This is a genomic window from Plantibacter cousiniae (nom. nud.) (assembly GCF_977070315.1).
In genome coordinates this window covers 456558-511942 of sequence record NZ_CDRVEU010000003.1, presented here as the reverse complement: position 1 = coordinate 511942, position 55385 = coordinate 456558, and the positions used below count along the sequence as shown (strand labels likewise).

At 59.2% G+C, this 55385-nt stretch carries 55 protein-coding genes and 1 other RNA gene (2 of these 56 cut by a window edge); 42 read left to right on the top strand and 14 right to left on the bottom strand.

Going from position 1 to position 55385, the window contains the following annotated elements; translation table 11 throughout:
• The 6 genes from ACW55A_RS09120 to ACW55A_RS09095 form a co-directional block, all read right to left on the bottom strand.
• Positions 1 to 972, bottom strand: partial view of an RNA polymerase factor sigma-54 gene (locus ACW55A_RS09120; protein WP_455808425.1) — the 5' portion only. Its footprint begins 522 nt before the window's first position; only the first 972 of its 1494 coding nucleotides appear in the window; it begins with the start codon at positions 970 to 972; the stop codon falls past the left edge of the window.
• A gap of 183 nt (positions 973 to 1155) precedes the next feature.
• On the bottom strand, positions 1156 to 1881 hold the full coding sequence (lptB, locus tag ACW55A_RS09115) for an LPS export ABC transporter ATP-binding protein (RefSeq protein ID WP_002555089.1): 726 nt from the start codon (positions 1879 to 1881) through the stop codon (positions 1156 to 1158).
• Positions 1882 to 2430 (bottom strand): lipopolysaccharide transport periplasmic protein LptA, encoded by a 549-nt coding sequence (gene lptA / locus ACW55A_RS09110; protein WP_002555088.1) that lies wholly within the window; start codon positions 2428 to 2430, stop codon positions 1882 to 1884.
• Positions 2417 to 2989 (bottom strand): LPS export ABC transporter periplasmic protein LptC, encoded by a 573-nt coding sequence (gene lptC, locus ACW55A_RS09105; RefSeq protein WP_455808427.1) that lies wholly within the window; start codon positions 2987 to 2989, stop codon positions 2417 to 2419. The genes lptA and lptC overlap by 14 nt, the downstream gene beginning before the upstream one ends.
• An 8-nt stretch (positions 2990 to 2997) precedes the next feature.
• Positions 2998 to 3537: a KdsC family phosphatase gene (locus ACW55A_RS09100; RefSeq protein WP_455808428.1), complete on the bottom strand. Its 540-nt coding sequence runs from the start codon at positions 3535 to 3537 to the stop codon at positions 2998 to 3000.
• Entirely contained in the window at positions 3537 to 4511 is a 975-nt protein-coding gene (locus tag ACW55A_RS09095; protein ID WP_003418815.1) for a KpsF/GutQ family sugar-phosphate isomerase, read from the bottom strand. Before ACW55A_RS09095 ends, ACW55A_RS09100 begins: the two co-directional genes overlap by 1 nt.
• Before the next feature lie 304 nt (positions 4512 to 4815).
• Between ACW55A_RS09095 and ACW55A_RS09090 the strand changes: the two genes are divergently transcribed.
• From ACW55A_RS09090 to hisC, 10 genes are all read left to right on the top strand, one after another.
• The gene (locus tag ACW55A_RS09090; RefSeq protein ID WP_003313589.1) at positions 4816 to 5625 is read left to right on the top strand and encodes an ATP-binding cassette domain-containing protein; all 810 of its coding nucleotides are present in this window, start codon (positions 4816 to 4818) and stop codon (positions 5623 to 5625) included.
• Positions 5625 to 6422 (top strand): lipid asymmetry maintenance ABC transporter permease subunit MlaE, encoded by a 798-nt coding sequence (gene mlaE, locus ACW55A_RS09085; RefSeq protein WP_003364085.1) that lies wholly within the window; start codon positions 5625 to 5627, stop codon positions 6420 to 6422. Before ACW55A_RS09090 ends, mlaE begins: the two co-directional genes overlap by 1 nt.
• Positions 6422 to 6889 carry an outer membrane lipid asymmetry maintenance protein MlaD gene (gene mlaD, locus ACW55A_RS09080; RefSeq protein ID WP_003313587.1) on the top strand — a complete coding sequence of 156 codons (468 nt, stop codon included), beginning with the start codon at positions 6422 to 6424 and terminating at the stop codon, positions 6887 to 6889. The genes mlaE and mlaD overlap by 1 nt, the downstream gene beginning before the upstream one ends.
• Before the next feature lie 10 nt (positions 6890 to 6899).
• Entirely contained in the window at positions 6900 to 7550 is a 651-nt protein-coding gene (locus ACW55A_RS09075; protein ID WP_003364082.1) for an MlaC/ttg2D family ABC transporter substrate-binding protein, read from the top strand.
• On the top strand, positions 7547 to 7852 hold the full coding sequence (locus tag ACW55A_RS09070; protein ID WP_003431491.1) for an STAS domain-containing protein: 306 nt from the start codon (positions 7547 to 7549) through the stop codon (positions 7850 to 7852). Before ACW55A_RS09075 ends, ACW55A_RS09070 begins: the two co-directional genes overlap by 4 nt.
• Positions 7853 to 7967: 115 nt before the next feature.
• Positions 7968 to 8207 (top strand): BolA family protein, encoded by a 240-nt coding sequence (locus tag ACW55A_RS09065; protein ID WP_002555079.1) that lies wholly within the window; start codon positions 7968 to 7970, stop codon positions 8205 to 8207.
• Positions 8208 to 8229: 22 nt separating this feature from the next.
• Entirely contained in the window at positions 8230 to 9495 is a 1266-nt protein-coding gene (gene murA, locus ACW55A_RS09060; protein ID WP_002555078.1) for a UDP-N-acetylglucosamine 1-carboxyvinyltransferase, read from the top strand.
• A 152-nt stretch (positions 9496 to 9647) separates the two neighbouring features.
• Positions 9648 to 10283 carry an ATP phosphoribosyltransferase gene (gene hisG, locus ACW55A_RS09055; protein WP_002555077.1) on the top strand — a complete coding sequence of 212 codons (636 nt, stop codon included), beginning with the start codon at positions 9648 to 9650 and terminating at the stop codon, positions 10281 to 10283.
• 123 nt (positions 10284 to 10406) lie between these two features.
• Complete coding sequence (hisD, locus tag ACW55A_RS09050; protein WP_058397322.1) at positions 10407 to 11753, top strand: histidinol dehydrogenase; 1347 nt, start codon at positions 10407 to 10409, stop codon at positions 11751 to 11753.
• Positions 11753 to 12805 (top strand): histidinol-phosphate transaminase, encoded by a 1053-nt coding sequence (hisC, locus tag ACW55A_RS09045; protein ID WP_455808429.1) that lies wholly within the window; start codon positions 11753 to 11755, stop codon positions 12803 to 12805. The genes hisD and hisC overlap by 1 nt, the downstream gene beginning before the upstream one ends.
• Before the next feature lie 492 nt (positions 12806 to 13297).
• Here the strand turns inward: hisC and algW are convergent, their stop codons facing one another.
• Positions 13298 to 14458: a Do family serine endopeptidase AlgW gene (gene algW, locus ACW55A_RS09040; protein ID WP_002555073.1), complete on the bottom strand. Its 1161-nt coding sequence runs from the start codon at positions 14456 to 14458 to the stop codon at positions 13298 to 13300.
• A gap of 111 nt (positions 14459 to 14569) precedes the next feature.
• Between algW and ACW55A_RS09035 the strand changes: the two genes are divergently transcribed.
• From ACW55A_RS09035 to cysN, 3 genes are all read left to right on the top strand, one after another.
• Positions 14570 to 15328, top strand: a complete 759-nt coding sequence (locus tag ACW55A_RS09035; RefSeq protein ID WP_003364071.1) for a Nif3-like dinuclear metal center hexameric protein — start codon at positions 14570 to 14572, stop codon at positions 15326 to 15328.
• A gap of 153 nt (positions 15329 to 15481) precedes the next feature.
• A complete protein-coding gene (cysD, locus tag ACW55A_RS09030) occupies positions 15482 to 16399 on the top strand; it encodes a sulfate adenylyltransferase subunit CysD (protein ID WP_003313577.1) in 918 nt (305 codons plus the stop codon).
• Positions 16400 to 16409: 10 nt separating this feature from the next.
• Positions 16410 to 18308, top strand: a complete 1899-nt coding sequence (gene cysN, locus ACW55A_RS09025; protein ID WP_003364069.1) for a sulfate adenylyltransferase subunit CysN — start codon at positions 16410 to 16412, stop codon at positions 18306 to 18308.
• Between the two features lie 112 nt (positions 18309 to 18420).
• On the opposite strand, the gene ACW55A_RS09020 is transcribed toward cysN, so the two are convergent.
• Positions 18421 to 18864, bottom strand: a complete 444-nt coding sequence (locus ACW55A_RS09020; RefSeq protein WP_003364066.1) for a Z-ring associated ZapG family protein — start codon at positions 18862 to 18864, stop codon at positions 18421 to 18423.
• A gap of 145 nt (positions 18865 to 19009) precedes the next feature.
• Here ACW55A_RS09020 and ACW55A_RS09015 point away from each other — a divergent pair, with 145 nt between their 5' ends.
• The 3 genes from ACW55A_RS09015 to zapE all read left to right on the top strand — a co-directional run bounded on the left by ACW55A_RS09015 (position 19010) and on the right by zapE (position 22184).
• Positions 19010 to 19639 (top strand): alpha/beta hydrolase, encoded by a 630-nt coding sequence (locus ACW55A_RS09015; protein ID WP_003364064.1) that lies wholly within the window; start codon positions 19010 to 19012, stop codon positions 19637 to 19639.
• 38 nt (positions 19640 to 19677) lie between these two features.
• Positions 19678 to 21027, top strand: a complete 1350-nt coding sequence (locus ACW55A_RS09010; protein ID WP_054082044.1) for a tryptophan--tRNA ligase — start codon at positions 19678 to 19680, stop codon at positions 21025 to 21027.
• A 62-nt stretch (positions 21028 to 21089) separates the two neighbouring features.
• On the top strand, positions 21090 to 22184 hold the full coding sequence (zapE, locus tag ACW55A_RS09005; RefSeq protein ID WP_058397319.1) for a cell division protein ZapE: 1095 nt from the start codon (positions 21090 to 21092) through the stop codon (positions 22182 to 22184).
• A gap of 58 nt (positions 22185 to 22242) precedes the next feature.
• Here the strand turns inward: zapE and ACW55A_RS09000 are convergent, their stop codons facing one another.
• Positions 22243 to 23247 (bottom strand): GlxA family transcriptional regulator, encoded by a 1005-nt coding sequence (locus ACW55A_RS09000; protein WP_060708250.1) that lies wholly within the window; start codon positions 23245 to 23247, stop codon positions 22243 to 22245.
• Positions 23248 to 23642: 395 nt separating this feature from the next.
• Here ACW55A_RS09000 and rplM point away from each other — a divergent pair, with 395 nt between their 5' ends.
• The 4 genes from rplM (at position 23643) to ACW55A_RS08980 (ending at position 25814) form a co-directional block, all read left to right on the top strand.
• Positions 23643 to 24071 (top strand): 50S ribosomal protein L13, encoded by a 429-nt coding sequence (gene rplM, locus ACW55A_RS08995; RefSeq protein ID WP_002555065.1) that lies wholly within the window; start codon positions 23643 to 23645, stop codon positions 24069 to 24071.
• Positions 24072 to 24085: 14 nt separating this feature from the next.
• Positions 24086 to 24478, top strand: a complete 393-nt coding sequence (gene rpsI / locus ACW55A_RS08990) for a 30S ribosomal protein S9 (protein WP_002555064.1) — start codon at positions 24086 to 24088, stop codon at positions 24476 to 24478.
• 281 nt (positions 24479 to 24759) lie between these two features.
• Complete coding sequence (locus ACW55A_RS08985; RefSeq protein ID WP_007248965.1) at positions 24760 to 25377, top strand: glutathione S-transferase N-terminal domain-containing protein; 618 nt, start codon at positions 24760 to 24762, stop codon at positions 25375 to 25377.
• Between the two features lie 17 nt (positions 25378 to 25394).
• Complete coding sequence (locus ACW55A_RS08980; RefSeq protein ID WP_003313571.1) at positions 25395 to 25814, top strand: ClpXP protease specificity-enhancing factor; 420 nt, start codon at positions 25395 to 25397, stop codon at positions 25812 to 25814.
• Between the two features lie 59 nt (positions 25815 to 25873).
• Here the strand turns inward: ACW55A_RS08980 and ACW55A_RS08975 are convergent, their stop codons facing one another.
• The 4 genes from ACW55A_RS08975 to ACW55A_RS08960 form a co-directional block, all read right to left on the bottom strand.
• Positions 25874 to 26452: a BON domain-containing protein gene (locus tag ACW55A_RS08975; RefSeq protein ID WP_455808432.1), complete on the bottom strand. Its 579-nt coding sequence runs from the start codon at positions 26450 to 26452 to the stop codon at positions 25874 to 25876.
• On the bottom strand, positions 26449 to 27042 hold the full coding sequence (locus ACW55A_RS08970) for a phosphoheptose isomerase (protein ID WP_003418801.1): 594 nt from the start codon (positions 27040 to 27042) through the stop codon (positions 26449 to 26451). Before ACW55A_RS08970 ends, ACW55A_RS08975 begins: the two co-directional genes overlap by 4 nt.
• 171 nt (positions 27043 to 27213) lie before the next feature.
• Positions 27214 to 27585: a YraN family protein gene (locus ACW55A_RS08965; protein ID WP_455808433.1), complete on the bottom strand. Its 372-nt coding sequence runs from the start codon at positions 27583 to 27585 to the stop codon at positions 27214 to 27216.
• Complete coding sequence (locus ACW55A_RS08960) at positions 27585 to 29399, bottom strand: penicillin-binding protein activator (RefSeq protein WP_498810880.1); 1815 nt, start codon at positions 29397 to 29399, stop codon at positions 27585 to 27587. Before ACW55A_RS08960 ends, ACW55A_RS08965 begins: the two co-directional genes overlap by 1 nt.
• Before the next feature lie 328 nt (positions 29400 to 29727).
• Here ACW55A_RS08960 and rsmI point away from each other — a divergent pair, with 328 nt between their 5' ends.
• The 18 genes from rsmI to lpxC all read left to right on the top strand — a co-directional run bounded on the left by rsmI (position 29728) and on the right by lpxC (position 49123).
• Positions 29728 to 30549, top strand: a complete 822-nt coding sequence (rsmI, locus tag ACW55A_RS08955) for an SAM-dependent methyltransferase (protein ID WP_498810881.1) — start codon at positions 29728 to 29730, stop codon at positions 30547 to 30549.
• Between the two features lie 86 nt (positions 30550 to 30635).
• Positions 30636 to 30993, top strand: an RNA gene (gene rnpB, locus ACW55A_RS08950) — RNase P RNA component class A.
• 307 nt (positions 30994 to 31300) lie between these two features.
• Positions 31301 to 31756, top strand: coding sequence for a division/cell wall cluster transcriptional repressor MraZ (gene mraZ / locus ACW55A_RS08945; RefSeq protein WP_002555055.1), 456 nt, complete (start codon positions 31301 to 31303; stop codon positions 31754 to 31756).
• A 2-nt stretch (positions 31757 to 31758) separates the two neighbouring features.
• Positions 31759 to 32700 carry a 16S rRNA (cytosine(1402)-N(4))-methyltransferase RsmH gene (gene rsmH, locus ACW55A_RS08940; protein WP_498810961.1) on the top strand — a complete coding sequence of 314 codons (942 nt, stop codon included), beginning with the start codon at positions 31759 to 31761 and terminating at the stop codon, positions 32698 to 32700.
• Positions 32697 to 32990, top strand: a complete 294-nt coding sequence (gene ftsL / locus ACW55A_RS08935) for a cell division protein FtsL (RefSeq protein WP_003340690.1) — start codon at positions 32697 to 32699, stop codon at positions 32988 to 32990. The genes rsmH and ftsL overlap by 4 nt, the downstream gene beginning before the upstream one ends.
• The gene (locus ACW55A_RS08930; RefSeq protein ID WP_498810882.1) at positions 32987 to 34717 is read left to right on the top strand and encodes a peptidoglycan D,D-transpeptidase FtsI family protein; all 1731 of its coding nucleotides are present in this window, start codon (positions 32987 to 32989) and stop codon (positions 34715 to 34717) included. The genes ftsL and ACW55A_RS08930 overlap by 4 nt, the downstream gene beginning before the upstream one ends.
• Positions 34717 to 36180, top strand: coding sequence for a UDP-N-acetylmuramoyl-L-alanyl-D-glutamate--2,6-diaminopimelate ligase (locus ACW55A_RS08925; RefSeq protein WP_122266510.1), 1464 nt, complete (start codon positions 34717 to 34719; stop codon positions 36178 to 36180). The genes ACW55A_RS08930 and ACW55A_RS08925 overlap by 1 nt, the downstream gene beginning before the upstream one ends.
• The gene (locus tag ACW55A_RS08920) at positions 36173 to 37552 is read left to right on the top strand and encodes a UDP-N-acetylmuramoyl-tripeptide--D-alanyl-D-alanine ligase (protein ID WP_455808436.1); all 1380 of its coding nucleotides are present in this window, start codon (positions 36173 to 36175) and stop codon (positions 37550 to 37552) included. The genes ACW55A_RS08925 and ACW55A_RS08920 overlap by 8 nt, the downstream gene beginning before the upstream one ends.
• Entirely contained in the window at positions 37552 to 38634 is a 1083-nt protein-coding gene (gene mraY, locus ACW55A_RS08915; RefSeq protein WP_003431468.1) for a phospho-N-acetylmuramoyl-pentapeptide-transferase, read from the top strand. Before ACW55A_RS08920 ends, mraY begins: the two co-directional genes overlap by 1 nt.
• A gap of 5 nt (positions 38635 to 38639) precedes the next feature.
• Positions 38640 to 39986 carry a UDP-N-acetylmuramoyl-L-alanine--D-glutamate ligase gene (gene murD, locus ACW55A_RS08910; protein WP_044308992.1) on the top strand — a complete coding sequence of 449 codons (1347 nt, stop codon included), beginning with the start codon at positions 38640 to 38642 and terminating at the stop codon, positions 39984 to 39986.
• The gene (gene ftsW, locus ACW55A_RS08905; protein ID WP_003431463.1) at positions 39983 to 41197 is read left to right on the top strand and encodes a putative lipid II flippase FtsW; all 1215 of its coding nucleotides are present in this window, start codon (positions 39983 to 39985) and stop codon (positions 41195 to 41197) included. The genes murD and ftsW overlap by 4 nt, the downstream gene beginning before the upstream one ends.
• Positions 41187 to 42257, top strand: coding sequence for an undecaprenyldiphospho-muramoylpentapeptide beta-N-acetylglucosaminyltransferase (gene murG / locus ACW55A_RS08900; RefSeq protein WP_003431460.1), 1071 nt, complete (start codon positions 41187 to 41189; stop codon positions 42255 to 42257). The genes ftsW and murG overlap by 11 nt, the downstream gene beginning before the upstream one ends.
• Entirely contained in the window at positions 42250 to 43710 is a 1461-nt protein-coding gene (gene murC / locus ACW55A_RS08895) for a UDP-N-acetylmuramate--L-alanine ligase (RefSeq protein ID WP_003431458.1), read from the top strand. The genes murG and murC overlap by 8 nt, the downstream gene beginning before the upstream one ends.
• On the top strand, positions 43707 to 44666 hold the full coding sequence (locus ACW55A_RS08890; protein ID WP_080479853.1) for a D-alanine--D-alanine ligase: 960 nt from the start codon (positions 43707 to 43709) through the stop codon (positions 44664 to 44666). Before murC ends, ACW55A_RS08890 begins: the two co-directional genes overlap by 4 nt.
• Before the next feature lie 3 nt (positions 44667 to 44669).
• Positions 44670 to 45539 (top strand): cell division protein FtsQ/DivIB, encoded by an 870-nt coding sequence (locus tag ACW55A_RS08885; protein WP_003364019.1) that lies wholly within the window; start codon positions 44670 to 44672, stop codon positions 45537 to 45539.
• Between the two features lie 14 nt (positions 45540 to 45553).
• Positions 45554 to 46810, top strand: coding sequence for a cell division protein FtsA (gene ftsA / locus ACW55A_RS08880; RefSeq protein WP_003364017.1), 1257 nt, complete (start codon positions 45554 to 45556; stop codon positions 46808 to 46810).
• A gap of 101 nt (positions 46811 to 46911) precedes the next feature.
• Entirely contained in the window at positions 46912 to 48099 is a 1188-nt protein-coding gene (gene ftsZ / locus ACW55A_RS08875; RefSeq protein WP_002555041.1) for a cell division protein FtsZ, read from the top strand.
• 112 nt (positions 48100 to 48211) lie between these two features.
• Complete coding sequence (gene lpxC, locus ACW55A_RS08870; RefSeq protein ID WP_003364012.1) at positions 48212 to 49123, top strand: UDP-3-O-acyl-N-acetylglucosamine deacetylase; 912 nt, start codon at positions 48212 to 48214, stop codon at positions 49121 to 49123.
• Positions 49124 to 49227: 104 nt separating this feature from the next.
• Here lpxC and ACW55A_RS08865 read toward each other — a convergent pair whose 3' ends face one another.
• Positions 49228 to 49683, bottom strand: coding sequence for a DUF721 domain-containing protein (locus ACW55A_RS08865; RefSeq protein ID WP_455808437.1), 456 nt, complete (start codon positions 49681 to 49683; stop codon positions 49228 to 49230).
• 305 nt (positions 49684 to 49988) lie between these two features.
• Here ACW55A_RS08865 and secA point away from each other — a divergent pair, with 305 nt between their 5' ends.
• From secA to ACW55A_RS08845, 4 genes are all read left to right on the top strand, one after another.
• Positions 49989 to 52730, top strand: coding sequence for a preprotein translocase subunit SecA (gene secA, locus ACW55A_RS08860; RefSeq protein ID WP_003431453.1), 2742 nt, complete (start codon positions 49989 to 49991; stop codon positions 52728 to 52730).
• A 109-nt stretch (positions 52731 to 52839) separates the two neighbouring features.
• On the top strand, positions 52840 to 54057 hold the full coding sequence (argJ, locus tag ACW55A_RS08855; protein ID WP_046719019.1) for a bifunctional glutamate N-acetyltransferase/amino-acid acetyltransferase ArgJ: 1218 nt from the start codon (positions 52840 to 52842) through the stop codon (positions 54055 to 54057).
• A 57-nt stretch (positions 54058 to 54114) separates the two neighbouring features.
• Positions 54115 to 54741 (top strand): glutathione S-transferase family protein, encoded by a 627-nt coding sequence (locus ACW55A_RS08850; protein WP_058397316.1) that lies wholly within the window; start codon positions 54115 to 54117, stop codon positions 54739 to 54741.
• Positions 54742 to 54743: 2 nt separating this feature from the next.
• Positions 54744 to 55385 carry the 5' portion of a Nudix family hydrolase gene (locus ACW55A_RS08845; RefSeq protein WP_455808438.1) on the top strand. It continues 309 nt past the right edge of the window, so 642 of the gene's 951 nt are visible here — the first part of the coding sequence; its start codon is at positions 54744 to 54746; its stop codon lies beyond the right edge, outside the window.

The window sequence follows — 55385 nt, the reverse complement described above, 5'->3', positions numbered from 1 at the left end:
CGCGTATTGCGGATTGACTCGCAGGCGTGGCACCGACTCCTGATTGAGTTCGACCAGCCAGCGTTCGTTGTCCTTGCGCACGATCACGTCCGGAATGACGTATTCGGCTTCGGTGGATTCGATCTGCGAGCCTGGACGCGGGTTGAGGCTTTGCACCAGCTCGATGACCTGGCGCAGCTCGTCTTCCTTGAGCTTCATGCGCCGCATCAGCTGGCCGTAGTCGCGGCTTCCGAGCAGATCGATGTAGTCGTTGACCAGGCGCTGTGCTTCTGTCAGCCACGGCGTTTTCGCTGGCAGCTGGCGCAGTTGCAGCAGCAGGCATTCGCTCAGATTGCGAGCACCGATGCCGGCAGGTTCGAACTGCTGGATGCGATGCAGTACGGCTTCGATCTCGTCGAGCTCGATGTCCAGCTCAGGGTCGAACGACTCGAGAATCTCATCGAGCGTCTCGTCGAGATAGCCCTGATTGTTGATGCAGTCGATCAACGTGACCGCCACCAGACGGTCCTTGTCGGACATCGGCGCAACATTCAACTGCCACAGCAGATGGCTTTGCAGGCTTTCACCGGCGGAGGTACGTGTGGTGAAGTCCCACTCGTCGTCATCGTTGCTTGGCAGGCTGCTGGCGCTGGTCTGGTAGATGTCTTCCCATGCGGTATCGACGGGCAGCTCGTTGGGAATGCGCTCGTTCCATTCACCGTCTTCAAGATTGTCCACGGTAGGCGCGGATTCCTGATAGGTCGGTTCCTGAACGTCGGGGTTGGGCTTTTGTTCGATGTTGTCGGCAAGCGGGTCGGAGTTGTCGAAGTCGTCGCCTTCTTCCTGCCGCTCCAGCATAGGGTTTGACTCCAGCGCTTCCTGGATCTCCTGCTGAAGATCCAGAGTTGAAAGCTGAAGTAAGCGGATTGCCTGTTGCAGCTGCGGTGTCATCGTCAGCTGCTGGCCCATTCTCAAGACTAGCGATGGTTTCATGGCAGGGGCTAAACACCTTATTCGCCGGCGCGCATGCGCCATCTACTACAGGCGCCGTGGCGCCAACTTAAGCAAATTATATGCCTGAAACCTGTGCATTTGCCTAGAGTGATATGACAAATAAAATGTTGTCAATACACTGCGTAGGCATCAATCGGCTGCGAAGCGCAAAGGGGCAGTCGATTAAAGGCGGAACTCGTGGCCGAGGTAGACCTCTTTCACCAGCTGGTTCGCCAGAATGGTCTCGGAGTCGCCTTCCGCAATCAGCTGTCCATCGTTGACGATGTAGGCCGTTTCGCAGATATCCAGTGTTTCCCGGACGTTGTGGTCGGTGATCAGTACACCGATGCCCTTGGCCTTGAGATGGTGAATGATCTGCTTGATGTCGCCTACCGAAATAGGGTCGACACCTGCGAATGGTTCATCCAGCAGGATGAATTTCGGCGCGGTGGCCAGGGCTCGGGCGATTTCCACACGGCGACGTTCACCACCCGACAGGCTCATGCCCAGGTTGTCGCGGATATGGGTGATGTGGAACTCCTGCAGAAGGCTTTCCAGTTCCTTGCGACGCGCACCGGCGTCGAGCTCCTTGCGGGTCTCGAGAATCGCCATGATGTTGTCGGACACTGAGAGCTTGCGGAAGATCGAGGCTTCCTGTGGCAGGTAGCCGATACCCGCGCGGGCGCGACCGTGCATGGGTTGATGGCTGACATCCAGATCGTCAATCAGCACACGACCCTGATCAGCCTGGACCAGACCCACGATCATGTAGAAGCAGGTGGTCTTGCCGGCGCCGTTCGGGCCCAGCAGGCCGACGATCTGGCCGCTGTCGATGGAGATGCTCACATCGCGCACGACCTGCCGGCTTTTGTAGCTTTTAGCCAGATGCTGGGCTTTGAGCGTCGCCATTTACTGGGCCTTCTGAGGTTGATCGGTTTTCTTTTTCGGCTGGATGACCATGTCGATACGCGGACGTGGTGTGGTCACCTTGGCGCCGCCATTGGCCCGACCGGCGCTGACGACCTGTCTGACCGTGTCGTAGACGATCTTCTCGCCTTCCGAGGTATTGCCATCATTGATGACCTTGGCCTTGTCGATCAGGACGATACGGTCCTGGCCAGCGTAATACTGGATGGTGACGGCATAGGCCTGCACGATCGGTTTATCCACGGCAGGCTTCTGCTCGTAGTAGGCCAGGTTGCCAACGGAGGTGAATACGTCGACTTCGCCCTGGGCGTTGCGCGTGATCGTCACGGTGTTGCCCGTGATTTTCATCGAGCCCTGAGTGATGATGACATTGCCCTTGTAAGTCGCCACGCCTTTCTTGTCATCGAGCTGAGCATCGTCAGACTGGATGTGGATAGGCTGATCTCGGTCGGTTGGCAGGGACCAGGCGCTCGCGCTTCCCAGTGCTGCGCCCAGGCCGAGCAATAAAGGAAGAGTTTTAACGAGCCTCATACTGTCCTCTTACGTTGGACAGCAGGTCCATCCTGCTGTCTTTCAAATACGCTTTCATTCCCTTGGCCGTAGTGACACCGCCCGCGCCGTCGATTCTAACGTCTTGGTCGGTCTCCGCATATTCCTTCTGAGGAAATACGGTCATGCGACTGCTGGTAATAATGGTCGTACGCTGTTTTTCATCGGTGCGCTCAACACGAACGGAATCCATCAGCTCGACCTGATCGCCACTGGACGAAACTTCACCTCGTTTGCTTTGCACGTGCCACGGAAATGCTCCGCCGCGGTACATGTTCAGATTGGGTGTCGTCAGCAGGCTCACATCTGTAGCCTTCACATGCTCGACCTTGTCGGATGTCATGTCGTACTGAAGTGTGCCATCTGGCAGATACTGCACGCTGCGAGTATTGACCGCATAGTAGTCGATCGCCGTGTCGTCAATCGACGCATCAGGCTGGTCCATGAAGCTTTCCGGGCTGATGTTCCAGTAGCCGACCGCTGCCAGCAGCAGCGCCAGTACCCCGAGAAGCAGGAACTTGCGAATTTTTTTAGTGAACATAATGGCTTCTATAAATAGGCGGAGTGAGCCGCTTCAAGGTTGCCTTGCGCACTCAGAATCAGTTCGCAGAATTCGCGCGCTGCGCCTTCGCCGCCTCGCGCCCTGGTTATCCCGTGTGCATGCTCGCGTACAAAGCCGGCAGCATTGGCCACTGCCATGCCCAGACCTACGCGTCTGATGACGGGCAAGTCTGGCAGATCATCACCCAGATAGGCGACTTGTTCGTAACTCAGATTGAGTTCTGTCAGCAACTTGTCCAGCACTACCAGTTTGTCTTCACGCCCCTGGAACAGGTGTTCAATGCCCAGGCTCTTTGCCCGGCGCTCGACTATCGCGGTCTTGCGGCCACTGATGATCGCCGTGGTGACGCCCGAGGCTATCAGCATTTTAATGCCTTGGCCGTCGAGGGTATTGAATGTCTTGATCTCGCTACCGTCTTCCATGAAGTAAAGGCGGCCATCGGTCAGCACGCCATCGACGTCGAAGACTGCCAGCTTGATGGCCTTGCCGCGTTGCATGAGATCCTGGGTCATTATTTCGGTTTCCATTACATGACGCCTGCGCGCAGGAGATCCTGCAGGTTGAATGCGCCAACCGGCCGGTCGTTCTGGTCTACGACAACAAGCGCACTGATTTTGTTGTCCTCCATGATTTTCAGCGCCTCGGCGGCGAGCATCTCGGCATGGGCGGTCTTGCCATGAAGCGTCATGACCTCATCGATGATGGTCTGGCGGATATCGACAGGGCGGTCCAGCGTCCGGCGCAAGTCACCGTCCGTGAAGATGCCGGCCAGGGTGCCATCGGCTTCGACGATGGCGGTCATGCCCAGACCTTTACGAGTCATTTCAAGCAGTGCGTCGCGCAGCAGGGTACCGCGTTGCACGCTGGGCAGTGATTCGCCGGAGTGCATCACATTCTCGACCTTGAGCAGCAGGCGACGACCCAATGCGCCGCCCGGATGTGAGAATGCGAAATCTTCGGCGGTGAAACCGCGGGCGTCGAGCAGCGCTACGGCGAGGGCGTCGCCCATGACCAGTGCGGCGGTTGTCGAGGACGTCGGTGCCAGGTTGAGCGGGCAGGCCTCATGCACGACATGCGCGTTGAGGTTGATGTCGGCAGCCTTGGCCAGAATGGACTCGGGGTCGCCGGTCAGGCTGATCATCTTTATGCCCAGGCGCTTGATCAGTGGCAGCAGGGTGACGATTTCGTTGGTGCTGCCAGAGTTCGACAAGGCCAGGATGATGTCGTCACGGGTGATCATGCCCATGTCGCCATGGCTGGCTTCGGCCGGATGCACGAAAAAAGAGGTGGTGCCCGTGCTCGCCAGCGTGGCAGCGATCTTGTTGCCGATATGTCCGGACTTGCCCATGCCGACCACGACCACGCGCCCTTTGCTGGCAAGGATCATTTCGCACGCGCGCACGAAATCGCCGTCAAGACGTTCAAGCAAGCCTTGTATGGCTTCTATCTCAAGGCGAATGGTGCGTTGCGCCGATTGGATCAGGTCACTGGATTGGTTCATGTCTGGAAAGGGTCAGCCTGCTGAAAGGCGGCGATTATAGCGGTAATGAACGATTCCCTCACGTCTGATCGTCGTTGTGTTGTTTTTAAACGAATTTCCTACGTACCTGCGGGTCTGTATTCAAGCCTGTGGCCATAACATTGTGGTACAGAATAATTCAGCGAATACCTGAACCGCTCGGTTCTCTTCTTGGGGGCGGGTGGCTGCGGTGATATAGTTCGCGGCCTGTTCGGCACGCCTGGACAGCCTGTCGGTGTTCAAAAACCGACGGCTCAAGGCGGAAGCTGTATCGCAAGGAGTTTAGATGAGTCCTGATGACGCCTATGCGGTCGAGTTGAAAGGTGTGTCTTTCAAACGCGGTGCGCGCAGCATTTTCAATAACGTTGATATTCGTATTCCGCGCGGCAAGGTTACCGGGATCATGGGGCCGTCAGGTTGCGGCAAGACCACCCTGTTGCGCCTGATGGGTGCCCAGTTGCGCCCGAGCGAGGGGCAGGTGTGGGTCAATGGCCAGAATCTGCCGGAGCTGTCGCGCAGTGATCTGTTCGATGCCCGCAAGCAGATGGGCGTTTTGTTTCAGAGCGGTGCACTGTTTACCGATCTGGATGTTTTCGAAAACGTCGCCTTTCCCCTGCGCGTGCACACCGAGCTGCCGGAAGAAATGATCCGCGACATCGTTCTGCTCAAGCTTCAGGCCGTGGGCCTGCGCGGCGCGGTGGAACTGATGCCGGACGAATTATCGGGCGGCATGAAGCGTCGTGTCGCGCTGGCGCGCGCAATCGCTCTCGATCCGCAGATTCTCATGTATGACGAGCCCTTTGTCGGGCAGGACCCTATTGCGATGGGGGTGCTGGTGCGTCTGATCCGGCTGCTTAACGACGCACTGGGTATCACCAGCATCGTGGTGTCCCATGACCTCAGCGAGACTGCGAGCATTGCCGACTATCTATATGTCGTCGGCGACGGGCAGGTGCTGGGGCAGGGTACGCCGCAGGAACTGATGTCCTCGGACAATCCACGTATTCGTCAATTCATGACCGGCGAGCCGGACGGCCCTGTACCGTTCCACTATCCGGCGCCGGATTTTCGCGAAGATCTATTGGGGAAGCGCTGATGCGCAATAAGTCACTGATGGACCGGGTCAGCCTGCTGGGGCGTTCGGCCATTGATATTGTTACTGTTCTGGGGCGTTCCGGTCTGTTTCTGGTGCATGCCCTGCTCGGTCGCGGCGGTGCCGGCAGCAGTTTTCAATTGCTGGTCAGGCAGCTGTATTCGGTGGGGGTCATGTCGCTGGTCATCATTGTGGTGTCCGGCATGTTCATCGGCATGGTACTGGCGTTGCAGGGCTTCAGCATCCTGACCAAATACGGTTCGGAGCAGGCGGTCGGCCAGATGGTTGCCCTGACCCTGCTGCGTGAACTCGGTCCTGTTGTGACGGCCTTGCTGTTCGCCGGTCGTGCCGGGTCTGCATTGACCGCCGAGATCGGCAACATGAAATCCACCGAGCAGCTGTCGAGCCTGGAAATGATCGGTGTCGATCCACTCAAGTACATCGTTGCGCCGCGTCTGTGGGCCGGCTTCATCTCGTTGCCGATTCTGGCGATGATTTTCAGCGTGGTCGGTATCTGGGGGGCTTCCTGGGTGGCGATCGATTGGCTCGGAGTCTATGACGGTTCTTTCTGGTCGAACATGCAGAACAGCGTTTCTTTCACGAACGATGTGCTCAATGGGGTGATCAAAAGCGTCGTATTTGCCTTCGTGGTGACATGGATTGCCGTTTTCCAGGGTTACGATTGCGAGCCTACTTCCGAGGGGATCAGTCGCGCGACGACCAGAACCGTCGTATACGCCTCGTTGGCCGTGCTGGGACTGGACTTTATTTTGACCGCTTTGATGTTTGGAGATTTCTGATGCAAAACCGTGCCATCGAAACCGGAGTCGGTCTGTTCCTGCTGGCGGGGATACTGGCTCTGCTCCTGCTGGCCCTGCGAGTCAGTGGTCTGAGCACGAGCGCGAGCACCGACACTTATAAACTTTATGCCTACTTCGACAATATTGCCGGTTTGACTGTCAGAGCCAAGGTAAGCATGGCTGGCGTCACGATCGGCAAGGTGACGGCGATCGATCTGGATCGCGATACCTTTACCGGTCGCGTCACGCTGGAGATTCAGAAGAAGGTCGATAACCTGCCTTCGGACTCGACTGCGTCGATTCTGACTGCCGGTTTGCTGGGTGAAAAATACATCGGTCTGAGCGTCGGTGGCGATGACAAGCTGCTCAAGGATGGCGGGACTATCCATGACACGCAGTCGTCGCTGGTGCTGGAAGACCTGATCGGAAAATTCCTGCTCAATACTGTTAGTAAAGACGCCAAGTGAGGAGCTTCAAATGATCTCTATTCTGCGCCGTGGCCTGCTGGTATTGCTGGCCACTCTGCCAATGCTGGCGAATGCCGCGGCGACCCCGTCGGCTCATGACCTGGTGGAGCGCACCACCAAGGAACTGTTGAGTGACCTGGCGACCAATCGCGAGCAGTACAAAGCCAACCCAAGCGCGTTCTATGATGCACTGAACCGCATTGTCGGTCCTGTCGTGGATGCCGATGGCATTTCCAAAAGCATCATGACCGTGAAGTACTCCCGCAAGGCGAGCCCTGAACAGGTGAAGCGTTTCGAGGAAAACTTCAAGCGCAGCCTGATGCAGTTCTACGGCAATGCCTTGCTTGAATTCAACAACCAGGGCATCACCGTCGCACCTGCCAAGGACGAAGGCGATGACCGCACCAGCGTTGACATGCAGGTCAAGGGCAATAACGGCGCGATCTATCCGGTTTCCTACACGCTGGTCAAGCTGAACGGAGAGTGGAAAGTGCGTAACGTTGTCATCAACGGTATCAATATCGGCAAGCTGTTCCGTGATCAGTTCGCCGATGCCATGCAGCGCAACGGCAACAACCTGGATACCACCATCAACAACTGGGCTGGCGAAGTGGCCAAGACCAAATCTACCGTTGATGCCACGCAGAAGCCGGTGCAATGACCGAATCTGCCGTCCGCCTCGTCGGGCCGGGTGAGCTCAGGCTGATCGGTGTGCTGGATTACCGTACAGGGCCGCAACTGCGCAAGCAGGGTGCGGCACTGATCAAGTCCGGTGATCTGGCAGACCTCACGCTTGACTGCTCGGGTGTCGAGAAGTCCAGCAGCGTCGGCCTGGCCTTGTTGCTGGCGTTCATGCGCGACGCCCGGGATGCGGGCAAGTCGATGACCATCCGCGCACTCCCCGAAGACATGCGCCAGATAGCTCGCGTATCAGGTTTGACCGAGCTGCTGGACGCCCACTGAAAGGCATCATCGAAAAAGCCCTTTATCCGGGACCTGCTTGTCGGGCTTCGCATAACATGGGCTTTTTTTGTATGATGCCAGACCCGCGCGCGTACAGCGCCGATCGAGGTTAAGCATGCAGGCCGTAGAAGTTAAAAGCTTCCTTGAAGGAAAGCTGCCGGAAATCAAAGTGGAAGTCGAAGGCGAAGGCTGCAACTTCCAGTTGAACATCATCAGCGACGAGTTGGCCGGCCTGAGCCCGGTCAAACGTCAGCAACAGATTTATACCCATCTGAACCCCTGGATTGCCGATGGCAGCATCCACGCGGTGACCATGAAATTTTTCAGCCGCGCTGCATGGGCCGAGCGTTCCTGAGCCAATTGGTGTCGAGACTCTAATGGATAAATTGATTATTACCGGCGGCGTTCGTCTTGATGGCGAAATTCGCATTTCCGGGGCAAAGAACTCTGCCCTGCCGATCCTTGCCGCCACGTTGCTGGCGGACGGACCCGTCACCGTTCAGAACCTGCCGCACCTGCACGACATCACTACCATGATCGAGCTGTTCGGTCGCATGGGCATCGAGCCTGTTATCGATGAAAAGCTCAGTGTCGAAATCGATCCGCGCACCATCAAGACCCTGGTCGCCCCGTACGAACTGGTGAAAACCATGCGTGCGTCGATTCTGGTGCTGGGCCCGATGGTCGCTCGATTCGGTGAGGCCGAAGTGGCTCTGCCAGGCGGCTGTGCCATCGGTTCGCGTCCGGTCGACCTGCACATCCGTGGTCTTGAAGCCATGGGCGCGATCATCGACGTCGAAGGTGGCTACATCAAGGCCAAGGCACCCGAGGGTGGCTTGCGCGGTGCCAACTTCTTCTTCGATACCGTGAGCGTGACCGGTACTGAGAACATCATGATGGCAGCCAGCCTCGCCAACGGTCGCAGCGTGCTGCAGAACGCCGCACGCGAGCCCGAGGTTGTCGATCTGGCCAACTTCCTGATCGCAATGGGCGCCAAGATTCACGGTGCAGGCACCGACACCATCACCATCGATGGCGTCAAACGTCTGGGCCCGGCCACTTACAAGGTCATGCCTGACCGTATCGAGACCGGCACCTACCTGGTGGCCGCTGCTGTTACCGGCGGTCGCGTCAAGGTCAAGGACACCGATCCGACCATCCTCGAAGCTGTGCTGCTCAAGCTTCAGGAGGCGGGTGCTGAAGTCACGACCGGTGAAGACTGGATCGAGCTGAACATGCACGGCAAGCGTCCAAAGGCGGTCAATGTGCGTACCGCGCCTTACCCGGCGTTCCCGACCGACATGCAGGCGCAGTTCATTTCGCTCAACGCGATTGCCGAAGGCACGGGGGCGGTCATCGAGACCATCTTCGAAAACCGCTTCATGCACGTGTATGAAATGCACCGCATGGGTGCTCAGATTCAGGTTGAAGGCAACACCGCCATTGTCACCGGCACCGAAGTACTCAAGGGCGCGCCAGTCATGGCGACCGACCTGCGTGCATCAGCCAGTCTGGTGATCTCGGCGCTGGTCGCTCAGGGCGACACGCTGATCGACCGCATCTACCACATAGACCGTGGTTACGAGTGCATCGAAGAGAAGCTGCAAATGCTGGGTGCCAAGATCCGCCGCGTTCCGGGCTAGCAGCACGCGGCCCTGATGCCGCTGGCATCGGGGCCGCCTGTTCTGTCGCGGGTGTGATTTCTGATTCGTTTCACTTCAGGTCAACAGGCCTGAGGGTTGTCATGCGCCGCTTGCGTGTGACAAAAGTTTCCTGATAAGGACTTACGTTTCCCATGTTGACCATCGCACTGTCCAAGGGCCGCATTCTTGATGACACCCTGCCGCTTCTCGCTGAAGCGGGCATCGTGCCGACCGAGAATCCGGACAAGAGCCGCAAGCTCATCATCCCCACGACTCAGGCCGATGTGCGCCTGCTGATCGTGCGCGCCACCGACGTGCCGACCTATGTCGAGCATGGTGCCGCCGATCTGGGTGTCGCGGGCAAGGATGTGTTGATGGAATACACCGGTCAGGGCCTCTATGAGCCGCTGGACCTGCAGATTGCCAAGTGCAAGCTGATGACCGCTGGCGCCATCGGTGCGGTCGAGCCCAAGGGCCGTCTGCGCGTGGCTACCAAGTTCGTCAACGTTGCCAAGCGTTACTACGCCGAGCAGGGCCGTCAGGTCGATATCATCAAGTTGTACGGCTCCATGGAGCTGGCACCGCTGATTGGCCTGGCAGACAAGATCATCGATGTGGTCGACACCGGTAACACCTTGCGCGCCAACGGCCTCGAGCCTCAGGAACTGATCGCGACCATCAGTTCGCGTCTGGTGGTCAACAAGGCCTCCATGAAGATGCAGCACGCACGTATCCAGGCCCTCATCGACACCCTGCGCAAGGCAGTGGAGTCGCGACACCGTAGCTGATCCATTCACGCAACGTTGAGTTGCGTCCAGCTATCCGTGTCATAGCCAAATTTCTCAGGTGCCTGCGCGGATAGCTTGGTAGCTTTAGGCTCCTGAGCATCCGCCAATTATTGAGGCCCCGCTATGACCACTCCCACTGCAATTCGCCGACTCGACGCTGCTGACCCGGATTTCGCACGACATCTGGATCATCTGCTGAGCTGGGAAAGTGTGTCTGACGATTCGGTCAACCAGCGCGTGCTCGACATCATCAAGGCGGTGCGTGAGCGGGGCGACGCGGCGCTGGTCGAGTTCACCCAGAAGTTCGACGGGCTACAGGTTGCGTCGATGGCCGACCTGATCCTGCCTCGCCAGCGCCTGGAGCTGGCGTTGACGCGCATTACCCCGGTTCAGCGCGAAGCCCTGGAAAAGGCCGCCGAGCGTGTACGCAGCTACCACGAAAAGCAGAAGCAGGATTCCTGGAGCTACACCGAGGCCGACGGCACGGTGCTGGGCCAGAAGGTCACGCCGCTGGACCGTGCAGGCCTGTACGTGCCGGGTGGCAAGGCTTCCTACCCGTCTTCGGTATTGATGAACGCTATACCGGCCAAGGTGGCAGGCGTGACCGAAGTGGTCATGGTCGTGCCGACGCCGCGTGGTGAAATCAACGAGCTGGTGCTGGCCGCTGCCTGTATTGCAGGGGTTGACCGGGTGTTCACCATCGGCGGGGCGCAAGCTGTTGCCGCGCTGGCGTACGGTACTGAAAGCGTGCCGAAAGTCGACAAGGTGGTCGGTCCTGGCAACATTTACGTGGCGACCGCCAAGCGTCATGTGTTCGGTCAGGTGGGGATCGACATGATCGCCGGTCCTTCCGAAATTCTGGTGGTGTGTGACGGCCAGACCGATCCTGACTGGATTGCCATGGACCTGTTCTCCCAGGCCGAGCACGACGAAGATGCCCAGGCCATTCTGGTCAGTCCGGATGCCGAATTTCTCGACAAGGTCGCCGCCAGCATCACCCGTCTGCTACCGACCATGGAGCGGGCGGCCATCGTCGAAACGTCGATCAATGGCCGCGGTGCGCTGATAAAGGTGGCTGACATGGCCCAGGCTATCGAAGTCGCCAATCGCATTGCGCCCGAGCACCTTGAACTGTCGGTCGCCGATCCGGAAGCCTGGCTGCCGCAGATCCGCCATGCGGGTGCGATCTTCATGGGGCGCCACACCTCCGAAGCACTGGGCGACTACTGCGCAGGTCCCAACCATGTGTTGCCGACCTCTGGCACGGCGCGTTTCTCTTCACCGCTGGGCGTCTACGATTTCCAGAAGCGCTCGTCGATCATCTATTGCTCGCCGCAAGGTGCGTCCGAGCTGGGCAAGACAGCGTCCGTGCTGGCTCGTGGCGAATCCCTGAGCGGCCACGCGCGCAGTGCCGAATATCGAATCACTGACCCTGACTGGAAAGCAGGCAACACAGAGGATGGCAAATAATGAGCAAATTCTGGAGCCCTTTTGTCAGCGATCTGGTGCCTTATGTGCCGGGCGAACAGCCGAAGCTGACCCGACTGGTCAAGCTTAATACCAATGAAAACCCGTATGGCCCTTCGCCAAAGGCCATCGACGCCATGCGCGCTGCGCTGACCGACGACTTGCGTCTGTACCCGGACCCCAACAGTGATCTGCTCAAGCACGCTGTCGCCGATTACTACAAGGTGCAGCCCAATCAGGTGTTCCTGGGCAATGGCTCGGATGAAGTGCTGGCGCACATTTTCCACGCTTTGTTTCAGCACGATGCTCCGCTTCTGTTCCCGGATATCAGCTACAGCTTCTATCCGGTGTATTGCGGCCTGTATGGCATCGACTATGAAACGGTCCCGCTGGATGAGCAGTTCCAGATCCGTGCTGCGGACTATGCCAAGCCGAATGCCGGGATCATCTTCCCCAACCCGAATGCGCCGACGGGTTGCCTGCTCGGTCTGGACAAGGTCGAGCAGATCATCAAGGCCAGCCCGGATTCGGTGGTGGTCGTCGATGAAGCGTATATCGACTTTGGTGGCGAGACAGCCATTACACTGATCGACCGTTACCCGAACCTGCTGGTCACTCAGACCCTGTCCAAGTCGCGCTCGCTGGCCGGTCTGCGCGTCGGCCTGGCGGTGGGGCATCCTGACCTGATCGAGGCGCTGGAGCGAGTCAAGAACAGCTTCAACTCCTACCCGCTGGATCGCATGGCCAACGTGGGAGGGGCAGCGGCTTTCGAGGATCGCGAGCACTTCGAGACGACCCGCAACAAGGTCATCGAAAGCCGCGAGGCGCTGGTCGAGCAGTTGCAGGGCAAGGGCTTTGAAGTGCTGCCATCGGCAGCCAACTTCATCTTCGCTCGCCACCCGCAACACGATGCCGCAGCACTGGCCGCCAAACTGCGCGAGCAGGGCGTCATCGTCCGCCACTTCAAACAGCAGCGAATCGCCCAGTTCCTGCGTATCAGCATCGGCACGACAGAGCAGCATCAGGCGTTGCTGGAAGGTCTGAGCGACATCTGAGACGCGGATCGGTCAGCCCGAAAACGGGCTGACCTTGCGCTGCCACAGGATCATCGATGCCGCAGAGCATCCGCATGGCCTGGAAACACCGCCGACCTATGTGAGTAATTCAAATGGCTCGAAAACACCCCGGACCTGTGTGGGAGCGAGCTTGCTCGCGAAGAGGCCCGTTCAGCCGCTGAAACTCCATTGATCAGGTAATCCGCCTTCGCGAGCAAGCTCGCTCCCACAAGATCATCGCTGCCGCAGAGCATCCACATGGCTTGAAACACTTCGGACCCGTGTGAGTGTCTCGCATGGTTTGAAAACACTCCGGACCTGTGGGAGCGAGCTTGCTCGCGAAAGGGCCTGCACAAACGCCGAAAATGCGTCGATTGAAACACTTTCTTCGCGAGCAAGCTCGCCCCTCACGCCCTCCGGGCAGAAGCCCGGACGCCCTTTATTCCCGGCGTCACAGATCTGTGCTGTACCGCACTTTCAGGTAATGGCGCATCACTCCGGCGCTGCGGCGGGTGTCGGGGCGGGTGGTGGGCGCAGGCCGACCTCGGCGCTCAGGCGCATCTCCTTGCCGTTGCGCATCACGTCGATAGCAATCTTGTCCTTGGGTTTGGTGCGCGCCACCTGGTTCATCGAGCGACGACCGTCGCCGGCAGGTTCGCCATTGATGCTCAGGATCACGTCGCCCAGTTGCAGGCCGGCTTTCTGCGCCGGTCCGTCGCGGAAGATGCCGGCCACAACGATACCTGGACGATCCTTCAGCCCGAAGGATTCGGCCAGTTCCTGGGTCAGGGGTTGAACTTCGATGCCCAGCCAGCCACGAATGACCTGACCGTGCTCGATGATCGACTTCATGACATCCATTGCCAATTTGGTCGGAATAGCGAAGCCGATGCCCTGGGAGCCGCCGGACTTGGAAAAAATCGCGGTATTGATACCGATCAGATTGCCGCTGGCGTCTACCAGCGCACCGCCCGAGTTACCCGGGTTGATGGCCGCATCGGTCTGAATGAAGTCTTCATAAGTGTTGAGGCCCAATTGATTGCGCCCGGTGGCACTGATGATCCCCATGGTCACGGTCTGGCCGACCCCGAACGGGTTGCCGATCGCCAGCGCAACATCGCCGATGCGGATGCTGTCAGAGCGCGCGATAGTAATCGCGGGCAGGTTTTTCAAATCGATCTTGAGCACCGCCAGGTCGGTTTCCGGGTCATTGCCGATGACCCGGGCAATGGTTTCGCGGCCGTCTTTTAGCGCTACCACGATCTGGTCCGCGCCAGTGGTGACGTGGTTGTTGGTCAGTATGTAGCCTTCAGGGCTCATCATCACGCCAGAACCCAGGCTCGATTCCATACGCTTCTGCTTGGGCGTGTTGTCGCCGAAGAAGCGGCGGAACTGCGGGTCTTCGAAAAGCGGGTTGTTGCCCTTGTTGACCATCTTGGTGGTATAGAGGTTGACCACCGCGGGCGCTGCGGCAATGACCGCGTCGGCATAGGAAGACGGACCTTGCATGACGTTGGTGGTCTGTGGGGCCTGTTGCAGATTGACATCCAGGCTCGGCAGACCGACCCACTGCGGATAGCGCTGAATAATCAGCATGGCGATAAGCACGCCAGCCAGCAATGGCCAGCCGAAAAAACGCAGTGCCTTGAACATTTAACAAGTCCTGATGGTTGCGGGCGCAGAAAGTTTTGCCACGGGTGCGCCATAATGGCGGGCATTATACGAGTACAACGCAGCTCTGAACTGCATATTTAGGAGTCTTTTATGGCTGTTGCCCTGAGCACCCTGGTCGAAGAAGCCGACCGCTATCTGAACAGTGCCCGGATTCAGGATTACTGCCCCAATGGCCTGCAGGTCGAAGGGCGGCCGCAAGTCATGCGCATCGTCAGTGGCGTGACGGCCAGTCAGGCCCTGCTGGATGCGGCAGTCGATGCCCAGGCTGATCTGGTTCTGGTTCACCACGGTTATTTCTGGAAGGGCGAAAACCCGTGTGTCGTCGGCATGAAGCAGCGTCGCCTGAAGACCTTGCTCAAACACGACATCAGCCTGCTGGCCTATCACCTGCCGCTGGATGTGCATCCCGAGGTGGGCAACAACGTGCAACTGGCGCGTCAACTGGACATCACGGTCGAAGGCCCTCTGGACCCTGAAAACCCGCGTGTGGTCGGGTTGATCGGCTCGTTGTCCGAGCCCATGACTGCGCGGGATTTTGCCCGTCGCGTGCAGGATGCGCTGGGGCGTGAGCCATTGCTCATCGAAGGCAGTCAGATGATTCGCCGTGTCGGCTGGTGCACGGGCGGTGGTCAGAACTACATTGATCAGGCAGTGCTGGAAGGCGTCGATCTGTTCCTCAGTGGCGAAGCGTCAGAGCAGACGTTTCATAGCGCACGCGAGAATGACATCAGCTTCATTGCGGCCGGTCATCATGCCACCGAGCGCTATGGCGTGCAGGCGCTGGGCGATTATCTGGCGCGACGGTTTGCGCTCGAGCATATCTTCATCGACTGCCCGAACCCGATTTGAACGATCAAACAGCAGGGCATATGCATAGATCGTTTCGATCTAGCTGCATCGCTGATTAGCGATATCACGCATGTTAAAGTGCCCGGCTCGAATACGGCCCGCTGGCCGCCCCGGGGTTTCCCGGTCCATAACGAACGCAATCCGTGAGTAGCCATGGTTGACAAACTGACGCATCTGAAACAGCTGGAGGCGGAAAGCATCCACATCATCCGCGAGGTCGCCGCCGAGTTCGATAACCCGGTGATGCTGTACTCGATCGGCAAGGATTCGGCCGTGATGCTGCACCTGGCGCGCAAGGCATTCTTCCCCGGTAAACTGCCATTCCCGGTCATGCACGTCGATACGCGCTGGAAATTCCAGGAGATGTATCGCTTCCGCGACCAGATGGTCGAGGAAATGGGGCTGGACCTGATCACCCACATCAACCCCGATGGCGTGGCACAGGGCATCAACCCGTTCACCCACGGCAGCGCCAAACACACCGACATCATGAAGACCGAGGGCCTGAAGCAGGCGCTCGACAAGCATGGTTTCGACGCCGCCTTTGGCGGTGCCCGACGCGATGAAGAAAAGTCCCGGGCCAAGGAACGCGTCTACTCGTTCCGCGACAGCAAGCACCGCTGGGACCCGAAAAACCAGCGTCCCGAGCTGTGGAACGTCTACAACGGCAACGTCAACAAAGGTGAGTCGATCCGTGTGTTCCCGCTCTCCAACTGGACCGAGCTGGACATCTGGCAGTACATCTACCTTGAAGGCATCCCGATCGTGCCGCTGTATTTCGCCGCCGAGCGCGACGTCATCGAGAAGAACGGCACGCTGATCATGATCGACGACGAGCGCATCCTCGAGCATCTCACCGATGAAGAGAAGTCGCGCATCGTCAAGAAAAAGGTCCGTTTCCGCACCCTCGGCTGCTACCCGCTGACCGGTGCTGTCGAGTCCGAAGCGACCAGCCTGACCGACATCATTCAGGAAATGTTGCTGACGCGAACTTCCGAGCGCCAAGGCCGGGTCATTGACCATGACGGCGCTGGCTCGATGGAAGAAAAGAAACGTCAGGGTTATTTCTAAGGGGTGTCACATGTCGCATCAATCTGATTTGATCAGCGAGGACATCCTCGCCTACCTGGGCCAGCACGAACGCAAGGAAATGCTGCGCTTTCTTACCTGTGGCAACGTCGATGACGGCAAGAGCACGCTGATCGGGCGTTTGCTGCACGACTCCAAGATGATCTACGAAGATCACCTGGAAGCCATCACCCGTGACTCGAAGAAGTCCGGCACCACCGGCGATGACGTCGATCTGGCGTTGCTGGTGGATGGTCTGCAGGCCGAGCGGGAGCAGGGCATCACTATCGATGTCGCCTATCGCTATTTCTCCACGGCCAAGCGCAAGTTCATCATTGCCGATACGCCGGGCCATGAGCAGTACACTCGCAACATGGCGACTGGCGCTTCGACCTGTGACCTGGCCATCATTCTGGTGGACGCGCGCTATGGCGTGCAGACCCAGACCCGTCGTCACAGCTACATCGCTTCGCTGCTGGGCATCAAGCACATCGTCGTCGCCATCAACAAGATGGACCTCAATGGCTTTGATGAGGGCGTGTTCGAGTCGATCAAGGCCGATTACCTGAAGTTCGCCGAGGGTATCGCGTTCAAGCCGACCACCATGGCTTTTGTGCCGATGTCGGCGCTCAAGGGCGACAACGTGGTGAACAAGAGCGAGCGTTCGCCGTGGTACACCGGCCAGTCGTTGATGGAAATTCTCGAAACGGTCGAAATCGCCAGCGACCGCAACTATGCGGACCTGCGTTTCCCGGTGCAGTACGTCAACCGTCCGAACCTGAACTTCCGTGGCTTCGCCGGTACGCTGGCCAGCGGCATCGTGCACAAGGGCGACGAGATCGTCGTGCTGCCATCGGGCAAGAGCAGCCGTGTGAAGTCCATCGTCACCTTTGAAGGTGAGCTGGAGCAGGCCGGGCCGGGCCAGGCAGTGACGCTGACCATGGAAGACGAGATCGACATTTCCCGTGGTGACCTGCTGGTGCATGCCGACAACGTTCCGCAGGTCAGCGATGCGTTTGAGGCCATGCTGGTGTGGATGGCCGAAGAGCCGATGCTGCCGGGCAAGAAGTACGACATCAAGCGCGCCACCAGTTATGTGCCGGGCTCCATTGCCAGCATCACCCACCGGGTCGATGTGAATACGCTGGAGGAGGGCCCTGCCAGCTCGTTGCAACTGAACGAGATCGGCCGGGTCAAGGTCAGCCTCGATGCGCCCATCGCGCTGGACGGCTACAGCAGCAACCGCACCACGGGTTCGTTCATCGTCATCGATCGTTTGACCAATGGCACCGTTGCGGCGGGCATGATCATCGCCAAGCCGGTTTCAGGTGGCGGCTCGCAGCACCATGGCGAACTGGCCCACGTCTCCACAGAGGAGCGCGCGCAGCGCTTCGGTCAGCAACCGGCCACCGTGTTGTTCAGCGGCCTGTCCGGCGCGGGCAAAAGCACGCTGGCCTATGCGGTCGAGCGCAAGCTGTTCGACATGGGCCGTGCGGTCTATGTACTGGACGGTCAGAACCTGCGTCATGACCTGAACAAGGGCTTGCCACAGGATCGTGCCGGTCGTACCGAGAACTGGAGCCGTGCTGCTCATGTGGCGCGTCAGTTCAACGAAGCCGGCCTGCTGACTCTGGCCGCATTCGTTGCCCCGGACGCCGAAGGGCGTGAGCGCGCCAAGGCGCTGATCGGCAAGGATCGTCTGCTCACGGTCTATGTGCAGGCATCGCCAGCGGTCTGCCGCGAGCGTGATCCACAGGGCCTGTATGCCGCTGATGGCGACAACATTCCTGGCGAGTCCTTCCCGTATGACGTGCCGCTGAATGCCGATCTGGTGATCGACACGCAGACACTCAACGTCGAAGAAAGCGTCAGGCAGGTGCTGGATCTGCTGCGCAGCCGCGGCGCGATCTGATTCATAGCCTCTAGCAGGGGGCTTACATCCGCAAGGGATTGCAGTTTCGATCCCACAAAAAAGCCCGCCGCAGATGCTCTCTGCGGCGGGCTTTTTGTGTGGCTGCGAAAGCTTACTTCTTCAAGCCGTAATGCTCGTCCAGCATGCCCGGTGTGTTGGGCGACTTGGGGGCGTAATCCTTGGGCGTTTCAGTGTCGCGTGGCGGGGTCAGGCGGTCGCGATGATCGCGGTGCGCATGATTGGCCTCAGGGTGCAGGGCGGCCAGCAGGCGTTGGCGGGTCAGCTCGTCGAGAGCCAGGCGGTTGGCGCCCTCGGCAAGGTGTTCCTGAACATCCTGATAGCTCTGTGAAAGCTTTTGTACCAGATTGGCCGTGCTGTTGAAGTGCGTGACTACCTCGTTCTGATAGGTGTCGAAACGCTCCTGAATGTCATCCAGCTGGCGCTGGGTGCTGTTCGGAACGGTGTTGGGCAGCAGGCGTGCCACCAGAAAACCAATGACGACACCGGCCACCAGGGCGAGCGTCGGCAACAACCAGACTAAGAGCGAGTGTTCCACGAGTCCTTCCTCTATAAACGGCTTTGCTTTACGTTAACGGCTCGAACCTGCGCTGTATACCCGCGACGTATCGTTGATATGCATGCCGCAGACAATCAGCTAGACGAGTCGACCCATTTCGAGGTCACGGAGTTCTGTTTTGCTCATGCGTGAAACCCCATTATTTATCGATGGCCCTGAGGGCCAGCTCGAAGCGCTGTATCAGGACGTCCCCGACGCCCGAGGTGTTGCACTGATCTGCCATCCTAACCCGATACAGGGCGGAACGATGCTCAATAAAGTCGTTTCGACGTTGCAGCGCACCGCTCGCGATCAGGGTTTGATCACATTGCGCTTCAATTATCGCGGCGTCGGCGCCAGTGCCGGTACGTCGGTTGCCGGGCCGGGCGAGATTGATGATGCCCAGGCTGCCGCCCGATGGCTGCGGGCGCAACATCCGGATCTGCCGATGACCCTGTTCGGATTTTCCTTTGGCGGCTACGTTGCTGCAAACCTGGGTGGCAGGCTGGAAGCGCAGGGTGAAAAGCTCACGCACGTGTTTCTGGTTGCTGCTGCGGCTTCGCGGCTCGAGGATCAGAGCGTGCTGCCCCAGGCTTGCCCGCTGACGATCATTCAGCCCGAGAACGACGAAGTGATCGAGCCCGAGACCGTCTATGCATGGTCCGCCGCGTTGCAACGTCCCCATGAGCTGCTGAAAGTGGCAGAATGCGGACACTTTTTTCACGGCAAGCTGACTGATCTGAAAGATCTGCTCCTGCCGCGACTTTCCAGCTGATTGCAGCCGTATTGCATCCTATTGATAAGCGACCTGCCATGACCACTCGTATCCTGACCGGTATCACGACCACCGGCACTCCCCATCTGGGCAACTACGCGGGCGCCATTCGCCCGGCCATTGTCGCCAGCCGTCAGAGCGATTTCGACTCGTTCTACTTTCTGGCCGACTACCACGCGCTGATCAAATGCGATGACCCGCTGCGCATTCAGCGCTCGCGTCTGGAAATCGCCGCGACCTGGCTGGCAGCGGGGCTGGACGTTGATCGTGTGACCTTCTATCGCCAGTCGGACATTCCTGAAATCCCGGAACTGACCTGGCTGCTCACCTGCGTCGCGGCCAAGGGCCTGCTCAATCGCGCCCACGCCTACAAGGCGTCGGTGGACAAGAACGTGGAAAGTGGCGAAGACCCGGATGCAGGCATCACCATGGGGCTGTACAGCTACCCGGTGCTGATGGCTGCCGACATCCTGATGTTCAATGCGCATCAGGTTCCGGTAGGGCGTGATCAGATTCAGCACGTTGAAATGGCCCGTGACATCGGCCAGCGTTTCAATCACCTGTTCGGCAATGGCAAGGAGTTCTTCGTCATGCCCGAGGCATTGATCGAAGAGAGCGTAGCCACGCTGCCAGGCCTGGACGGTCGCAAGATGTCCAAGAGTTACGACAACACCATCCCGTTGTTCAGCGGTGCCAAGGACATGAAAAGCGCGATATCGCGCATCGTCACCGACTCGCGTGCGCCGGGCGAAGCGAAAGACCCGGACACCTCCCACCTGTTTACTCTGTACCAGGCGTTCTCGACGGCCGAGCAGTGCGCTGAATTCCGCTCTGACCTGTTGCAGGGCCTGGGCTGGGGCGAAGCCAAGAATCGTCTGTTCACGTTGCTGGATGCACAACTGAGCGAACCCCGTGAAAAGTATCTGGGGCTGATCGAGCGTCCTGCCGATCTCGAAGACATCCTGCTCGCTGGCGCGCAGAAAGCCCGTCGCGTCGCCACTCCGTTCCTCGAGCAATTGCGCGAGGCGGTGGGCCTGCGGTCGTTCCGTACCGTGGTGCAGAACGCCGACACCGGCAAGAAAAAGGCCAGCAAGGGCGCTCGTTTCGTCAGCTTCCGTGAAGACGACGGCAGCTTCCGTTTCCGCCTGCTGGCAGCCGATGGCGAGCAGTTGCTGTTGTCGCGCAACTTTGCCGATGGCAAGGCTGCAGGCGTGGTCAGCAAGCAGTTGCAGCAGGGCGGCGAACTGGACCTGCGCAGCGAAGACGATCGCTTCACGCTGTGGCTGGACGGCGCCTGTGTGGCGGACAGTCCGGTATTCGCCGATGCTGCCGCGCGCGACAGTGCCATCGAAACTCTCAAGCTGGCGCTCGCTCCTCAACAGGACTGATTGCCAATCCCCGGGGTCGTCGCTACAGTGACGACCCGTTTTTGTTGCCTTGCTAACGAATTATGACGCCCCTAGAACGATATCAAGCTGATCTGAAACGCCCGGACTTCTTTCACGATGCCGCGCAGGAAAACGCTGTGCGTCATCTGCAGCGCCTGTACGACGATCTGATCGCCGCTCACGACAGCAAGCCTGGCCTGCTCGGCAAACTGTTCGGCAAGAAAGAGCAGGCGCTGGTCAAGGGGCTGTACTTCTGGGGTGGCGTAGGCCGCGGCAAGACGTATCTGGTCGATACGTTCTTCGACGCACTGCCGTTCCAGGACAAGGTCCGTACGCACTTCCACCGCTTCATGAAGCGCGTGCACGAAGAGATGAAGACCCTCAAGGGCGAGAAAAACCCGCTGACGATCATCGCCAGGCGGTTTTCCGACGAGGCGCGGGTCATCTGCTTCGACGAGTTTTTCGTCTCCGATATCACCGATGCCATGATCCTCGGCACGCTGATGGAAGAGCTGTTCAAGAACGGCGTGACGCTGGTGGCTACGTCCAACATCGTCCCGGACGGCCTGTACAAGGACGGCCTGCAGCGGGCGCGTTTCCTGCCGGCCATCGCGCTGATCAAGCAGAACACCGACATCGTCAACGTCGACAGTGGCGTCGATTACCGTCTGCGCCACCTGGAGCAGGCCGAACTGTTTCACTTTCCGCTTAACGAAGTTGCACAGGAAAGCCTGCGTAAAAGCTTCAAGGCCCTGACGCCGGATTGCGCAGAAACCATCGAAAACGATGTGTTGATGATCGAAAATCGCGAGATCCGCGCGCTGCGCACCTGTGATGATGTGGCCTGGTTCGACTTCCGCGAGTTGTGCGACGGCCCGCGCAGTCAGAACGATTACATCGAGCTGGGCAAGATCTTCCATGCCGTGCTGATCAGCGGCGTCGAGCAGATGGACGTTGCTACTGACGACATCGCCCGGCGCTTTATCAACATGGTCGACGAGTTCTACGATCGCAACGTCAAGCTGATCATCTCGGCCGAGGTTGAATTGAAGGACCTGTACACCGGCGGCCGGTTGATGTTCGAGTTCCAGCGTACCCTCAGCCGCCTGCTGGAAATGCAATCCCACGAATTCCTCTCGCGGGCGCACAAGCCTTAGCAGTTGCGGCGAGCTTCAGGCGACAGGCCTGAAGCTCGATCACGCTGCGCCTTGCACCTCAAAGCCTCTCTTTATGGCCTTCGAACTGTTGCCGGTACTGATTGGGTGACAGCTCGGTGTGCTGGCGGAACAATCGGGCAAAGAAGCTGGCGTCGTCGTAGCCCACTTCATAGCTGATGGTCTTGATGCTCTTGCGCGTCCCAGAGAGCAATCCCTTTGCCGTTTCGATCCGCAGTCGTTGCAGGTAATGCAGTGGCTTGTCGCCCGTGGCGGTCTGAAAGCGGCGCATGAAATTGCGAATGCTCATGCCATGCTCGCGGGCCACGTCTTCAAAGCGGAACTTGTCGGCAAAGTGCTCTTCCAGCCAGTGCTGAATTTGCAGGATGACCACGTCCTGATGAAGCTTCTGACCGCCAAAACCGATTCGCCCCGGCGAGTAGGTGCGACGCACTTCATAGAGGATGTCGCGGGCGACGGCCTGGGCGACATTGGCGCCGCAGAAGCGCTCGATCAGATAAATATACAGATCGCAGGCTGAGGTCGTGCCGCCCGCGCAATACACGTTGTCGGCGTCGGTGAGGTGCTTCTCCTGATTGAGCAGGACCTTTGGATAGCGCTCGGCAAATGCGCTGAAAAAACGCCAGTAGGTCGTCGCTTCCTTGCCGTCCAGCAAACCTGCTTCGGCAAGCCAGTAGACACCGGTGGCTTCGGCGCAGAGTACGGCGCCGTTGGCGTGCTGTTCGCGCAACCACGGCAGGATCTGTGGATAACGCTGACAGAGGGTTTCAAAATCGTCCCAGAAGGCCGGGATGACGATAATGTCGCTCTGGCACAGCGCGCCGTCGACCGGCAGGGTGACATCGCTGAAGCTGCTGACAGGCAGCCCGTCGGGGCTGACCAGGCGCGTTTCGAAGGCGGGCACCAGGCCGTGGCCCAGTTGCTTGCTGTAGCGCAGGCTCGCCAGGTGGAAGAAGTCCTTGGCCTGCATGACAGTGGAGGCAAACATCTTGTCCGTGGTCAGAATACTTACGCGGCGCAGAAGAGTGGCGTGTCGGATCGGCATAATCGTTATTCTTATATGGGTAAATGGTCAAGCTACGGCTGGATCGTCTTATTTTTTCCCAAAACTGTCCAGTCTCGTTACGTGGAGCCCCTTGGCAGGGCACCCATGATGGCTTTGTGCTAAGAGGGTCAATATCCGCCAATCCACGCCTCGCAGGCAATAAACAGAATGTGAACAAAAAATCCGGTTGAGGTTATTTTTACAGTCTGTATAATCCGCCAGCTCTTTGCAGTGGAAGTGATGCGCCGTCTGCCGAAGAATCTTGCCGTATAACGGACGCGCTGACCCGAGCCCCCGATAGCGTCTGTTTCCGGCTGCCTTTGACTTGTCAAAGTACGCACTATTCAGTAAGATCCGCCGTCTAATTTTCAGGGCGGCCCCTGAGGCTATAAAGAATGAAAACTTTTACTGCTAAACCGGAAACAGTTAAGCGCGACTGGTTCGTCGTCGACGCTGCTGGTCAGACCCTGGGTCGTCTGGCCACCGAAATCGCGAGCCGTCTGCGTGGCAAGCACAAACCGGAATACACTCCGCACGTTGATACCGGCGACTACATCGTCGTGATCAATGCCGAGCAGATCCGCGTTACTGGTGCCAAGACCACCGACAAGATCTACTACTCACACTCCGGTTTTCCGGGCGGGATCAAGTCGATCAACTTCGAAAAGCTGATCGCCAAAGCTCCTGAGCGCGTGATCGAGACCGCGGTCAAAGGCATGCTGCCTAAGAACCCGCTGGGTCGCGACATGTATCGTAAGCTGAAAGTCTATGCGGGCGCTGTACACCCTCATACTGCTCAGCAGCCCCAAGAACTGAAGTTTTAACGGAATAGTTCATTATGTCGGCGACTCAAAATTACGGCACTGGCCGTCGCAAGACCGCAACCGCTCGCGTTTTCCTGCGTCCGGGTACTGGTAACATCTCGATCAACAACCGCTCCCTGGACAATTTCTTCGGCCGCGAAACTGCCCGCATGGTAGTTCGTCAGCCGCTGGAACTGACCGAGACCGTTGAAAAGTTCGACATCTACGTCACCGTTATCGGTGGCGGCGTAAGTGGTCAGGCTGGCGCAATCCGCCACGGTATCACTCGCGCTCTGATGCAGTACGACGAGACACTTCGCGGTGCTCTGCGTAAAGCAGGCTTCGTGACTCGCGATGCTCGTGAAGTTGAACGTAAGAAAGTCGGTCTGCGTAAAGCGCGTAAGCGTCCGCAGTACTCGAAGCGTTAATACGCTCTTCGTTCAAAGAAAGAACGTCCATCCCCTCGCGGGGCTGGGCGTTTTTTTATGGGCGTGATTTTTACGGTCATGATGTTTTTGCGTTGCTCGTTTTACGTCGATATTGTGAAATTTATCCGCCTGTCGACGAAGATTACGGAATTTACATCGCGTAAATGAGCTATCTTGTGGCCCGCGACGAACGCCTGTCATGTTGTGTTCATTATCGGATGCGCCCTTGAAGCGCGTTCGTTCGTCTGTCCAATAAATTTTAACAAGCGAGGAGGATCGCCATGGGCGTGACCAACCGGTTGGCCTGCTACTCCGACCCCGCCGACCACTATTCTCATCGCGTACGCATTGTGCTAGCCGAGAAGGGTGTCAGCGCCGAAATCATTGAAGTGGTGGCAGGTCGTCATCCGCCGCAGCTGATTGAAGTAAATCCATACGGCAGCGTGCCGACCCTCGTCGATCGTGACCTGGCGTTGTACGAGTCGACCGTGGTGATGGAGTATCTGGATGAGCGCTATCCACATCCGCCTCTGCTGCCTGTCTATCCGGTTGCCCGTGCCAACAGTCGTTTGCTGATCCATCGTATCCAGAGAGACTGGTGTGGCCTTGTCGACCTGATTCTGGATACGCGCAGCAAAGAGCCTGCTCGTGTTCAGGCGCGCAAGGAGCTCCGCGAGAGTCTGGCCGGGGTTTCTCCGTTGTTCGCGGAAAAAGCTTTTTTCATGAGCGACGAGCTAAGTCTTGTTGACTGCTGTCTACTCCCCATACTCTGGCGTTTGCCAATTTTGGGTATTGAATTGCCGCGGCCTGCCAAGCCGCTGCTTGATTACATGGAGCGCCAATTTGCGCGTGAGGCTTTTCAGGCGAGTCTGTCTGCTGCCGAACGTGAAATGCGCTAAGGCTTAAGGAGCCGTTAATGAACTCCAGTCGCCCTTATCTTGTTCGTGCTCTTTACGAGTGGATCGTCGATAACGATTGCACCCCGCATGTGCTGGTCAATGCGGATTACCCGTCGGTGCAGGTCCCGCAAGGGTTTGCCAATGACGGGCAGATTGTCCTGAATGTTTCGCCGAGTGCCGTGCGTCATCTGCATATGGATAACGAAGCGGTGAGCTTCGAAGGCCGCTTCGGCGGTGTGCCGCACACGCTTTATGTACCTGTCGCTGCCATCCTGGGTATTTATGCCCGCGAGAACGGTCAGGGCATGGTTTTCGATCTGGAGCCCTCCATGGAAGAGGGCGAAGAAATCGAGATCGAGATCGAAGACGATACACCTCCGCCAGACAGCGAACCGCCTCGTCCGAGTGGCAGGCCAAGTCTGAAGGTCGTGAAGTAAAAACCGGCAATAAAAAAGGCGATCTTCGGATCGCCTTTTTCATGCCTGTCGGTTACCCGTCAGTCGATGTACTCGAAGAGTTTGACGATCTTCTGCACGCCGGAGACGCCCTGTACCAGGTTGGTGGCGCGATTGGCTTCGTCCTGGGTTACCAGGCCCAGCAGGAAGACGATGCCGTTCTCGGTCACCACCTTGATGCGCGAGCCGGGAATGGATGCGTCAGCGATCATCTGGCTTTTGATCTTGGTGGTCAGCCAGGCATCATTGTTGCGCGCCAGCAGCGAGGAGGGTGCCATCACCTGCAGTTCGTTGTTGACCTTCTTGACGCGCTGAACGGCGCTGGCGGCCTGTTCGGCCATTGCCTTGAGGTCGGCACGCGGTGTCTGGCCAGCCAGCAGCACGATGCCGTTGAAGCTGGTCACGACGATGTGCGAGCCCTCTGCCAGGTCAGGGTTGGCCTTGGAGATGTTGACGGCTGCCTTGGTCTCGATCAGTGAATCGTCGATCTTGCTGCCGAAGGTGCGCGTGCCGCGATCGTCTTCGATCGGTTTTTCGCGAGTGGCCGTGATCACCGAACTGCATCCGGTGATGCTGAGGCACAGTATCAGAACCAGTAGGCTGAGACGATTAGGGGTCATTCTTCACTCCCGAACAGTTGGCTGTCGATCAGATCGCAAAGGCAATGGATCGCCAGCAGATGGACTTCTTGTATGCGTGCCGTGACATTGGCGGGTACGCGGATCTCCACATCCTCGGGCAATAGCAGCGAGGCCATGCCGCCACCGTCGCGTCCTGTCAATGCTACGACAATCATTTCGCGATCATGTGCGGCCTGGATGGCTTGAATAATATTCGCCGAGTTGCCGCTGGTGGAAATGGCCAGCAACACATCGCCTGGCTGACCCAGCGCGCGAATCTGTTTGGAGAAGATTTCGTTGTAGCTGTAATCGTTGGCGATCGAGGTGATCGTCGAGCTGTCGGTGGTCAGTGCAATCGCTGGCAGGCTCGGCCGCTCGCGCTCGAAGCGGTTGAGCAGTTCCGAGGAGAAGTGCTGTGCATCGCCCGCTGAACCGCCATTGCCGCACGCGAGCATCTTGCCCTCGTTGAGCAGGGCATTGACCATGACCTGACTGGCTTGCTCGATAAAGGGTGCAAGGACTTCCATCGCCTGTTGCTTGGTTTCGATGCTGGCCTGGAACAGCCGGCGAATTCGGGATTGCATGTCCATCAATGTGACCTTAATTAGAGCGTACGGCGGCGGGACGGATGCGCCGGGTTCTCCCGGGAGCTATCCGGCACACAAGGTGTGCAGCCGGCAAAACAAATAGCGAAATCGGTGACGGTTAGTAGTGTGTTGCAGGTCCTGACTCAAGTCGGATTGCTGCTTCACTGCGCCAGGTCAGCTGTCAAAAGCGCTCTTGATCCAGTTCAGTGGTGCGGCCTTGCCGGGCTCGCCTTCAATGGCGATCACGTCGAAACGGCAGGGGTGATTGGCCCAGGCCGTTGCGTGCTGCAGAAAAAGCTGTGCGGCTGTGACGAGTTTCTCCTGCTTGCGAAAATCGACGCTTTCCATGGCGCCGCCCCAGCCTGAGTGGCGCCGGTAGCGAACTTCGACGAATACTACTGTATCGCCGTCAAGCATGACTAGATCAAGCTCGCCGCGTTTGCATAACCAGTTTTGTTCAATCAGGCGCAGGCCCTGCTGTTGCAAAAACTGCAGGGCGAAGGCTTCGGCCTCGCGCCCTGCTTGCTGGCGGGTGCTGCGTTCCATCAAGGAGCGGTGTCCGGCAGGCGCTGGATCTTGCCGTCGACGAACTCGGCCCATGGCAGCTGGCGTTCGACGCGGCGGCCAGGGTTCAGGCTGAGGCTACCGGACAGCCCGTCAATGCGGCTGTCAGGCATCGCCTTGAGTTGAGCGAGGCGCGGCGCCAGGCGATACGCGTCGATACCCATCGCATACAGACGACCCAGGCTGCCTGCAGCCTGTGGCCATTGTGCGGTGACCTGCTGGCGCAGCGGGTCTTCGGCGTTCAGCAGCCATGGCGTTTCGCAGAAGCGCACGCCATTCAGGTCCATGTATTGGGCGTGATCGTTGCTGTTGGTGAACAGGTGCGAAGTGGCATAGACCGGAACGTCACCGGCGTACTGGAAGACCATGGTGGGTTTGATCTGTTGTGCTTGTTGTGGCGTCGCGGCGAGCAACATGAAGTCGATGTCCTGGCGACGGCTCGGCTGAGCTGCGATCTGAGTGCCGGCCGTGCTTTGCAGGCGCTGAGCGCGGCCTTCGCTATTGCGCAGCTGGAACAGGTCGGCGACCTGCTGTGCCAGTTCTACCGGCTGATCAACGTGCTCTGCAGCGATCAGCGTACCGCCCTTGGCTTGCCAGCTCTTGCGGAAGGCATCCAGCACGCGGTCGCCCCACTCACCTTTCGGAACCATCGCCACGGCGCTGCGCTTGCCGTCCGCCCAGGCACGACGAGCAACCTCGCGGGCTTCGTCTTCTGCGGCCAGGCCGAACTGATACAGCTGCGCCGGGCCTTCATTGCTGGTATCGCTGTAGTTCAGCGCCAGTGTAGTAATAGGCAACTGCTGACGGCTGTTCAGTTGTTTGACGAGATTCTTTTCCAGCGGACCGACGACCAGTTGCACACCAGCGGCCTGAGCCTGACGGTAGAACTCGTCCATCGAGGTGATTCGCGAGCTGTCGAAGACCTGAATGGCCGGAGGATTCTCACCTGCTTGCTGAGCCTGGAAGTGCGCGGCCATGAAGCCTTCGCGCAGCGCCTTGGCGACTGCGGCCAATTGGCCATCCTGCGGCAGCAGCAGGGCAATTTTGGTAATCGGCTCGCTGGTCAGTGCACGCAGCTGCGCGAGAGCGGTTGGCAGTTGCAGTGCAGCAGGGTGTTTCGGATTCTGCGCTTTCCAGCTGTCGATGGCAGCCTGTTGCTGCTCAAGCGTGCCTGCGCCCTTGATCGAGCGAGCCAGGTTCAGCCAGCCGCCCATATCGTCGGTCGCTGTGCTCTGCAGTTGCTCGGCAGGCAGGGCAGAGACCAGTGTCCAGATCGCGTCATTGTTGGCGCTGGCGTCTGCGCCTTGCAGCAACGGGCCGGCATAAACACGTTCATTGGCGGCTGCGAGCGCCTGGCCATCGGCTTCAAGAGCGCGTGCCTTGACCATGTGCGTGCGAATCTGCTGCTCGACCGACAGCTCGCCCAGGCGCTGCATGCTTGGATGATTCAGGGCGGTCAGCGCTGCCTTGGGTTGATTACGGCCCATCGCCAGTTCGGCGGACAGTGTGCTGGCGAAAACCTGCAAGCCGGGCTTGAGTTGATCGATTTGCACCTGTCCGAGGATTTGCGCGGCGCGTCCTGCGTCATTCTGACGGCTGGCCAGATCGGCCGCACTCAAGCGCAGCGTTGCGGCCTGCTCGGGGGTTTTGGCGCTGGCGGCCTGCTCGAGCAGTTGCTCTATGCTGGCATCAGGGGTTCGAGGCAGCTCGCCAAGGCTGGACGAGGGCGAGCTGGCACAGGCTGCAAGGAGGGCAGCGAGGCAGAGGGCAGAGAGCAGCCGCAGACAAGCGATCATTGGTATGTTCCTGAAACTCGAGCGAATTAACGGGGGATTGTACCCAAGCGCTGGCCGGGGTGCGATGTCGAAGGTATTTAAAGCCGTGATATCAGTCGCGTTAAGGTCATCTGGCGGCCAAATCGTTCAATTGGAGAGGTGCGCCGCGTTTCTTGCTCGGGTCTGAACATGTTTTCATTCCTTTTTTGTCGGCATCCTGACGCGCGAACCGTTCCGCCGCGCCGCAGCCTGTACAATGCAGTTTTTCCAAGCACCTGTTATAACCTGCGAGGTTTGCGTTTTGACTGTTCCGGTTGTTTCGAATTCCACTCCGGGTTCGCTTTATGTAGTGGCGACTCCCATCGGCAATCTGGACGACATGAGTGTGCGAGCCTTGAAGGTGTTGCGTGAGGTCGCGCTTATCGCAGCTGAAGACACGCGCCATTCCGCACGGCTGATGCAGCACTTCGGCATCTCGACTCCATTGGCAGCCTGTCACGAACATAACGAACGTGATGAGGGTAGTCGCTTCATTACACGTCTGCTGGCCGGTGATGACGTTGCGCTGATTTCCGATGCCGGCACGCCATTGATCTCCGACCCCGGTTATCACCTGGTGCGTCAGGCGCGTGCCGCAGGTGTTCAGGTTGTACCGGTGCCGGGCGCGTGTGCCTTGATTGCGGCTCTGTCTGCGGCCGGGCTGCCATCGGATCGATTCATTTTCGAAGGTTTTCTTCCGGCCAAGGCTGCGGGTCGCAAGGCCAGGCTCGAGCGTGTCAGGGAAGAGCCACGCACGCTGATCTACTATGAAGCGCCGCACCGCATCCTGGAGTGCCTGCAGGATATGGAGCTGGTCTTCGGTGCTGACCGTCAGGCCTTGCTGGCGCGTGAAATAACCAAAACTTTCGAAACCCTCAAGGGTCTGCCTTTGGGTGAGCTGCGTGCATTCGTCGAATCGGACAGTAATCAGCAGCGCGGAGAATGCGTGGTGCTGGTGGCTGGCTGGACGCCGCCGGATGACGAAGATGTCATTGGTGAAGAGGCTCGTCGGGTGCTGGATCTGCTGCTTGCAGAGATGCCGCTCAAGCGCGCCGCAGCGCTGGCAGCCGAGATAACCGGCGTGCGCAAGAACCTGCTGTATCAGGTGGCGCTGGAGAAACAGAAGGAGTAACGGTCTGCTTTTGAAGGGGGTAAGCGAGCCACACAATGCTATTAAAGCTTGTTCTTGATGGCGTGTGCCGCTAACCTTGTCGGCGGAGAGTCGATTGGACAGTCGCTGCCTCTTGTTGTTCCGCAACAAGGGGGGGAGGAAAGTCCGGGCTCCATAGGGCGGAGTGCCAGGTAACGCCTGGGAGGCGCGAGCCTACGGAAAGTGCCACAGAAAATAACCGCCTAAGCGCTTCGGTGCCGGTAAGGGTGAAAAGGTGCGGTAAGAGCGCACCGCACGTCTGGTAACAGTTCGTGGCAAGGTAAACCCCACTCGGAGCAAGACCAAATAGGGTTCCTAGGCGTGGCCCGCGCTGGAACCGGGTAGGTTGCTAAAGGCGTCCAGTGATGGCCGTCGTAGAGGAATGACTGTTCTCGACAGAACCCGGCTTACAGATCGACTCTCCACCTTTTTTCTTCCCCTTCGTTTCACGCAGCAAAACCCCTCCGTAATACCAAAAAAAACTTACAGCTCATAAATCACATTAACTTTGAATCGCAACGATTTGAGCTGTGTGGGATTTATCCGTCAGTTCCTTCGCAAAATTACCTTTTTAGCCCCGATACCTCTCCTAAATCTCCGAAATGTAAGGGTTTTCCTTAAGACCGTGCCTTGACGGTGTGGTGGGCGCGTTCCTATAGTGTGCGCAAGTGGCAGAAAGTGGCACGAAGTGGGTTTTTTTAGCGCAAAAAGCTAATATTCGGAGAATGCGCCTGTGTTCCGTGGTGCCAATGCGATCAATCTCGATGCCAAGGGCCGTCTCGCTATGCCGAGTCGGTACCGTGACGAGTTGGATTCGCGTAGCGCCGGCCAACTTATCGTGACCATTGATGCCGTTGATCCATGCCTTTGCCTTTATCCGCTTTCCGAATGGGAGCTGATAGAAGCAAAACTTCGTGATCTGGCGACGTTTCGTGAAGAGAACCGCCGTCTGCAAAGGCTTCTGATTGGTAATGCTGTCGATCTGGAGCTCGACGGGAGTGGGCGTTTTCTGGTGCCGCCGCGCCTGCGCGAGTACGCCAGGCTGGATAAGCGCGTAATGCTGGTGGGCCAGCTCAACAAGTTTCAACTGTGGGACGAGGACGCCTGGAATGCTCTTGCTGATGCTGACCTGGCTGCCATTCAAAAACCTGGCGCGATGCCCGACGAATTACGTGATTTGATCCTGTGACTATGAATAGCGGCTTTACCCACATCACCGTGCTGCTTGAAGAAGCCGTGGAGGCTCTCGCGGTGCGCGCCGATGGCTGCTACCTGGACGGCACGTTCGGGCGTGGCGGGCATAGTCGTCTGATACTCAGCCAGCTGGGCCCAGAGGGTCGGCTCTTGGGATTCGACAAGGACCCTCAAGCGATTGCCACCGGGCAAGCGCTAGCGGCCGAAGACGGCCGCTTTGTCATTGTGCAGCGCAGCTTTGCCGAATTGGGATCCGAGACTCAGGAACGCGGTTTGGCGGGCAAGGTCAGTGGCATTCTGCTGGATCTGGGTGTGTCGTCCCCGCAGCTGGATGATCCCGAGCGCGGTTTCAGCTTCATGAACGACGGTCCTCTGGACATGCGCATGGACCCGACCCGTGGCGTGAGCGCTGCCGAGTTCATCGCGACTGCACCGGCTGAAGAAATTGCCCGCGTTTTCAAGGAATACGGCGAAGAGCGATTTGCCAAGCGGATGGCCAAAGCGGTCGTCGCGCGCCGCGAAGTCCAGCCTTTCGAGCGCACAGCCGATCTGGCAGAAGTGCTCAAGGTCGCCAACCCTGCCTGGGAAAAGGGCAAGAATCCTGCAACGCGTGCCTTTCAGGGCCTGCGTATTCACGTAAACAACGAATTGGGCGATCTGGAAGCCGGCCTCGAAGCGGCTCTGGATGCGCTGGAAGTGGGCGGCCGTCTGGTCGTCATCAGCTTTCACTCGCTGGAAGACCGCATCGTAAAGTTGTTCATGCGCAAGCTCGCCAAGGGCGAAGCCGACAACATGCCGCGCAATCTGCCGATCCAGTTCAAGCCGTTCGAACCGAAAATCAAAATTCACGGCAAGGCCCAGTTCGCCTCTGATGTCGAAACCAAAGCCAACCCGCGCTCGCGCAGTGCTGTCATGCGTGTAGCGGAGAAGCTCAGGTGAGCCGTCTGTTTCTGAAACCTCTGCCCGGCGGCAGCTTCATTATGCTGCTGCTGTTCATTGCTGTCCTGATTTCGGCGATTGGCGTTTCCTATAGCGCACATTGGAATCGTCAACTGCTCAACTCGCTGTATTCGGAAATGAGCGTGCGCGACAAGGCGCAGGCAGAGTGGGGCCGGCTGATTCTTGAGCAGAGCACCTGGACTGCACACAGCCGTATCGAGACTCTGGCCACCGAACAACTGAAGATGCGCATCCCGAGCGCTGCCGAAGTACGGATGGTGGCGCCATGATGAAGCTCGATGGCGCTCTTTATCCGTGGCGTTTTCGCGTAGTCGTAGGGCTGCTGGTATCCCTCGTGCTCGCCATTTGCTGGCGCATCGTCGACCTGCAGGTCATCGACCATACCTTTCTTAAAGAGCAAGGCGATGCACGCAGCCTTCGGCATATCCCTATTCCGGCGCACCGTGGCCTGATCACCGACCGTAACGGCGAGCCGCTGGCGGTCAGTACTCCGGTGACGACGCTGTGGGCCAACCCGCGTGAAATGCAGCAGGACAAGTCCAAGTGGCCGATGCTGGCCGCCGCGCTGGGTCAGGATCTCAAGGCATTGACCGAGCGCCTGGACTCGCAGGCAAACAAGGAATTCATCTATCTGGTCCGTGGCCTGACGCCAGAGCAGGGCCAGTCGGTCATCGACCTGAAAGTACCGGGTGTCTACGGCATCGAAGAATTCCGCCGCTTTTATCCGGCCGGCGATGTCACCGCACACATGGTCGGCTTTACCGACCTTGATGACCATGGCCGCGAAGGCGTCGAGCTGGCGTATGACGACTGGCTCGCCGGTGTGCCTGGCAAACGTCAGGTCATCAAGGACCGGCGCGGTCGACTGATCAAGGATGTTCAGGTCACCAAGAATGCCAAGGCCGGAAAGACCTTGGCTTTGTCCATTGACCTGCGCCTGCAGTACCTTGCGACCCGTGAACTGCGCAATGCCATCGTCGAGAACGAGGCTAAGGCCGGCAGCATGGTGATCATGGACGTCAAGACCGGTGAGGTGCTGGCGATGGTCAACCAGCCGACCTACAACCCGAACAACCGCCGCACCATGGTGCCTGCCGCCATGCGCAACCGGGCCATCATCGACGTGTTCGAACCTGGTTCGACCATGAAGCCGATCTCCATGACCGCGGCGCTGGACAGTGGCCGCTGGAAGCCGACCGACAAGGTCGAGGTTTATCCGGGCACCCTGCAGATCGGCAAATACACGATTCGTGACGTGACCAAGACCGAAGGCCCGATCCTCGATCTGACCGGCATTCTGATCAACTCCAGTAACGTCGGCATGAGCAAGGTCGCGTTCGATGTGGGCGGTGAGGCGATCTTTCGTGCCATGCAGCGCGTCGGTTTCGGTCAGTACACCGGCCTCGGCTTCCCTGGCGAGCGCGTCGGCAACCTGCCCAACTATCGCGAATGGCGCAAGGCTGAAACCGCCACGCTGTCCTATGGCTACGGCTTGTCGGTCACGGCTTTGCAGCTGGTGCATGCCTACGGCGCGCTGGCCAACAATGGCCGCATTGTGCCGTTGACCATTCTGAAAACAGATAAAGAGCCGGAATCGACCCAGGCCATTCCGGAGAAAACCGCCAAGACCCTGCAAGGCATGTTGCAGCAGGTTATCGAGGACCCGCGCGGCGTCTATCGCGCCCGTGTACCGTCCTACCACGTCGGTGGCAAGAGTGGTACGGCGCGCAAGACGTCCATCGGTACCAAGGGCTACGCGGAAAACTCCTATCGCTCGCTGTTCGCCGGGTTCGGCCCGATCAGTAACCCGCGTTACGCCATCGTGGTCGTCATCGACGAGCCGAGCAAGGGTGGTTACTACGGTGGTCTGGTTTCGGCCCCGGTATTCAGCAAGGTCATGTCCGGCACGTTGCGTCTGATGAACGTGACGCCGGACAACCTTGCGCCACCTGAACAAGTCAACGCCGCACCGGCAGCCAAAGGAGGGCGTGGTTGATGGCCTTTAATCTGAGCAAGATTTTCGCTCACACCGACCGCGATGCGCTGATTCGCGAGTTGACTCTCGACAGTCGCAATGTCCGTCCGGGTGATCTGTTTCTAGCCATACCGGGTATCAAGGTCGATGGCCGTGCGCATATTGCCGACGCGCTCAAGCGTGGCGCGGCGGCTGTGGCGTACGAAGTCGAAGGCTCGACCGTTCTGCCGATCACTGACGTGCCGCTGATCCCGGTCAAGGGGCTCGCCGCGCAGTTGTCCGATATTGCCGGCCGCTTCTACGGCGACCCGAGTCGCAGTCTGAATCTGGTAGGTGTTACCGGCACCAACGGCAAGACCAGCGTCACCCAGCTGGTTGCGCAGGCGCTTGATGCGCTGGGTCAGCACTGCGGCATCGTCGGCACACTGGGCACAGGATTCTACGGCGCGCTGCAAAGCGGCCGTCATACCACGCCTGACCCGATTGCCGTTCAGGCGACGCTGGCCGATCTGAAAAAGGCCGGTGCGCGCGCAGTGGCGATGGAAGTGTCGTCTCATGGGCTGGATCAAGGGCGGGCGACGGCGCTGGCGTTTGATGTGGCGGTGCTGACCAATCTGTCCCGTGATCACCTGGATTATCACGGCACCATGGAAGCGTACGCTGCCGCCAAGGCCAAGCTGTTTGCATGGTCCAACCTGAAATGCCGGGTAATCAACCTGGATGATACTTTCGGTCGTGAACTGGCCGGTATCAAGCAAGAGTCTCGGTTGATCACCTATAGCCAGCTGGATAGCTCGGCCTACCTGTATTGCCGCGATGCGAAATTCGATGATGATGGCGTGCGCGCTACGTTGGTCACGCCTCAGGGCGAGCATTTCCTGCGCAGCAGCCTGCTGGGTCGCTTCAACCTGAGCAACGTGCTGGCTGCGGTCGGCGCTTTGCTGGGCCTGGATTACGCGCTGGACGAAATTCTCAAGGTGCTGCCGAAACTAGAAGGCCCGGTCGGGCGCATGCAGCGTCTGGGTGGTGCCGACAAGCCGCTGGTGGTTGTCGATTACGCGCATACTCCGGATGCGCTGGAAAAAGTCCTCGAAGCACTGCGCCCGCACGCCAAAGGCCGTCTGTTGTGCCTGTTCGGCTGCGGCGGTGATCGTGATCGCGGCAAGCGTCCGCTGATGGCTGAAGTGGTCGAACGCCTGGCAGACGGTGCGTGGGTCACCGACGACAACCCGCGCTCCGAATCGCCAGCCAGTATTTTTGACGATATTCGCCCTGGCTTCGCTGCTGCGGAACAGGTGCGTTTCATCGAAGGTCGCGGTCAGGCCATTGCCGAACTGATTGCCAGCGCCAATGCCGATGACGTCGTAGTGCTCGCCGGCAAGGGCCACGAGGACTATCAGGAAATCAATGGTCAGCGGCAGCCATTCTCCGATTTGCAAGAAGCCGCCAACGCGCTTGCCATATGGGAGCCTGCAAATGCTTAAGCCAATGACCTTCAGCGAACTGGTTGTACCACTCGATGCGCGTCTGGTCGGGGGCGACTGCAGCTTTTCCGGCGTGAGCACCGACAGCCGTGGCATCGAGCCAGGCCAGCTGTTCGTAGCCCTGACCGGGCCGCGTTTTGACGGTCATGAATACCTCGATCAAGTGGCTGCCAAAGGCGCGGTCGGTGCTCTGGTCGAGCGCGAAGTGCAGGGCGCCGCATTGCCGCAACTGGTCGTGCTGGATACCCGCAAGGCGCTTGCCCAACTGGGTGCCATGAATCGCAATGCATTCGTCGACCGGCCGGTTGCTGCAGTCACCGGCTCCAGTGGCAAGACCACGGTCAAGGAAATGCTCGCGAGCATCCTGCGCACGCGCGGCCCCGTGCTGGCGACCCGAGGCAACCTGAACAACGAATTGGGCGTTCCACTGACTCTGCTGGAACTGGCCCCGGAATACACGTCCGCTGTGATCGAGCTGGGTGCGTCGCGGGTCGGCGAGATTGCCTACACCGTAAGCCTCGCCAAGCCGCACGTCGCCATGATCACCAACGCTGGAACTGCCCACGTCGGCGAGTTCGGCGGCCCGGACAGAATTGTCGAAGCCAAGGGCGAGATTCTCGAAGGTCTCGGCGCGGGTGGTGCGGGTGGTACTGCAGTATTGAATCTGGAAGACAAGGCGTTTCCGATCTGGCGCAAGCGCGCCGGCGATCGCAATGTCCTGACCTTCGCACTGACCGACTCTGCGGCTGACGTGTACGCCAGCGAGCTGAGCCGTGATGCTCGGGGCTGCCCGGCTTTTACCCTCAACAGCCCGCTCGGCACTGCCCGGGTTCAGTTGAACCTGCTCGGCACACACAATGTGTCCAACGCCTTGGCCGCTGCGGCTGCGGGCTGCGCAATGGGTGTGCCGCTGGAAGGGATCGTCACCGGGCTGAACAACGTGCAGCCGGTCAAGGGCCGTGCCGTGGCGCAAATCGCCAGCAATGGCATGCGCGTCATCGATGACACCTACAACGCCAACCCTGCCTCGATCAACGCGGCCGTCGACATCCTCACCGGCTTCACCGGTCGTACCGTACTGGTGCTGGGCGACATCGGTGAGTTGGGCGAATGGGCCGAGCAGGGTCATCGCGAAGTGGGCGCCTATGCCGCTGGCAAGGTGTCGGCGCTGTATGCCGTCGGCCCATTGATGACTCACGCGGTCAGCGCCTTCGGCGAGCACGCTTACCACTTTGCCAGTCAGGCTGAACTGATCGCGGCGCTGGGCGCCGAGCAGAATCCTGATACCACTTTACTGATCAAGGGCTCGCGTAGCGCTGCGATGGAACACGTCGTGGCTGCCTTGTGCGGTTCTAGCCTGGAGAAACATTAATGCTGCTGCTGTTGGCCGAGTTTTTACAACAGTTCTACAAAGGCTTCGCGGTCTTTCAGTACCTGTCATTGCGCGGGATCCTTGGCGTGCTCACCGCCCTGACGCTGTCGCTGTGCCTGGGGCCGTGGATGATCCGCACCCTGCAGATGCGTCAGATCGGTCAGTCTGTGCGCAACGATGGTCCGCAATCGCACCTGTCCAAGTCGGGTACGCCGACCATGGGTGGGGCGCTGATCCTGTCGTCCATCGGTATCAGTACATTGCTGTGGGCTGACCTGAGCAACCGTTACGTATGGGTTGTGTTGCTGGTGACACTGTTGTTCGGCGCCATCGGGTGGGTCGATGACTACCGCAAGGTGATCGAAAAGAATTCCCGAGGCCTGCCGAGCCGCTGGAAGTATTTCTGGCAGTCGGTCTTTGGCCTCTGTGCAGCGATCTTCCTTTATACGACTGCACCGTCGGCGACTGAAACCACGCTGATCGTGCCGATGCTCAAGGATGTGCGTATCCCGCTGGGTATCGGTTTCATCGTGTTGACCTATTTCGTGATTGTCGGCTCCAGCAATGCAGTCAACCTGACTGACGGTCTGGATGGTCTGGCGATCATGCCGACTGTGATGGTAGGCGGTGCCTTGGGCATCTTCTGCTACCTGTCGGGTAACGTGAAATTTGCTGAATACCTGCTGATTCCCTACGTGCCGGGGGCGGGCGAGCTGATTGTATTCTCTGGGGCGCTGATTGGCGCCGGGCTCGGGTTCCTCTGGTTCAACACGTATCCGGCGCAGGTGTTCATGGGCGACGTCGGTGCGCTGGCACTCGGCGCGGCGCTGGGCACCATGGCGGTGATCGTTCGTCAGGAAATGGTCCTGTTCATCATGGGCGGCGTGTTCGTGATGGAAACCCTTTCAGTGGTCATTCAGGTTGCGTCTTTCAAACTTACCGGCCGCCGCGTATTCCGCATGGCGCCGATCCACCACCACTTTGAACTCAAAGGCTGGCCCGAGCCACGTGTGATCGTCCGTTTCTGGATCATCACCGTGATTCTGGTGCTCATTGGCCTTGCCACGCTGAAACTGAGGTAGAACGAGTGTCCCTGATCGTTTCCGACCGCTTCCGCATTGTCGTGGGTCTAGGCAAAAGCGGCATGTCCCTGGTTCGCTTCCTGGCGAACCAGGGCGTGTCCTTTGCCGTGGCCGACACGCGGGAGAATCCTCCTGAGCTGGCGACCTTGCGTCGCGACTATCCGCAGGTGGAAGTGCGTTGTGGCGAGCTGGACGTGGATTTCCTCTGCCGTGCCGATGAGCTGTACGTCAGCCCCGGTCTGGCCCTGGCGACCCCGGCCCTGCAGCAGGCTCACGCACGTGGCGTCAAACTGTCGGGCGACATCGAACTGTTCGCGCGTCACGCGAAGGCGCCGGTGATTGCCATTACCGGCTCGAATGCGAAAAGCACCGTGACGACACTGGTCGGCGAAATGGCTGCTGCCGCTGGAAAGCGTGTGGCGGTGGGCGGCAATCTCGGCACTCCGGCGCTGGACCTGCTCAGCGACGACGTCGAGCTGTACGTGATGGAGCTTTCCAGCTTTCAGCTCGAAACCACTGACCAGCTCAATGCCGAAGTGGCGACCGTGCTGAATATCAGTGAAGACCACATGGACCGTTACAGCGGCCTGCCTGCCTACCACCTGGCCAAGCACCGGATTTTCCGTGGCGCGCGGCAGGTGGTGGTCAATCGTCAGGATGCGCTGTCCCGTCCGTTGATTGGCGAAGGCCTGCCGTGCTGGACATTCGGCCTCAACAAGCCCGACTTCCATGGTTTCGGCCTGCGTGAAGAGAACGGCGAAAAGTACCTGGCGTTCCAGTTTGAAAACCTCATGCCGGTACGTGAGCTGAAAGTGCGTGGTGCGCACAATCAGTCCAACGCGCTTGCCGCCCTGGCCCTGGGGCATGCGGTCGGCCTGCCGTTCGACGCCATGCTCGCCAGCCTGCGCGAGTTCACTGGTCTGGAGCATCGCTGCCAGTGGCTGCGCGAGCACGAAGGCGTTCATTACTACAACGACTCCAAAGCCACCAACGTGGGTGCCGCGCTGGCTGCCATCGAAGGTCTGGGCTCTGATATCGACGGCAAGCTGGTGCTGATCGCCGGCGGCGATGGCAAAGGCGCTGATTTCAGTGGTTTGCGCGCGCCAGTCGCCGAGCATTGCCGCGCGGCGGTCTTGCTCGGACGTGATGCCCAGCTTATTGCCCAGGCATTGGGCGACGCTGTCCCGCTGGTGCATGTCGACACCGTCCAGGCGGCTGTCGAGCACAGCGCAAAACTGGCTCAGCGTGGCGATGCTGTATTGCTTTCTCCTGCATGCGCCAGCCTGGACATGTTCAAGAATTATGAAGAGCGCGGACGTGTGTTCGCGCAGGCAGTGGAGTGCTTGTCATGATCTTCGGTGTGATCAAGCCTTATCCATCGCCACTGATCAGTGGGCGAGGCATCGACCTGGACTTCCCGATGCTGGTCGGCTGCCTGGCGCTGCTCGGCCTTGGCCTGGTGATGATTACCTCGGCCTCGTCGGAAGTTGCCGCCGTACAGTCCGGTAACACGCTGTACATGATGACCCGTCACCTGGTTTATCTGCTGATCGGTCTGGGTGCCTGTGGCGTGACCATGATGATTCCGGTCGCCACCTGGCAACGCCTGGGCTGGATGATGCTGCTTGGCGCGTTCGGCCTGTTGCTGCTGGTACTGGTGCCGGGAATCGGGCGTGAGGTAAACGGTTCGATGCGCTGGATCGGTTTCGGCGCGTTCAACGTGCAGCCGTCGGAAATCGCCAAGGTATTCGTAGTGATCTTCCTTGCCGGCTACCTGATTCGTCAGCAGCAGGAAGTTCGCGAAAGCTGGATGGGCTTTTTCAAGCCGTTCATCGTGCTGCTGCCGATGGCCGGTCTGCTGCTCATGGAACCTGACTTCGGTGCGACCGTGGTAATGATGGGCTCGGCGGCAGCCATGCTGTTTCTCGGCGGTGTCGGCCTGTTCCGCTTCTCGCTGATGGTGGTGCTGGCGGTCGCTTCTGTGGTGGTGCTGGTCCAGGCCCAACCTTACCGGATGGCGCGTCTGACCAACTTTACCGATCCGTGGGCCGACCAGTTCGGTTCCGGCTATCAATTGACCCAGGCACTGATCGCCTTCGGTCGCGGCGAGTGGTTCGGCGTCGGGCTGGGCAACAGCGTGCAGAAGCAGTTCTATCTGCCGGAAGCGCACACCGACTTCGTGTTCTCGGTACTTGCAGAAGAGCTGGGCGTGGTGGGTTCGCTGATCACCGTCGCGCTGTTCCTGTTCGTCAGTATTCGCGGCATGTACATCGGCATGTGGGCCGAGCGCGCCAAGCAGTTCTTCGGTGCCTATGTGGCCTACGGCCTTTCGTTCCTGTGGATCGGTCAGTTCCTGATCAACATCGGTGTGAACGTCGGTCTGCTGCCTACCAAGGGGCTGACCCTGCCGTTCCTCAGCTACGGCGGCAGCTCGCTGGTGATCTGCTGCGCGAGCCTCGGGCTGCTGCTGCGCATCGAGTGGGAATCGCGCAACAACATGGGCAGTGAAGAAGCCGAGTTCAAGGAAAGCGACTTCGCCGAGGACACACCCCATGGACGCTAACGTGCTGATCATGGCAGGCGGGACCGGCGGGCATGTATTCCCGGCGCTGGCCTGTGCGCGCGAGTTCCAGGCACGCGGCTACAAGGTCCATTGGCTGGGCACGCCGCGTGGTATCGAAAACGAACTGGTGCCGCAGGCCGGTCTGACGCTGCACCTGATCAACGTTACCGGTCTGCGTGGCAAGGGCCGCTTGTCGCTGCTCAAGGCGCCGTTCATGTTGCTCAAGGCCCTGATGCAGGCACGCAAGGTTGTGCGTGAGGTGAAACCGGTCTGCGTGGTCGGCTTCGGTGGCTACGTCACCGGCCCTGGCGGTCTGGCGGCGAAGCTGGCAGGCGTACCGTTGATCATTCACGAGCAGAATGCCGTTGCCGGTACCGCCAACCGCAGTCTGGCCTCGTTCGCCAGCCGGGTGTGCGAAGCGTTCCCGAACACCTTTGCGGATTCATCCAAGCGTCGCACCACCGGCAACCCGGTGCGTGTCGAGCTGTTTCTGGAAACACCGCGTCAGGCCCTGGCCGGACGCAAGGCTCGTCTGCTGGTACTGGGCGGCAGCCTGGGCGCGGAGCCGTTGAACAAATTGCTGCCCGAGGCGCTGTCTCAGCTGCCTCAGGACATCCAGCCCGAAGTGTTTCATCAGTCGGGCAAGAATCATGACGCAGTCACCGCCGAGCGCTATCGCAACGTGGGCGTCGAGGCGCAGGTTGCGCCATTCATACAGAACATGGCCCAAGCCTATGGCTGGGCCGATCTGGTGGTCTGCCGCGCAGGCGCATTGACCATCAGCGAACTGGCCGCCGCCGGCCTGCCGTCGTTGCTGATACCGCTGCCCCACGCGATTGATGACCATCAGTCACGTAACGCTGACTATCTGGCTCGCGAAGGCGCAGCCTTCGTCATGCCGCAAGCGACAACTGGCGCCGCCGAGATGGCAGCACGCCTGAAAGAGGTTTTGATGCAACCCGAACAATTGAACAGCATGGCCCGCACTGCACGCAGCCTGGCCATGCCTGATGCAACCAGCACTGTCGTCAACGTCTGTGTGGAGGTGGCCCATGGTTGAGAATCAACGCGCCATGCCACAACCTGAAATGCGCCGTATCCGTCGTATCCACTTCGTCGGTATCGGCGGTGTCGGCATGTGCGGGATCGCCGAGGTGTTGTTGAACCTGGGTTACGAAGTCTCGGGCTCCGACCTGAAGGGCTCGGCCGTGACCGAGCGCCTGGAGTCGTTCGGCGCACAGATTTTTATCGGCCATCGTGCCGAGAACACCATCGGTGCCGACGTGCTGGTAGTGTCCAGTGCCGTCAACACCTCCAACCCGGAAGTGGCCACCGCGCTGGAGCGCCGCATTCCGGTCGTACCGCGTGCCGAGATGCTCGCCGAGCTGATGCGTTATCGCCACGGCATCGCTGTTGCCGGTACGCACGGCAAGACCACCACCACCAGCCTGATCGCTTCGGTATTCGCTGCCGGCGGCCTGGACCCGACCTTCGTGATTGGCGGCCGTCTCAACGCGGCGGGCACCAATGCGCAGCTGGGCACCAGCCGCTACCTGATCGCCGAAGCCGATGAAAGCGACGCCAGCTTCCTGCACCTGCAGCCTCTGGTCGCTGTGGTCACCAATATCGACGCCGATCACATGGCGACCTACGAAGGCGACTTCAACAAACTGAAGAAGACCTTTGTCGAGTTCCTGCACAACCTGCCGTTCTACGGGCTGGCGGTGATGTGCATCGACGATCCGGTGGTGCGTGAAATTCTGCCGCTGGTCAAGCGTCCGACGCTGACCTATGGCTTCAGCGAGTCTGCCGATATACGTGCAATCAATGTGCGTCAGGACGGCATGCTGACATTCTTCACCGTACTGCGCCGCGACCGCGAGCCGCTGGATGTGTCGGTGAACATGCCCGGCAATCACAACGTACTCAACTCGCTGGCGACCATCGCCATCGCCACCGACGAGGGCGTCAGCGACGAGGCTATCGTTCAGGGCCTTTCCGGGTTCCAGGGCGTCGGTCGGCGCTTCCAGGTCTACGGCGAGCTGCCGGTTGACGGCGGCAACGTGATGCTGGTCGATGACTACGGTCACCATCCGCGCGAAGTCGCTGCCGTTATCAACGCTGTGCGTGGCGGCTGGCCTGACCGTCGTCTGGTGATGGTCTACCAGCCACACCGTTTCAGTCGCACCCGTGACCTGTACGACGATTTCGTGCAGGTGCTGGCGGACGCCAATGTGCTGCTGCTGATGGAAGTCTACCCGGCCGGTGAAGAACCGATTCCTGGTGCGGACAGCCGCAACCTGTGCCACAGCATTCGTCAGCGTGGCCAGCTGGACCCGATCTACATCGAGCGTGGTGTCGAGCTGGCGCCGCTGGTCAAGCCGCTGTTGCGTGCCGGCGACATCCTGTTGTGTCAGGGCGCTGGCGACATCGGTGGTCTTGCGCCACAGCTGCTGAAAAGCCCACTGTTCGCCGGTGCCAAAGTGGCCCCCACCGAAGGGAAGCTGAAATGACAGCCGTCGCCCAGTCGTCCCTGCGCTCGACACTCGAGCCGAAAAGCTTCGGCCGTGTCGCCGTGCTCTTCGGTGGCAAGAGTGCCGAGCGGGCGGTCTCGCTGAACTCGGGTAATGCCGTGCTCGGCGCGTTGCTCGAGGCTGGTGTGGATGCGTTCGGCATCGATGTGGGCGATGACTTTCTGCAGCGACTGGTCAGCGAGAAAATCGACCGTGCCTTTATCGTTCTGCACGGACGTGGCGGTGAAGACGGCACCATGCAAGGCCTGCTGGAATGCCTGGAAATCCCTTATACCGGCAGTGGCGTACTGGCTTCTGCCCTGGCGATGGACAAGTTGCGCACCAAGCAGGTCTGGCAGAGTCTCGGCCTCGCCACACCGCTGCATGCCGTTCTTGAAAACGAGAGTGATTGTATTTGCGCCGTGACGGAACTGGGCCTGCCTTTGATCGTCAAACCGGCCCATGAAGGTTCAAGTATCGGTATGGCAAAGGTGAGCAGCGTCGATGAATTGATCGCCGCCTGGAAAGCCGCCAGTACCTACGATTCGCAAGTATTAGTCGAACAGTGGATTCAGGGACCTGAGTTCACTGTGGCGTCTCTGCGTGGCCAGGTGTTGCCTCCCATCGGCCTGGGCACTCCTCATAGTTTTTATGATTACGATGCCAAGTACCTGGCGTCCGATACCCAGTATCGGATTCCGTGCGGACTTGGCGATGCGCAGGAACAGGAACTCAAACAACTTGCAGCACGTGCTTGCGATGCCATCGGCATTGCAGGCTGGGCGCGCACGGATGTCATGCAGGACGCACAAGGCAAGTTCTGGTTACTGGAAGTTAATACTGTACCCGGCATGACCGATCACAGTCTGGTGCCTATGGCGGCCCGTGCGGCAGGTCTGGATTTTCAACAACTGGTGTTGGCGATTCTGGCCGACAGCGTTCAGGCGAGAGGTTAAGGCATGTACGGCGCGTCGACACGTCCTCAGCCACCTGCTCCCGGCCGCAACAAGCCGGTGCCGCGCGGCGCCAGCCGTATGGTGGCCAAGGAGCCCTTGTCGGCGCGCCTGCCCAAGGCCAACTTCAGTTTTCTGAAGCGTCTGCTCTGGCCTGTGCTGTTGGTGGTTCTGGGCTTCGGTACTTATGAGGCAGCACAGCGTCTGCTGCCGTACGCCGACCGCCCGATCACCCGCATCAACGTGCAGGGCGATTTGAGTTACATCAGCCAGCAGGCTGTGCAGCAGCGGATTGCGCCTTATGTGGCGTCGAGCTTTTTCAAGATCGATCTGGCTGCCATGCGCACCGAGCTTGAGCAGATGCCATGGATCGCGCACGCCGAGGTCCGTCGTGTATGGCCGGATCAGGTCGTGATTCGTCTTGAAGAGCAGTTGCCGGTTGCCCGTTGGGGCGATGAAGCGCTGTTGAATAACCAGGGGCAGGCTTTCACACCGCGTGAACTGTCCAATTACGAACATCTTCCCCAGTTGTTCGGCCCGCAGCGGGCCCAGCAGCAGGTGATGCAGCAGTATCAGGTGTTGAGTCAGATGTTGCGCCCGCTGGGCTTCTCCATCGTGCGCCTGGAGCTGCGCGAGCGTGGCAGCTGGTTCCTGACGACAGGTGCCGGTAGTGCTGGCCCGGGTATCGAGTTGTTGCTTGGACGCGACCACCTTGTCGAAAAAATGCGCCGCTTCATCGCGATTTACGACAAAACGCTGAAAGACCAAATAACGAATATCGCGCGCGTCGACTTGCGTTACTCCAACGGCCTTGCGGTCGGTTGGCGCGAACAGGCAGCGCCGGCGACGGAAAAACCCGCCGTCGCGAAGAATTGATAAGAGGCAGGACCATGGCAAATGTGCAAAGCGGCAAAATGATCGTCGGGCTGGATATCGGTACCTCCAAGGTGGTGGCACTGGTAGGCGAAGTCGCGGCCGATGGCTCGCTGGAAATCGTGGGTATCGGTACCCATCCCTCCCGCGGCCTGAAGAAGGGCGTGGTGGTGAATATCGAATCGACCGTGCAGTCGATCCAGCGCGCAATCGAAGAAGCGCAGTTGATGGCCGGCTGCCGTATCCACTCGGCATTTGTTGGTGTGGCAGGCAGCCACATTCGCAGCCTGAACTCACACGGCATCGTGGCGATTCGTGATCGCGAAGTCAGCTCTGCGGATCTGGAGCGTGTGCTCGATGCTGCTCAGGCGGTGGCCATTCCTGCCGACCAGCGCGTGCTGCACACCTTGCCTCAGGATTACGTGATCGATAATCAGGAAGGCGTGCGTGAGCCCCTGGGCATGTCCGGCGTACGTCTGGAAGCCAAGGTTCATGTGGTGACCTGTGCGGTGAACGCGGCGCAGAACATCGAGAAGTGCGTACGTCGCTGCGGGCTGGAAGTCGACGACATCATTCTCGAACAGTTGGCCTCGGCGTATTCCGTGCTGACCGATGACGAGAAAGAACTGGGTGTCTGCCTGGTGGACATCGGTGGCGGCACCACCGACATCGCGATCTTCACCGAAGGCGCCATTCGCCACACAGCGGTCATCCCGATTGCGGGTGATCAGGTGACCAACGACATCGCCATGGCGTTGCGCACTCCGACCCAGTACGCCGAAGAAATCAAGATTCGTTATGCCTGTGCGCTGGCCAAGCTGGCCGGTGCAGGCGAAACCATCAAAGTGCCGAGCGTGGGCGACCGTCCTCCTCGCGAGCTGTCGCGTCAGGCCCTGGCCGAAGTGGTCGAGCCTCGTTACGACGAGCTGTTCACCCTGATCCAGGCCGAACTGCGCCGCAGCGGCTACGAAGACCTGATCCCGGCCGGCATCGTGCTGACCGGGGGCACAGCGAAAATGGAAGGTGCGGTCGAACTGGCCGAGGAAATCTTCCACATGCCGGTTCGCCTGGGCGTACCGCACAGCGTCAAAGGGCTCGCTGATGTCGTCCGCAACCCGATCTACTCAACCGGCGTAGGCCTGTTGATGTACGGGCTGCAAAAACAATCGGATGGCATTTCGCTGTCCGGGATTGTCGGCAACAGCAGCTACAGCGACGAAACCAAGGCACCGGTGCTTGAGCGTATCAAGCGTTGGGTGCAGGGCAATTTCTAAGTTTCAACGTTCAACGGTTTCACAGCTTCAGATTCAGGGCTTCACCAGCAGTATCGGCAGGCAGTAGGCAAAACTAACTAGAAAGCGGAAGGAGAGAGAAAATGTTCGAACTCGTAGACAACGTCCCGCAAAGCCCGGTTATCAAGGTTATCGGCGTAGGCGGTGGTGGCGGCAACGCTGTCAATCACATGGTCAAGAGCAACATCGAAGGCGTGGAATTCATCTGCGCCAACACCGATGCTCAGGCGCTGAAAAACATCGGCGCGCGGACCATTCTGCAGCTGGGCACCGGCGTGACCAAGGGCCTTGGCGCTGGCGCCAATCCTGAAGTCGGTCGTCAGGCCGCACTGGAAGATCGTGAGCGCATTGCAGAAGTTCTGCAGGGCACCAACATGGTCTTCATCACCACTGGCATGGGCGGCGGTACCGGTACCGGTGCAGCACCGATCATTGCTGAAGTGGCCAAGGAAATGGGCATTCTGACGGTCGCAGTCGTGACCCGTCCGTTCCCGTTCGAAGGTCGCAAGCGTATGCAGATCGCCGATGAAGGCATCCGCATGCTGTCCGAAAGCGTCGACTCGTTGATCACCATTCCCAACGAGAAGCTGCTGACCATCCTCGGTAAAGACGCCAGCCTGCTGTCGGCTTTCGCCAAGGCTGACGATGTACTGGCCGGTGCCGTTCGCGGTATCTCCGACATCATCAAGCGTCCGGGCATGATCAACGTCGACTTCGCCGACGTGCGTACCGTGATGAGCGAAATGGGCATGGCGATGATGGGCACTGGCTGCGCTAGCGGTCCTAACCGTGCACGTGAAGCGACCGAAGCGGCGATCCGCAACCCGTTGCTCGAAGACGTCAACCTGCAGGGCGCTCGCGGCATCCTGGTCAACATCACTGCCGGTCCTGACCTGTCTCTAGGTGAGTACTCGGACGTGGGTAGCATCATTGAAGCGTTCGCTTCCGAGCACGCGATGGTCAAGGTCGGTACCGTTATCGATCCGGACATGCGTGACGAGTTGCACGTGACCGTGGTTGCCACCGGCCTGGGCGCGAAAATCGAGAAACCTGTCAAGGTCATCGACAACACGCTGCAGACCACCCAGCAGGCTCCTGCGCAGCAGGCGTCCCGTCAGGAAGCACCGTCGGTCAACTACCGTGACCTGGATCGTCCTACCGTGATGCGCAATCAGGCACACGCAGGCGCTACAGCAGCGGCGAAGATGAATCCAAACGATGATCTCGATTACCTGGACATCCCGGCTTTCCTGCGTCGTCAGGCCGATTGATGAAATGTATCAGGGGTATTAGGGTGATTGGTGTTCAGCAAAGGCATGGTCTGCTATCATCGCCAGCCTTTGTTGATACCAGTTCGCAACTTGCGCTGAAGCGGCCCATGCCATGATAAAACAACGCACCCTGAAAAATATTATCCGTGCCACAGGTGTAGGCCTGCACTCCGGGGAGAAGGTTTACCTGACCCTCAAGCCCGCACCTGTGAATACCGGCATTGTGTTTTGCCGAGCTGACCTTGACCCCGTCGTGCAGATCCCTGCGCGTGCGGAAAACGTCGGTGACACCACTCTGTCGACCACTCTGGTCAATGGTGATGTCAAAGTCGACACGGTAGAACACTTGCTCTCGGCCATGGCTGGCCTTGGCATCGATAACGCCTACGTCGAGCTCTCTGCCTCCGAAGTTCCTATCATGGACGGCAGCGCAGGCCCTTTCGTATTCCTGATTCAATCGGCAGGCCTGGAAGAACAGGACGAGCCGAAGAAATTCATCCGTATCCTGCGTGAAGTCACAGTCGAGGAGGGCGGTAAACGCGCTACTTTTGTGCCTTTCGAAGGGTTCAAGGTCAGTTTCGAGATCGATTTCGATCACCCCGTCTTCCGTGACCGCACCCAGAGTGCAAGCGTGGACTTTTCCAGTACTTCCTTCGTGAAGGAAGTCAGCCGTGCCCGGACCTTCGGGTTCATGAGTGATATCGAGTACCTGCGCAAGCACAACCTCGCACTCGGCGGCAGCGTGGAAAACGCCATCGTGGTCGACAAGGACGGTGTACTGAACGAAGACGGCCTGCGTTACGAGGACGAATTCGTTAAACACAAAATCCTCGACGCCATCGGTGACCTCTACCTGCTGGGCAACAGCCTGATTGGTGAGTTCCGGGGTTTCAAATCGGGGCATGCACTGAACAACCGTCTGCTGCGCACGTTGATCGAGCAGAAAGACGCTTGGGAAGTGGTGACTTTCGAGGATGCCAGTACGGCACCTATTTCTTACATGCGTCCTGTCGCGGCCGTGTAAGCAAGCTTTACTCTCTTTCCTTTTGTTCTTTAAAGGCTGCCCTCGGGTGGCCTTTTTTTATGGGTTTTTCAGGGGAAGTCAGTGCTGGCGGCGATCAGGCAGGGTTACTTCCTGTCCTTTGCATGGCTGGCCAGTCTTTCCAGTGCGGCACGCAAGCGCGGATCGGTGATGCCTTCAGCGGTGGCCTGAATGTTTTCGGCAGCCACTGCCGACAGGTCGATGGTGTGCGTGGCAGCTCCGCGTGGCGCTTCAGGCGGCTGCACCTTGAACACAATGCGGGTCAGGTTGATGAATTCGTCGAAGGCCATCATTTGCCGGTGCAGGCGTTTCTGCTGGTAGCGCAGGCGTGTGGCCCAGTGACCGTCCGTCACGATCAGCAACAAGATACCTTCGCGCCACGATGCCACGCGACAATGCTCCCGGGCCGCTGGTTGCAACTGGCTTTCGAGCAGGCGCTGCAAGTGGCTGAGTCGCTCGGCGTGACGAAATATAGCCTTCAGGGGCTTGGCTTCACGCAGCAAAACCGCGGGCGGGCGGGCGTTCAGAGGACGAAAGGCCATGGAGGGATGCCTGGGTAACAAGATGAACATCTTAACAGAAAGCGTTCTGACGGCTGCTTTTCAGGGCATTTCCGTGCTTTCATATGCAAATCAATGAGTAACTTCCCCGGATAACGGGTTGAAGTGCTTGAAAATGGCCCCATTGTAAACCTGCCCCGTCACAGCGCTGTGCCAGCATCGTGGAATAACGCCACTTTCCTCACCATCGTTTCCGGGTAGAATGCTCGTTCGCATGCGGCCATCTGGGCTGCACGGGCGACTCACGGGGCCGCCCTCCATTCCTATGTGTGGAAGATCCTGTCGATATGTTTGCGCCTTTGTTGAAAAAACTTTTTGGAAGCAAGAACGAGCGTGAAGTAAAACGCATGCTCAAGACGGTACAGATCGTCAATGCCTTCGAAGAGCAAATGGTGGCCCTTTCGGACGAGCAACTGCGCGCCAAGACCGAAGAGTTCAAGGCCCGCATAGCCAAAGGCGAGACCCTCGATCAATTGCTCCCTGAAGCCTTTGCTGTCGCTCGTGAAGCGGGCAAGCGTGTCATGGGCATGCGCCACTTCGACGTACAGTTGATCGGCGGCATGACCCTGCACGAAGGTCAGATCGCGGAAATGCGTACCGGTGAAGGTAAAACCCTGGTCGGTACGCTGGCTGTCTACCTCAACGCATTGTCCGGCAAGGGCGTTCACGTGGTTACCGTGAACGATTACCTCGCTCGCCGCGATGCCAACTGGATGCGTCCGCTGTACGAATTCCTCGGCCTGACCGTAGGCATCGTCACGCCATTCCAGCCGCCGGAAGAGAAGCGCGCCGCCTACGCTGCCGATATCACTTACGGCACCAACAACGAATACGGTTTCGATTACCTGCGCGACAACATGGCGTTCAGCATGGACGACAAGTTCCAGCGCGAACTCAATTTCGCCGTGATCGACGAAGTCGACTCGATTCTGATCGACGAAGCGCGTACGCCGCTGATCATCTCCGGTCAGGCTGAAGACAGTTCCAAGCTGTACACCGAAATCAACCGCCTGATCCCCAAGCTCGAGCAGCATATCGAGGAAGTGGAAGGCGAAGTCACCAAGCCGGGTCATTTCACCGTTGACGAGAAAACCCGTCAGGTCGAGCTGAACGAAGCCGGTCACCAGTTCATCGAGGAAATGCTCACCGAAGTCGGCCTGCTGGCTGAAGGCGAGAGCCTCTATTCGGCGCATAACCTGGGCCTGCTGACTCACGTCTATGCCGGTCTGCGGGCGCATAAGCTGTTCAATCGCAACGTCGAATACATCGTTTCCGACGGTCAGGTGCTGCTGGTTGACGAGCACACCGGCCGTACCATGCCGGGTCGTCGCCTCTCCGAGGGCCTGCATCAGGCTATCGAAGCCAAGGAAAACCTGAACATTCAGGCCGAAAGCCAGACCCTGGCATCGACCACGTTCCAGAACTACTTCCGTCTGTACAACAAGCTGTCCGGCATGACCGGTACGGCCGACACCGAAGCGTTCGAATTCCACCAGATCTACAACCTGGCCGTGATGGTCATCCCGCCTAACAAGCCTTTGGCGCGCAAGGACTTCAACGACCTCGTCTACCTGACGGCGGAAGAGAAGTACGCCGCCATCGTCACCGACATCAAGGCCTGCCTTGCAGAAAACCGTCCGGTGCTGGTGGGTACAGCGACCATCGAAACTTCCGAGCACATGTCCAGCCTGCTCAACAAGGAAGGCATCGAGCACAAGGTTCTGAACGCCAAGTTCCACGAGAAAGAAGCGGAAATCATTGCGCAGGCCGGTCGTCCGGGTGCATTGACCATTGCCACCAACATGGCCGGTCGTGGTACTGACATCCTGTTGGGCGGCAACTGGGAAGTCGAGGTCGCCAATCTGGAAGACCCGACTCCGGAGCAGATCGCGCAGATCAAGGCTGACTGGCAGAAACGCCATCAGCAGGTGATCGAAGCGGGCGGTCTGCACGTCATCGCCTCCGAGCGCCACGAATCGCGCCGTATCGACAACCAGCTGCGCGGTCGTGCCGGCCGTCAGGGCGACACCGGCTCCAGCCGTTTCTACCTGTCGCTCGAAGACAGCCTGATGCGCATCTTTGCCTCTGACCGGGTGAAGAACTTCATGAAGGCGCTGGGCATGCAGTCCGGTGAGGCCATCGAGCATCGCATGGTGACCAACGCCATCGAAAAAGCGCAGCGCAAGGTGGAAGGTCGCAACTTCGACATCCGCAAGCAATTGCTGGAGTTCGATGACGTTGCCAACGAACAGCGTAAAGTGATTTATCACATGCGTAACACGTTGCTGGCCGCCGAGAACATTGGCGAGACCATTGCCGACTTCCGTGAAGAAGTGCTCAACAACCTGATCAGCCAGCATATTCCGCCACAATCCCTGCCGGAGCAGTGGAATGTTGCCGGTCTGGAATCGGCGCTCAACACCGACTTCGCGGTTCAACTGCCGATCCAGCAGTGGCTCGACGAAGACGACAACCTGCACGAAGACAGCCTGCGCGAAAAAATCATGGCGCAGCTGCTGGTGGCTTACAACGAGAAGGAAGACCAGGCCAGCGCCGAAGCCCTGCGTTCCTTCGAGAAGCAGATCCTCCTGCGCGTGCTGGACGACCTGTGGAAAGATCACCTGTCGACCATGGACCACCTGCGTCACGGTATCCACCTGCGTGGTTACGCTCAGAAGAACCCTAAGCAGGAATACAAGCGCGAGTCCTTCACGCTGTTCCAGGAACTGCTCGATTCGATCAAGCGCGATACTATCCGTGTGCTTTCGCATGTTCAGGTTCGCCGCGAAGATCCAGAGGAAGAAGAAGCACGCCTGCGTCAGGAAGCCGAAGAGCTGGCCAGTCGCATGCAGTTCGAACACGCGCCTGCACCAGGTATCGAGCAGCCGCTGCTCGACGAAGAGGGTGGCGAAGCGCCTGTTGCCGTTGCATCCGAGCCGGTTCGCAACGACCAGAAACTGGGCCGCAACGAGCTGTGCTGGTGTGGTTCGGGCAAGAAATTCAAACACTGTCACGGCCAGATCAACTAAGCCTTTGACTGTGTAATACCTGCGCCGCGACCGGCTTGCCCGTCGCGGCGTTTTTTCATTGATCGCCGTACCGATGCGGACGGCGCCACACTCCATGAGGAGCACCCCGATGGCTGTTGGTCTTGGTCCTTTGCCTGCGTTGCACCCGGTTCCCGGTTTTGAACTTGGCATTTCTTCTGCCGGCATCAAACGCCCGGGGCGCAAGGATGTCGTGGTCATGCGCTGTGCCGAAGGCTCCAGCGTTGCCGGTGTATTCACCTTGAATGCGTTCTGCGCAGCGCCGGTCATTCTGGCCAAACAGCGTGTTCAGGGCACCGTGCGTTATTTGCTGACCAACACCGGTAATGCCAATGCGGGCACAGGCGAACCAGGTCTTGTGGCGGCGCGGCGTACCTGCGAGAAACTGGCGCAACTGACTGGCGTCGATGCTTCTGCGGTGCTGCCGTACTCGACGGGCGTGATCGGCGAGCCGCTGCCAGTGGAAAAGATCGAAGGCGCTCTGCAGGCTGCGCTGGATGATCTGTCTGTGGATAACTGGGCCGCTGCGGCGACCGGGATCATGACTACCGACACCCTGCCCAAGGGCGCCAGCCGTCAGTTCAGCCATGACGGCGTGACCGTCACTGTGACCGGCATCAGCAAGGGCGCAGGCATGATTCGACCGAACATGGCGACCATGCTCGGTTACATCGCCACCGATGCCAAAGTGGCGCAGAGCGTGCTTCAGGACCTGATTCGTGACGGCGCCAACAAGTCGTTCAACCGCATCACCATCGATGGCGACACCTCGACCAACGATTGCTGCATGCTGATCGCCACCGGTCAGGCTGACCTGCCGGAAATCACCGAGGCCAAAGGCCCGCTATTCGAAGCGTTGAAGAAAGCCGTGTTCGATGTGTGCATGGAAGTCGCTCAGGCCATCGTGCGTGACGGTGAAGGTGCGACCAAGTTCGTGACCGTTGAAGTCAACGGTGGCGGCAATCATCAGGAATGCCTGGACGTCGGTTATGCCGTGGCCCACTCGCCACTGATCAAGACCGCGCTGTTCGCCTCCGACCCGAACTGGGGACGTATTCTGGCGGCTGTCGGCCGTGCCGGTGTGCCGGATCTGGACGTGAGCAAGATCGACGTATTCCTGAGTGGCGTGTGCATCGCCAGCCAGGGCTGCCGCGCCACGACCTACACCGAAGAGCAGGGCTCGGCGGTGATGGCCGAAGAAGAAATCACCATCCGTATCGAGCTGGGCCGCGGCAATTGCAGCGAAACGATCTGGACCACCGATCTTTCTCACGAGTACGTGAAGATCAACGCGGAATATCGCACCTGATTCAATGCCCGGCGCGCCGGCATCCTGTCTTCGCGCCGGGCTCAATGGAGCTGAACCATGAGCCTGCACCTGATTATCGGCGACAAACGCTACTCCTCCTGGTCGCTGCGTCCCTGGCTGGTGCTGGAAATGACCGGTGCTTCGTTCACCGATCAGGTCATCCGCCTGAACCAGCCTGACACCCGTGCGAACATTCTCAAGTATTCACCCACCGGCAAGGTCCCTGCGTTGCAGTGCGAGCACGGAACGATCATCGATTCGCTGGCCATTTGCGAATACCTGGTCGAACGTTTTCCGGACGCTGGCCTGTGGCCGAGTGACGTCGCTGCGCGTGCCCAGGCACGTTCTGCCTGCGCGCAGATGCACAGCGGCTTTGTCAGTCTGCGTTCGAACATGCCGATGGACCTGCGCCAGGATCAGGCACTGGAAGTAATCCCGGTCGATACCCAGAACGACATCGACCGTATCGTCGAACTGTGGGCCGAATGCCGCACTGCGTCGGCCGAAAGTGGTCCGTTTCTGTTCGGCAAGCCAAGCATTGCCGACGCGTTCTTTGCCCCGGTAGCCATTCGCCTGCGCAGCTACCGTGTCGAGTTGCCTGAAGAAGCGCTGAAGTACATCGAAACCATTTACCAGTGGCCTGCTTTCAAACGCTGGCAGCAGGCCGGTCTGGAGGAGTCCTGATCGTGAAACGAGTTCATGTGGCCGCCGCCGTCATTCGTGACGCTGACGGCAGCGTATTGATTGCCCGACGTGCCGACACTCAGCATCAAGGCGGCCTCTGGGAGTTTCCTGGCGGCAAGGTCGAGGAGGGCGAGACCGTCCAGGACGCGCTCGCACGTGAACTGCAGGAAGAGCTGGGCATCCTGGTGACGGCGGCACGTCCGCTGATCAAGGTTTGTCACGACTATCCGGACAAGCAGGTGCTGCTGGACGTCTGGGAAGTCTCGGCATTCACTGGCCTGGCGCATGGTGCAGAAGGGCAGCCGCTGGTCTGGGCCAGCCCGCGTGAGCTGGCCAATTATGACTTTCCGGCCGCCAATCAGCCTATCGTCGCGGCGGCACGTTTGCCCGGCGAGTACCTGATCACCCCTGAGGGGCTGGACAATATCGAGCTGTTGCGCGGTATGCAGAAAGCCATCGCAGGCGGCATCAAACTGGTCCAGTTGCGTGCGCCGGGTGGTTACGACCCGAAGTACCGTGACCTGGCCGTGGATGCGGCGGGCCTGTGTGCCGGCAAGGCGCAGCTCATGCTCAAAGGGCCTCTGGAGTGGCTGGGCGACTTTCCGTCCGCCGGTTGGCACCTGACGGCGGAGCAACTGCGCAAG

What these genes read in the sequence shown, in the direction of transcription:
- ACW55A_RS09065 (WP_002555079.1), top strand. Translation starts at nt 7,968, where the DNA reads ATGCAGGCCGTAGAAGTTAAAAGCTTCCTTGAAGGAAAGCTGCCGGAA.
- murC (WP_003431458.1), top strand. Translation starts at nt 42,250, where the DNA reads ATGGTTGAGAATCAACGCGCCATGCCACAACCTGAAATGCGCCGTATC.
- ACW55A_RS08970 (WP_003418801.1), bottom strand. Translation starts at nt 27,042, where the DNA reads ATGGACATGCAATCCCGAATTCGCCGGCTGTTCCAGGCCAGCATCGAA.
- ACW55A_RS09075 (WP_003364082.1), top strand. Translation starts at nt 6,900, where the DNA reads ATGATCTCTATTCTGCGCCGTGGCCTGCTGGTATTGCTGGCCACTCTG.
- ACW55A_RS09035 (WP_003364071.1), top strand. Translation starts at nt 14,570, where the DNA reads ATGGCTGTTGCCCTGAGCACCCTGGTCGAAGAAGCCGACCGCTATCTG.
- ACW55A_RS08980 (WP_003313571.1), top strand. Translation starts at nt 25,395, where the DNA reads ATGAACTCCAGTCGCCCTTATCTTGTTCGTGCTCTTTACGAGTGGATC.
- secA (WP_003431453.1), top strand. Translation starts at nt 49,989, where the DNA reads ATGTTTGCGCCTTTGTTGAAAAAACTTTTTGGAAGCAAGAACGAGCGT.
- lptC (WP_455808427.1), bottom strand. Translation starts at nt 2,989, where the DNA reads ATGTTCACTAAAAAAATTCGCAAGTTCCTGCTTCTCGGGGTACTGGCG.
- ACW55A_RS08890 (WP_080479853.1), top strand. Translation starts at nt 43,707, where the DNA reads ATGACAGCCGTCGCCCAGTCGTCCCTGCGCTCGACACTCGAGCCGAAA.
- ACW55A_RS08925 (WP_122266510.1), top strand. Translation starts at nt 34,717, where the DNA reads ATGGCCTTTAATCTGAGCAAGATTTTCGCTCACACCGACCGCGATGCG.
- mlaE (WP_003364085.1), top strand. Translation starts at nt 5,625, where the DNA reads ATGCGCAATAAGTCACTGATGGACCGGGTCAGCCTGCTGGGGCGTTCG.
- murA (WP_002555078.1), top strand. Translation starts at nt 8,230, where the DNA reads ATGGATAAATTGATTATTACCGGCGGCGTTCGTCTTGATGGCGAAATT.
- cysN (WP_003364069.1), top strand. Translation starts at nt 16,410, where the DNA reads ATGTCGCATCAATCTGATTTGATCAGCGAGGACATCCTCGCCTACCTG.
- mraY (WP_003431468.1), top strand. Translation starts at nt 37,552, where the DNA reads ATGCTGCTGCTGTTGGCCGAGTTTTTACAACAGTTCTACAAAGGCTTC.
- ACW55A_RS08960 (WP_498810880.1), bottom strand. Translation starts at nt 29,399, where the DNA reads ATGATCGCTTGTCTGCGGCTGCTCTCTGCCCTCTGCCTCGCTGCCCTC.
- ftsW (WP_003431463.1), top strand. Translation starts at nt 39,983, where the DNA reads ATGATCTTCGGTGTGATCAAGCCTTATCCATCGCCACTGATCAGTGGG.
- ACW55A_RS08930 (WP_498810882.1), top strand. Translation starts at nt 32,987, where the DNA reads ATGATGAAGCTCGATGGCGCTCTTTATCCGTGGCGTTTTCGCGTAGTC.
- lptA (WP_002555088.1), bottom strand. Translation starts at nt 2,430, where the DNA reads ATGAGGCTCGTTAAAACTCTTCCTTTATTGCTCGGCCTGGGCGCAGCA.
- hisD (WP_058397322.1), top strand. Translation starts at nt 10,407, where the DNA reads ATGACCACTCCCACTGCAATTCGCCGACTCGACGCTGCTGACCCGGAT.
- ACW55A_RS09015 (WP_003364064.1), top strand. Translation starts at nt 19,010, where the DNA reads ATGCGTGAAACCCCATTATTTATCGATGGCCCTGAGGGCCAGCTCGAA.
- ACW55A_RS08850 (WP_058397316.1), top strand. Translation starts at nt 54,115, where the DNA reads ATGAGCCTGCACCTGATTATCGGCGACAAACGCTACTCCTCCTGGTCG.
- ACW55A_RS09090 (WP_003313589.1), top strand. Translation starts at nt 4,816, where the DNA reads ATGAGTCCTGATGACGCCTATGCGGTCGAGTTGAAAGGTGTGTCTTTC.
- ACW55A_RS08975 (WP_455808432.1), bottom strand. Translation starts at nt 26,452, where the DNA reads ATGACCCCTAATCGTCTCAGCCTACTGGTTCTGATACTGTGCCTCAGC.
- ACW55A_RS09000 (WP_060708250.1), bottom strand. Translation starts at nt 23,247, where the DNA reads ATGCCGATCCGACACGCCACTCTTCTGCGCCGCGTAAGTATTCTGACC.
- ftsA (WP_003364017.1), top strand. Translation starts at nt 45,554, where the DNA reads ATGGCAAATGTGCAAAGCGGCAAAATGATCGTCGGGCTGGATATCGGT.
- cysD (WP_003313577.1), top strand. Translation starts at nt 15,482, where the DNA reads ATGGTTGACAAACTGACGCATCTGAAACAGCTGGAGGCGGAAAGCATC.
- ACW55A_RS08865 (WP_455808437.1), bottom strand. Translation starts at nt 49,683, where the DNA reads ATGGCCTTTCGTCCTCTGAACGCCCGCCCGCCCGCGGTTTTGCTGCGT.
- ACW55A_RS08920 (WP_455808436.1), top strand. Translation starts at nt 36,173, where the DNA reads ATGCTTAAGCCAATGACCTTCAGCGAACTGGTTGTACCACTCGATGCG.
- ftsZ (WP_002555041.1), top strand. Translation starts at nt 46,912, where the DNA reads ATGTTCGAACTCGTAGACAACGTCCCGCAAAGCCCGGTTATCAAGGTT.
- murG (WP_003431460.1), top strand. Translation starts at nt 41,187, where the DNA reads ATGGACGCTAACGTGCTGATCATGGCAGGCGGGACCGGCGGGCATGTA.
- zapE (WP_058397319.1), top strand. Translation starts at nt 21,090, where the DNA reads ATGACGCCCCTAGAACGATATCAAGCTGATCTGAAACGCCCGGACTTC.
- rsmH (WP_498810961.1), top strand. Translation starts at nt 31,759, where the DNA reads ATGAATAGCGGCTTTACCCACATCACCGTGCTGCTTGAAGAAGCCGTG.
- lptB (WP_002555089.1), bottom strand. Translation starts at nt 1,881, where the DNA reads ATGGCGACGCTCAAAGCCCAGCATCTGGCTAAAAGCTACAAAAGCCGG.
- ACW55A_RS08985 (WP_007248965.1), top strand. Translation starts at nt 24,760, where the DNA reads ATGGGCGTGACCAACCGGTTGGCCTGCTACTCCGACCCCGCCGACCAC.
- hisG (WP_002555077.1), top strand. Translation starts at nt 9,648, where the DNA reads ATGTTGACCATCGCACTGTCCAAGGGCCGCATTCTTGATGACACCCTG.
- ACW55A_RS08885 (WP_003364019.1), top strand. Translation starts at nt 44,670, where the DNA reads ATGTACGGCGCGTCGACACGTCCTCAGCCACCTGCTCCCGGCCGCAAC.
- rplM (WP_002555065.1), top strand. Translation starts at nt 23,643, where the DNA reads ATGAAAACTTTTACTGCTAAACCGGAAACAGTTAAGCGCGACTGGTTC.
- argJ (WP_046719019.1), top strand. Translation starts at nt 52,840, where the DNA reads ATGGCTGTTGGTCTTGGTCCTTTGCCTGCGTTGCACCCGGTTCCCGGT.
- ACW55A_RS08965 (WP_455808433.1), bottom strand. Translation starts at nt 27,585, where the DNA reads ATGGAACGCAGCACCCGCCAGCAAGCAGGGCGCGAGGCCGAAGCCTTC.
- hisC (WP_455808429.1), top strand. Translation starts at nt 11,753, where the DNA reads ATGAGCAAATTCTGGAGCCCTTTTGTCAGCGATCTGGTGCCTTATGTG.
- rpsI (WP_002555064.1), top strand. Translation starts at nt 24,086, where the DNA reads ATGTCGGCGACTCAAAATTACGGCACTGGCCGTCGCAAGACCGCAACC.
- ACW55A_RS09095 (WP_003418815.1), bottom strand. Translation starts at nt 4,511, where the DNA reads ATGAACCAATCCAGTGACCTGATCCAATCGGCGCAACGCACCATTCGC.
- lpxC (WP_003364012.1), top strand. Translation starts at nt 48,212, where the DNA reads ATGATAAAACAACGCACCCTGAAAAATATTATCCGTGCCACAGGTGTA.
- ACW55A_RS09100 (WP_455808428.1), bottom strand. Translation starts at nt 3,537, where the DNA reads ATGGAAACCGAAATAATGACCCAGGATCTCATGCAACGCGGCAAGGCC.
- ACW55A_RS09070 (WP_003431491.1), top strand. Translation starts at nt 7,547, where the DNA reads ATGACCGAATCTGCCGTCCGCCTCGTCGGGCCGGGTGAGCTCAGGCTG.
- ACW55A_RS09010 (WP_054082044.1), top strand. Translation starts at nt 19,678, where the DNA reads ATGACCACTCGTATCCTGACCGGTATCACGACCACCGGCACTCCCCAT.
- algW (WP_002555073.1), bottom strand. Translation starts at nt 14,458, where the DNA reads ATGTTCAAGGCACTGCGTTTTTTCGGCTGGCCATTGCTGGCTGGCGTG.
- mlaD (WP_003313587.1), top strand. Translation starts at nt 6,422, where the DNA reads ATGCAAAACCGTGCCATCGAAACCGGAGTCGGTCTGTTCCTGCTGGCG.